Raw genomic sequence first — 40,982 nt, 5'->3', positions numbered from 1 at the left:
TTATCTTTGTCCGCCCTTCGGTCGGATGAGTCTCGCTTGACCCCGTGTTCTGTTTCCTGCCTATGTCTGTTTAGCTGAAAGTGCATAGCTGTGCATTTGGCTCTTTTCTATAAAAAATCAAAATCGAACGTAATATGACCAATCTCTGATTTCCGGGTCTGGGATAATCGATTTATGACCAAAAAAGTAGCAGGAAAAGGCTTTTATTCTCATCACAACTTTTTGTTTTTAGCTGGTTTGTGTTAAATTCGCGTACTTTTGTTTTGTGTGTGTTGTTGCACATTGTTATTTATCTTAGGGCTGAGAATAACTATGCATAAGACTAAAAAACAATTACTAAGTACCCTACTTGGTTTATTTATGGTTGGCTGTGGCGAAGGAAGCGGTACGGTTGAAAATAGCCCGAAGGATAATAATTTGGTAACTGTGAATACTGAGTTTGCAGCGACGTATTTACAGAGCCTGGGCTCTGATTTATTTCAGTCAGCATTGAAGTATTCACAGGCTGCGATGGGAGATATGGTTAAGTTAGGCGATCACGACGGTTTAGAGTGTCAGTATCATGGTCGGCTTAAAGTGACCAATACCCAGACCGGAGAAGAACAGCGCTTCGATTGGGTTGTGACTCAACAGGCAGACGGAAAAGTGGTTTCTCAACAGACACTTCCGATAGAGCCTGGTTGTTATGATATGGATTTGGTGCTCACCCTTGATGGTAATGACCAGCAATTCGTCGCTAATATAGCCGGAAAGGAAGTATCTGAAGATCCGTTGAGTGAACTTGATTTTGTGCTCTATCCGAGTTTGGGCGAAACCAAGATCAACATTGATGATGTCCGGTCGCTACCTGTACTCAAAATTGCGTTCTCTTTAGAAGAGCTTTCTGCTCTGGCTGAGCCGCAATTAGGCCTGTCAGTTAACGGTGAACCTGAACAGGTATTTACCCTTAATCAAGCGACGGAAGCGGCTCAGTTTCGTCTTAACCTGGAGCCTGGCTACCATCGGCTTCAGTTGCACCTTTATGATGCTGATATGATGGTTGGTAAGGCCGACAGAAGAGTTAGATTTGCAAGGGATAAGTGTACTAAGGTCGTGGTAGGCGGTGTTAACGCGAAAGCAAACGTCACGCTTACCGAGCTCAAGGATCAGGGGACATTTACCTTTACCATTCCTGATGAAGTGGTGGATGAAGTTGGCTCTGCGCAGGACTTAGCATTAATTGTCCGCCTTGCCCGAGAGAACATGCCAGTGCAGGAACGAGTACTAACGGTACGTTATGATGGCGGCCTCTATAAAGCCAGGGAGCTGTTTGAAACTCAGGGGGTGGATAAAGTTGATGCTTATTTGGCGTTTCATAGAGTTAGTGAAGCGTCCGATGGCTTTAATCTCACGCCTTTTGCCAGTTGCAATATGACGATTAATCTTGGTGACAGCCATAAATCAGAATGCCGACTTAAACTCAAGCGTGAACAGGTGAGAACCAAACAGAGCCTGGGAGCCTTGGTGCTGAATGTGTTGGATAATGAGCAACAGCCAGTGTCGGGGGTAAAGGTCTTCATTGATGGTGAATTAGCCGGGATGACCGGTAATGTGTACAGTACCGGTTCGATAAAAACCTATCTTGTTCCCGGTGAGCACGAGATTCAAGTTGTCGCTGCCGAGAAATTAGTGACGGAAAGCATCATGCTCAAACCGAAGGCAGAACAAAGCAAGATCTTGTATATGTAGTGTCTGTTTTTGCCTATGTTGGCTCTTATAAATCTATGTATGGTGACAGAAATGGCGGCTTCGGCTGCCATTTTTCTTGCTTGTAGGGGGCGTAATTGCGGCCAAAATTTAAAATGTGTAACGCTTTCTTGCCTGCGGGTAAGCAGTTATGAGACCGTTAGCGTTATCTGAAGTATTGATGGGATATCAACATGAATATTTTCTTTGAACGTAAGGAATCTGATGACAAGGTACAGATTACCCTAAAGCCGCATTCTCTCTATGCGATGTTGGCTATGCTGGCTGTGTGGCTGACTAATGATCTGGTTCTACAGTCGGCTCCGATGGCTCAAATTATCATGCCTGTGTTTATGGTCTTTATTGTCATTCGTTTCTTTTCGCTGATCCGGGTGCAGAAAGAAGTACTGGTTGCGATGAAGCAGGGTAAAGTGACCACTTCCGGCAGCAAGTTCTCTTTTTCTAATCCGTTTACCTACATTATTACCAAGTAATCTGAACTGTAGTCTTCTGTAAGCCATACTTAGGCAATACACAGAGGACGGAATCATGCTGAGATTGATTAGCCTGGCGGCGGTGCTCGTCCTGACGGCCTGCGTCAGCCAGTATGAAGCGCAATTGTCGCAACAGCAGGAGTGGGAACAGCTCGGTGCTTACCATGGTGCACAGGGCTACCGGGAATGGGATCAGGATCGTTTGAGCAAGCAGGGCGCGATGACAGAGACCGAATACGAGAAATATCGTGCCGGGTACATGAAAGGGCGCTTTGAATACTGTAGCGGTAAGAAGCAAGTCAGTACCGTGGTCAATCCGGGGTATCCTGATGAATGTAATAACGGTCAGGGTAGCTATGGGCTGATTGATCGGGGTTATTAGTCACTAAGGTATTGATATCAAAAAACAGGCTGCCAAGGCAGCCTGTTTTTATTGCGTACGGTTTAAACGCAAAATTCAGTAATGATTTAGTTGTTGCTGTGCAGTTCGCTGTTCAGTTCAACCGCTGACTTGTTGGTCAGACATTCAATCTGGCCGGTCATTGAGTTGCGGCGGAACAGCAGATCCGGTTTGCCGGCAAGATCGCGAGCTTTAACAAACTCAACTTCTTTGCCGTCGGCATCCAGCATACGTACTTTAGAGCCGGCTGTTACGTACAGGCCTGATTCGATAGTACAGCGGTCGCCCATAGGGAAGCCAAGACCCGCGTTAGCACCCAGCAGGCTGTTTTCACCGATAGAAACCACCACTTTACCGCCGCCAGATAGTGTGCCCATGATAGATGCACCACCACCGATGTCTGAACCGTTGCCAACTACAACGCCTGCAGAAATACGGCCTTCAACCATGCTCACGCCAGTTGTACCTGCGTTGAAGTTAATGAAGCCTTCGTGCATAACGGTTGTGCCTTCACCCACATGCGCGCCAAGGCGAACACGGGAAGTATCAGCAATACGAACGCTGGTCGGAACCACGTAATCGACCATTTTAGGGAATTTATCAACACAGTCGACAGTCAGAACTTCACCGTTCAGGCGAGCTTCCATCTGGCGCTCAGCCAGCTCCGGCAGATCGATTGGGCCGTGGCTGGTCCATGCGATGTTGTGTAGCAGGCCGAAGATACCGTCAAGTACCACACCGTGCGGCTTAACCAGGCGGTGAGAGATAAGCTGAAGTTTCAGGAAGCCTTCAGCAACAGAAGCTGGCTTCTCGTCGGTTGCCAGAATAACGATTACAAGCGGTTGAGTGGATTGTGATGCTTTAGTCGCAAATACTGCACTCTGCTCATCGCCTGCTGCTTTGAATGCTTCAGCCAGCTCTGCACACTGAGCCGGAGCGACTTCAATCGCTTGGTTACCTTCTTTGTAGTTAACCACAGCGGCAATGGCTGCAACCAGTTCGTCAGATGGATTCAGAACCGGAGTCGGGAAGAAAGCTTCAATGATTTTACCGTCACGGTTTTTAGTTGCTGTACCAAGGGCAAGTGAAAAGCTGGCCATTATCGGTAGGTCTCCATATCAAAAGTGTTGAGCACTGCGCTGCAAGGCAGGCAGCTTTATACGATAGCTCGATAACAAGATTGAACCATCATAATGACACTTGGCACGATATTGAAGGGGGCGGCAGAGAATCAGTAGAAAATGGTGAGATTATTTCCTTTGTTATTGAATTTGCATGGAAGCGGTGGAAATGGGCGCATAAAAAAACCTCCGGAACGGAGGTTTATTCATGATGAAGTCATCAGCGCTAAAGATTAAGCCGCATCTTCCTTTGGTTGCTCGGCAACAACTTCAGGTTTAGCTGCTTTCTTTTTTGGGGCCGCTTTTTTCTTGGCACCCAGTGCGATTAGTACTTCTTCACGTTTCTGGGCAAGGAACAAAGACAGTTCTTCTTGCTTGGCTTCATCTTCGAACAGTTCACTCTCGCTTAGTAAAGTGAACATCTCTTCAGCCATATCCAGCATTTTGTCGTATGCGTCGGCTTCGGACTTAGAGGTGAAAGTCATCTTTTCTTCTCCGTTGCGCTCAACCACATATTTGACGATAACAGCCATGGTCACCCTCTCCGAAATTGATTTACTGGCTGTTTATACAGTAGCATAAAGGTCAATGTCCAGAAATAAGCGTGTTAATGTGATGGTACGGGAAAAATTTACTCATATTTATGCTCGCGCCGCCGAAAGGAAAGGCGGTGAAGCCGGATTGGAAAGTTTACTGGCAATCCCGTTAGACGCAGAACAACTCCGGGCAATTCCGGATCATCGCTGGCTGGCGGCGTTCAGTCAGAAAGTGTTTCAGTCCGGAATGAGCTGGAAAGTTGTCCGCAATAAGTGGCCCGGTTTTGAGCAGGTTTTCTTTGATTTCGATATCGAGAAGATGCTGTTGATGCCAACTGAGATGTGGGAGCGCAAAGCAACCGATCCGACTATCATCCGCCATCTTGGTAAAGTGATGACGATTCCGGCCAATGCCCAGATGATCCATGAAGCGGCTGTTGAACATGGCTCCTTTGCAGCAATGGTGGCTGACTGGCCGGGTGACGATATTGTCGGCCTGTGGCGCCACCTGAAAAAGCATGGCAAGCGGCTTGGCGGCAATACCGGCCCGTATACATTAAGGGTGATGGGCAAAGATACATTTATCCTCAGTCAGGATGTTGAGTCGTATCTTCGCAATATAGGCATTATTGATGGTGGGCGGGACACCCAGCGTTCACTTCAGGCTGCCCAGTCGGCTTTCAGCGACTGGCAACAGGAATCTGGCCGTCCGCTTTGTCAGATCAGCCAGATCATTGCCTTCAGCTGCGGCGATAATCGAATTTAAGTTATTTACTGGGATTGCTTATCGCTCAGTTGCCAGTTATGGCAAAACTGAAGAAACAACCTTAGCAGTGGGCTCTGGTATTTTTCTTTGTGATAGAGCAACCAGTACTGGCGTTGCATATCAAGCGGCAGCTCCAGGATAACCAGCCTGTTGTCGTGAACTGCATGTTCCACGGCTAGGCGCGACAGGCAGGTAATACCCAGCCCGGCTGCAGCACAGTTAATAATGGCTTCGGTTGTATTCAGCTCAAATGCCTGATGCCATTTTTCCAGGCGCGGCGCTATCCGGTTCAGGAAGTATTCACGGGTACCTGAGCCCGGCTCGCGTAGGATCCACTCTGACCCTTCCAAATCAGCCAAAGACAGATGGTGTATTTTTGTCAGCGGATGTTCCGGGTGGCAGGCTACGACCATGTCATCACTCAGCCAGGGCAGGATCTCCAAATCGGCTTGCTGTACCTTCCCTTCGACTAAACCGACATCAAGTTCAAATTCGCTCAGCATGTGGCAGATCTGTGCGGTATTAGAAATAAACAGAGTCTGATCTCTGTGTTCGCAGCTGGCCCTGAAGTCTCTTAGCAAGAAAGGGGTGATCTGGTTGCCGACGGTATCACTGGAACCGATCTTGAGTTTGCCGGTAACCGGCCCTGTCTGATCAAACAACTGCTCAATGGCATGGCTGCGGGCTAATAGTTCATCGGCCAGAGGAAGCAGCCGTTTTCCTTGCTCGTTAATGATCAAACGATTGTTGTTGCGGTCGAAAAGTTTGTGTCCGAGGTGCTTTTCCAGTTCAGACAGCGCCATGCTTACCGCGGGCTTGGAGAGAAACAGTTTGTCTGCTGCAGCGGTGATAGTACGCTCCTGGGCGACAGTGACAAAGACCTTGAGCTGTTTAAGGGCAATGTTCATGGTACTTCCATGTTAAGTGGTGCTTAAAGTTGGTTTAAATATATTCAAGTATTCTAAACAGTTCAATTTGGATAGACTCTTTCTGTGTTCAGTTAAAGCCTTGAATACCTAAGGCTAAGTATTTGGAGTGGGATTCATGATCCGGGCAACCAGGAAAAAAGTCGCAGGAGCGCCAACCCCGATGGCAGGACTCGCCCTTGGGATTGCCAGCCTTGGCTGGTGCTGGGAGAACGCCGCTGATCTCAACGGTTACGGTCAGCTGACAGGAGCGGCAATTGCCTCACTGCTGCTGATGGTGTTGTTGGTGAAGTTTATCTGTCACCCGAAGCTGCTTTGGGATGATTTAACTCATCCGGTGGTGGGCAGTGTGGTGCCGACGTTTGCGATGGCACTGATGGTGGTGTCGAAAGCTGTCGGACAATATTTCCCTTTAACCGGTCAGGCACTCTGGTTGGTCGCAGTGGCTCTGCATTTGGTTTTCTTACTGTTGTTTGCATACCACCGAGTTAGTGAGTTTGAATTGCATCATATGGTGCCAAGCTGGTTTGTACCGCCTATCGGTATTATTGTTGCCGATGTCTCTTTCCCGGGAGGAGAGTTGCACCAACTGGCAGAAGGTCTGCTGTATTTCGGTATGGTTGCCTATGCTGTCCTGCTGCCGTTGATGGTTTACCGTCTGATTTTCTGTCATGAAATACCAGATGCCGCCAAACCGACCATTGCCATTATGGCGGCACCGGCCTCACTGTCGCTGGCTGGCTATCTGACAGTGGCTGTAGAGCCGTCTCCACTGGTGATTGGCCTGCTGGCCGGTATCGCGGTATTGATGACTTTTGTTATTTACTTAGCGTTTTATCGCCTGTTGCGGCTGCCTTTCAGTCCGGGGTATGCGGCCTTCACATTCCCAATGGTGATTAGCGCGACAGCTCTGTTCAAAGCTGCAGCCTGGATGGCAGGGATGGGACTGGAAAGCCATTATGTCGGTCAGGTGTTGATGTTGGCAAAAGCCGAACTGTTTATAGCCACTTTGGTTGTCGGGTATGTCGCGCTGCGTTATCTGGCTTATTACCGCCCGGTCAGCCAAATGTTCAGACCTCTGCCACAGCAAGCCTGAGTTACTGAAAATCCGGTTATAGCCCGGGCTGTTGCTGATGTAGCAGCCCGGGCTTTTTCCGTTTGCAGCCAGTAGCCTATTGGTAGACAATCGTTGTAATTTTCTCTTTTCGTGAGATATCTGCGTGTTTACTGTCTATCACTCAAATCAGCTCGATCTGCTGAAATCCCTTTTGGTTGAACTTATCCGTCGCGAGCCGCTGGATAACCCGTTCGAGCAGGAGCAAATCCTGGTACAGAGTCCGGGCATGTCGCAATGGCTGAAGCTGGAGCTGGCGAAGTCCCTTGGCATTGCCGCCAATATTGAATTCCCGCTACCGGCTACCTTCATCTGGAACATGTTCACCAAGGTGCTTAGCGATGTGCCGGAGCGAAGTGCATTCAATAAAGAAGCGATGACCTGGAAGTTAATGCAGGTGTTGCCGCAACAGCTGGATAAGCCTGAATTTGAGCCGCTGGCCCGCTATCTGAGTGAGGACGACCAGCAGCAAAAGAGCTACCAGCTGGCAGAAAAGATTGCAGATATCTTTGACCAGTATTTAGTGTACCGCCCGGAGTGGATTCAGTCCTGGGAGTCAGATCAGGTCGATCCTGAGCTGGTGGCGGATCACCCTTGGCAGCCGCTGCTGTGGCAGGCGCTATATGATCAGACTTTGGCTCTCGACCAGTCGCCGTACCACAGGGCTAACTTGTACGATAACTTTATCGAGACTCTGGAAAGTTACCTGCAAAGCGGTTCTCCGCTACCGGAAGGTCTGCCAAAGCGCCTGTTCGTATTCGGTATCTCGGCTCTGCCGCCGCGCTATCTCGATGCCCTTGCTGCGTTGGGTAAGCATATCGATGTCCACTTGATGTTCACCAACCCTTGTCGCCATTACTGGGGGGAAGTGCGGGATCGTAAATATCTCGCCCGCCTTGCAGCCAAGCAGCGTCAGCAGTTGCAATGGTGCGCCGATCACAGTGAGCTTGGTGGTGTCGTTTCTCCGCTGAAGGGAGATATCGAGGCCAACCTGGTTGATGATACCCATGAAGGCGCAGTCGGTAATACCTTGCTGGCGTCACTGGGTAAGCTGGGGCGGGATAACCTGTACCTGCTGTCGGAGATGGAAGCCTATGATGTCGAAGCTTTTGTCGATATCGAACCGGATTCCATGTTGCATTCGATTCAAGCCGATATCCTTAATCTTGAAGATCGTGTCAATGATGAGCTGACTGAAACCAGCCTCCACAAGTTGGCGATCTCGCCGCAGGACCAGTCGCTGGCTGTCCACGCCTGCCACTCGCCGATGCGAGAGGTTGAGGTGTTGCATGACAAGCTGCTGGCGATGATGGCTGATAATCCGGAACTGTCGCCGCGAGACATCGTAGTTATGGTGGCCGATATCAACAGCTACAGCCCGTATATTCAGGCGGTGTTCGGTAACGCGCCGGGTGAGCGCTACATTCCTTTCTCTATTTCTGACCGCAGTGCCGACCAGGAAAATCCGGTTCTGCTGGCCTTCCTGCGTTTATTGGAACTGCCGGAGAGCCGCTGTCAGGCTTCTGAGTTGCTGGAGCTGCTGGAAGTACCGGCGGTGATGGCGAAGTTCGGTTTTGACAGCGAGCGTTTTGAACGGGTTAAAGGTTGGATTGAAGAAGTCGGGATCCGCTGGGGGTTGGATGACGGCACGGCCAGTGAATTCCAGTTGCCGCGTCAGCAACAAAATACCTGGCTGTTCGGTTTGCAGCGGATGCTGCTCGGTTACGCCATGCCGCAGGATGCCGGATTGTATCAGGGTGTGCTGGCCTATGATGAGGTACAGGGTATGGATGCCGAGCTGGCCGGGCAGCTCGGTTTATTTGTCGAAATGCTGATGCACTACCGCACTTTGCTTGCCAAGCCACAGCCGGTGGCGGAGTGGATTTCAGTACTTAACCAGCTGTTGGATGATTTCTTTGCCGTCGATACTGACGGCGAGATGGTATTACGGATGATCCGCGACAAGCTGCAGCAACTTGAGCAGCAGCTGAAAGATGCTGGTTATCAGGATGAGATCACGCCGAAAGTGCTGCGTGATTACCTCAACAGCAAGTTATCGGGTGAGCGGGTCAGTCAGCGTTTCCTTGCCGGTCAGGTAAACTTTTGTACCCTGATGCCAATGCGTTCGATCCCGTTCAAGGTAGTGTGCCTGTTGGGGATGAATGACGGTATCTATCCACGCTCTATTCCGCCGGAAGGCTTTGATCTGATGACCGGACGAACCCGTTATGGTGACCGCTCCCGCCGTGATGATGACCGCTACCTGTTCCTTGAGGCCCTGCAGTCAGCTCAGGAAACGTTGTACATCAGTTATGTCGGACGTTCTATTCAGGACAACAGTGAAAAAATGCCGTCGGTACTGGTTAGCGAGCTGCTGGAATACTGCCAGCAGGGATACTGTCTTAAAGGGGATGAAGCTCTGCCTGCCGATCAGTCGGCAGAGCGCCTGGCGAAAGCTATGCTACATGTCCACCCATTGGTGCCGTTCAGTCCGGAAGCCTTTTTGGGAGCTGCACCGAGTTATGCCGCAGAATGGTTGCCCGCAGCCAGTCGAGAGTTGATTGCAACGCCTGAATTTCAGGAGCAGCCACTTATTGCCGAGCCTGAAGACAGTATCGGCATGCCAGTACTGGAGCTGGCCGAACTGTCTCGCTTCTGGCGTCTGCCTGTGCAGTATTTCTTTAACCGCCGCCTGAAAGTGTTCTTTGAACCGGCAGCAGGCGCAGTCGAAGATGACGAGCCGTTTGTTCTAGATGGTCTGAGCCGTTATCAGCTTCGCAGTGATTTGCTGACGACTTTCCTTGATAGTCACCTTCAGGGAGAAAGCAATAAAGACGCCGTATTTGAGCGCTTTGCCGAATATCAGCAGGCCGCGGGTGGCCTGCCGCTGGCTGAGTTTGGTGAGCTGGAGCTGATGGATGAGCGGGGGCAGATTGAAAGTCTGGCTGACAAAGTAGCCGGTCTGCTGGCCGACTCACTGCCGGATGTTGAAGTTGACCTGTTAATTGAGATTGAAGGACGGTCTGTGCAATTGCAGGGCTGGCTCAAGTATCACAGCCGGAGTGGGCTAGTTCGTTATCGTCCGGGCAAGGTCAGGGCACAGGATATTCTGCAGGGCTGGATCGAACATTTGTGTTTGGCTCTGGTCGCTGAATCGAAAGACACTCATTTGATTGGCATTGACGGTCACTACTGGCTGGAACCGGTCAATGCTGAATATGCCCGTGAACAGTTGGCAGTATTAATGCAAGCGTACTATCAGGGACTGACCCGACCGCTGGCATATTTCCCCCGCACCGCACTTGCCGGTTTGCAGGCTTGCCAGGATAAGCAGGGTAACTGGTGCGATGATGCCGATATTCTGGATAAAGCAAAAGCGAAGATGGCAGAAGCCTTTAACGGCGGTTACATGTTCGAAGGTGAAGGAAACAATGTTTATATCTACCGGGTATGGCCGGAGTGGAATAGTGAACTGGCTGATGATGCCACACAACAGGCAGAACAATTGCTCAAACCGGCATTACTGCACCTGCATTTGAAGAAAGAGGATTAATCACGAAGGGGGTAGGTGGCCGTCGATAAATCATTATTGATTGTAGGGTGTTCACCGTACGGCCACAGGTCCAGAGGTAGACCAAATTCGTGACGCAGATAGTAGCGGATCGAATTGGGATAAACCGTGAAACAGCTCTCATAGTGATAGAACTCAAAGTTGGCTAATTCGATATTTTTGTTTGAATTTGTGCTCGATCACAAAAATTTATTTTGCCCGAACCCATGTTCGTGCAATAACAGGAACTTGCGCATCCTATGACTCAACAACACATTTCGCCTGACCTTACTGATCCTGTGGTACTCATTGAGCCGCAGGAGCTTAAGCCGATGACCTTCCCGTTGCACGGTAACAGGCTGATTGAAGCCTCGGCCGGTACGGGCAAGACGTTTACCATTGCCAGTCTGTACCTGCGCCTGCTGCTCGGGCATGGTGATAACAACAGCCGCTTCCCTCGCGAGCTGACGGTTGATCAGATTCTGGTGGTGACTTTTACCGAAGCGGCAACTGCGGAGCTGCGTGATCGTATTCGCCGCCGGATCCATGATGCCCGGCTGGCATTCAGCCGAGGCCATAGTGACGATCCGGTGATCAAACCCTTGTTGGATGATCTTGCCGATCATAAAGCGGCGGCATCGATCCTGCTGCAGGCCGAACGTCAGATGGATGAAGCTGCCATTTTCACGATTCATGGTTTCTGTCAGCGGATGCTGACCCAGAATGCGTTTGAGTCTGGCAGCCTGTTCAACAATGAGTTCGTCACCGAAGAGAGTCACCTTCGGGCGCAGGTGGTGGCTGATTACTGGCGCCGCAACTTCTACCCATTGCCGAAAACACTGGCTGGTGAGGTGCGCAGCATCTGGGTATCGCCGGCAACTTTGCTACGTGATGTTAACCCGTTTTTATCCGGTGCCGAGGTGGAAATTCGTGCGCCGGAGCTGAAAGATTCGTTGCAACAGGTTCATGACGACAATATTGCCCGAATTGAGCATGTGAAGCGCCTGTGGCGTACTGATGCGGCTGATTTCCAGGATTTGATTGCTGGTTCCGGGGTCAACAAGCGCAGTTATACCAAGACCAGTTTGCCGAAGGCACTGGCGGAAGTCAGTGCCTGGGCCGAACAGGAAACCTCTGGTTACCAGTTACCGAAAGCGCTGGAAAAATTTGATCAACAGGTGCTGTTTGATAAGACCAGCAAAGGTAATCCGCCGGAGCATCCTGTGTTTGTTGCTATTGGCGAGCTGCTGGCTAACAAGCCGAATGTCAGGGATCCGCTGCTGGCACATGCTATCAGAGAGTGCCGTCAGTTGCTGACTGAGGCCAAACGTCGTAAAGGCTGGCTGTCATTTGACGATCTGCTGACCCAACTGGCTGCGGCGCTGAGCAATGATACAGACGGCAGCCTGGCTGCGCGGATCCGTACTCTGTTTCCGGTTGCGATGATCGATGAATTCCAGGATACCGATCCGCTTCAGTACAGCATTTTTAACACTGTTTATGGTGAAAAGCCGTCAGAAGCTGAAGTTGACGCTGGCAGTGACGAGTCGGCCTGTGGACTGTTTATGATCGGTGACCCGAAGCAGGCGATTTATGCCTTCCGTGGTGCTGATATCTTTACTTATATTCAGGCTCGTCGCCAGGTGAAAGCTCACTACACCCTGGGAACCAACTGGCGTTCAACAGCTGAAATGGTTGAAGCTGTCAACACAATCTTCCTCACGTCGCAGCGCCCGTTTATTTATGATCAGGACATTACTTTCCTGCCGGTGAACCACAGCCCGAAGGCAACGGATCGGAGCTGGCAATTGGCAGGGAGCAAGCAACCAGCATTGAGTTTCTGGCGTCAGGAAGCTGATGAACCGGTTAGAAAAGGCGATTACCAGCAGGTGATGGCAGCCGCGACTGCTGCGGAAATTCAGAAGATCCTTACGCTTTCACAACTGGGTGAAGCAGTGCTGGTCGAAGGCGAGAAGCGCCAAGCGATCCGGGCCGGTGATATATCAGTACTGGTGCGTACCGGTGCGGAAGGGGCGATGATCCGTCATGCTTTGGCAGAGCAGGGGATTGCCAGTGTTTATCTGTCGAACCGTGACAGTGTCTTCGCCAGTGCCGAAGCTTGTGATATCCAGCGTCTGCTGGTGGCGGTTCTGGTGCCGGAAGAAGAACGCAGCCTGCGTGCGGCGTTGGCTTCCGGCCTGTTTGCGTTCAGTGCCAGTCAGCTTGATGAGCTCAATGTCGATGAAGACAAATGGGAACAGCATGTGGCGGAATTCCGGGAATATCGCAAACTGTGGCATAGCCGCGGGGTATTGCCGATGCTGCGCCATGTGCTGGCGAGCCGTCGGATCCCTGAGCGTCTGCTGAGTGAAAACGGCGGAGAGCGTCGCCTGACAGATATCCTCCATATCGGCGAGCTACTTCAACAGGCAAGTCAGACGCTCGACAGTGACCACGCGCTGATCCGCTGGCTGGCTGAACATATCGAAGAGCCTAACGGTAATGCCGAAGAGCAGCAGTTGCGCCTGGAATCAGATCGTAATCTGGTGCAAATCGTTACTATCCATAAATCCAAAGGTCTGGAATATGACATCGTCTTCCTGCCGTTTGTCTGTGGTTACCGGGCGGCGGGGACGGCCCTGTTCCATGATGAGCAGACTCAGCAGGCAGTGCTGGATGTTGCCGGTACCGACGAGAGTATGGAGCTGGCTGAGAAAGAGCGCCTGGCAGAAGATCTGCGTCTGATTTATGTGGCCCTGACCCGTGCTGTCTACGGTTGTTATATCGGTATGTCACCGTTGCGTAACGGGCTAAGTCGTAAAGAGCCGACTGGATTGCATAATTCAGCGATTGGCTGGTTGGTTCAGGACTGTCAGGAAGGAAGTGTGGCAGATCTGGATGCGGCGCTTGCACGTCTGGTTCAGGCATCATCGACCATGGCTGTCGTTACCCCGCCAGAGCTGCCGGAGTCACCATGGACTCCGTTGGAAGAAGAAAAAACGGCTCTGTCTGCCGCTCAGTTTACAACAGAAATTGAACGTAACTGGTGGATCACCAGTTACTCGGGGTTGGTTAAGCAAGGCAGTCATCATCTTGATGCCTCATTTGAACTGCCGGGTTTTGATACCGATTCTTCACAGGACAGTGACGGCGAAGACGGTGAATTAGTCGAGCCGGAGCGTACTATTTATACCTTCCCGCGCGGTGCGCGTCCGGGTACTTTCCTGCACACTTTGTTTGAAGAAATTGAGTTCACTGAGCCGGTCGACAGCGAAGCTACCCGCAGTAAGATTCTTGAACTGTTGAGACTGGAAAACTATGACGAGGAGTGGTTGCCGGTACTGCAAACCATGATTCGTGATGTGCTGAGTTGTAACCTTGACGGTGACTGCCTGCAACTGGGCAGGGTACAGGCTTCCAGCCGCCTGACCGAAATGGAGTTTATGTTGCCGATCAATGTGCTGTCGGCACCTTTGCTCAATAAGGTGATTGCCCGTCATGATCCCCTGTCAGCAAAGGCCGGGGAATTGGGTTTCACCACGGTCAGCGGGATGCTCAAGGGCTTTATCGACTTGGTGTTTGAGCATCAGGGACGCTATTACGTTCTGGACTGGAAATCGAATCACCTCGGTGATGATCCGGATGTTTACCGGGGCGATAAGCTGGCTCATGCGATGGCTGAACACCGTTACGATCTTCAGTACCAGCTTTATGCGCTGGCACTGCACCGTTTCCTCAAGAGCCGTAAGGCTGATTATGACTACGACACCCATTTCGGTGGTGTCTACTACCTGTTCCTGCGTGGTGTCAGGGCTGAGGGTGATAGCGGTATTTTCAATGCCCGCCCGAGTCTGGAGTTGCTGACTGAACTGGAAACACTGATTGACGGAGAATACCTGGATGCTTAAACGGCTTGAATTACTTTCCCGGCAAGGGGCTATCCGTCCGCTGGATTATCAGTTCGCTAAGTTTATAGCAGCGACAGTGGCGGCTTCAGACTGCGAAGAAACCCGTCAGCTGGTGACACTGGCGGCGGCACAAACCAGCTATGAACTCGGGCAGGGGCATGTCTGCCTACTGCTGTCCAAACTGGAACGAGGTCATGTATTGGGATTGGGGACAGAGCATTCCAGCCAGTTACTTGAAGGTCTGCCGGCATTGGAGACGTGGGGCTCGGTCCTGTCTGCTTCGGCGGCTGTGTCTGTCGGCCACGGAGCGACGCCATTGGTGCTGGAGCACGGACGTTTGTATCTCAACCGTTACTGGCAGTTTGAGCAGACGGTTGCTTCGCGCCTGAAACAGTCATCGGGCTCTGCGTCATCGGTTGCTGTTGCGATGCCTCAGATGGCCGCTAAACTCGATGAATTATTTGCTCGCAGTTACACCTATTTGTTTGAAGCGTTGCAGAAGCTGCGCAATGAGGAAAAAGCAGAGCCGGATAGTCCGCAGGCGCGTCAGGCGGAAGTGTGCGATAAGCTAGATGTGGTCGCAGCCGGAGAACTCGACTGGGGTGCCATCGACCGGGTCTTGACAGCGGCTACCCGAGCCTCTGATCTGGCGATGCTGGATACTTTAGTGCCGAATGCGGTTTGCCTGAACTGGCAGAAAGTGGCGGCCGCGGTTGCGCTGACCCGTCAGTTTGCCGTCATTTCCGGCGGGCCGGGGACAGGTAAAACCACGACGGTTGCTAAGCTGCTGGCAGCTCTGGTGACTCAGGCAATGCAGGCCAGTGGCGGTGATGCCGAACAGGTGCCGACCATCAAATTGGTAGCGCCAACCGGTAAAGCGGCGGCGCGTCTGACAGAGTCGATTGGTGCTGCGGTGCAGTCACTGGCAATTGAGAAGGAAGTGAAAGATCTGATCCCGACCCAGTCCAGTACTATTCACCGTCTGCTGGGTTCGATTCCGAATCGGGTTGAATTCCGTCATAACCGTGAAAACCCGCTGCACCTTGATGTGCTGGTTGTTGATGAAGCCTCAATGGTGGATTTGCCGATGATGGCCCGCCTGTTGGATGCGATGCCGCCTCACGCTAAGCTGATTTTGCTGGGGGACCGGGATCAGTTGGCCTCGGTTGAAGCCGGTGCTGTGCTGGGGGATATCTGCTCTTTCTCGAATCAGGAATACAGTCCGGAGCAGGGTGAGCAGCTTAGCCTGCTCACCGGCTACCGTTTTGCTGCTGCCGTGGAAGGCGGAGCGGCAACAGTGGCAGATAGCCTATGTATGCTGCGCAAGAGCTACCGATTCCATGCTCAGTCTGGGATCGGCCAGCTGGCTAAAGCCATTAATGGTGGTCAGCCGCATCAGGTTGAGCAGGTCTGGCAGCAAGGTTTTAAGGATATTCACCAGTACCCGCTTTGTACCGAGAGCTATGAACGGATGATCAATATGACGGTGAACTTTTACCGTGATTACCTTGATGCGATTGAAATCGGTGAGAAACCGGAAAAGGTATTGAAAGCATTTTCACGGGTACGTCTGCTTTGTGCGCTGAGGGAAGGGGACTTCGGTGTTTCCGGCCTTAACCAGCGTATTGAACGAGGGCTTATGCGGGCGGGTAAGATCAATCCGGGGGATGACACCTGGTATGTTGGTCGTCCGGTGATGATCACCCGAAACGATCATGGTCTCGGCCTGTATAACGGTGATATCGGTATTGCTATGCTGGATGCCGAGCCGGATCCGCAAACCGGAAAGCGCCGCCTGCGGGTATATTTTGATATGCCGGACGGTTCTATCCGTGCGGTATTGCCGAGCCGTCTGCCTGAGCATGAGACGGTGTATGCCATGACCATCCATAAATCACAGGGGTCGGAGTTTGCCGATACCCTGATGGTGTTGCCGACCGATTTCAGCCCGATCCTGACCCGCGAGCTGATTTACACAGGTGTAACCCGAGCCAAGGAGAAGCTGTATATGTTTGCCTTGCCGGAGATTGTTCATCGCTCGGTGCGTTTGCGCACAGAGCGGGCCAGTGGTCTGGCTCAGCTGCTTGGTTAGGCAAGGGGATTCAGGAGTATAGTTTAGTGGAAGAGCCGGCTTGTGCCGGCTCTTTTTGTTTGAGGCGATGTTTGAAGCTATAGCTCCAGAATTAAAATTTTAGAGCGGCGCTGGAAGTTATAGAGGGCTTTTTTGGCCATCGGCAGCTGATCGACACTGGATTCATAAAATCCCTGTTCCAGGAACCAGTGCAGGCTACGGGTAGTCAGGACGAAAAGTTGCTTCAGGCCAATGCTTTTAGCCTGCTGGCGTAATTTGTTGAGCAGGATAACGCCCCGGTCGCCGTCGCGGTAATCGGGATGAATGGCGACACAGGCCATCTCCGCCATTCCTTCATCTTCAAACGGGTACAGGGCGGCACAGCCGATGATCAGACCATCGCGCTCGATAATGGTAAATTGCCCGATTTCTTGCTCCAGCTGTTCCCGTGAGCGGCGTACCAGAATTCCGTCCTGCTCCAACGGGCGGATTAGGGCCAGTATTCCGCCGATATCATCAATGCCAGCCTGGCGGGTCTTCTCGGCACTGGCCATAACTATCTGGGTGCCGATACCGTCGATGGAGAACAGCTCCTGGATCAGCGCGCCATCCTCTTTGTAACTGATCAGGTGGCTGCGGGGAACGCCTGCCAGACAGGCTGTGATTGCGCCACGCAGGAAGCGTCCTGTACCGCAGTCGTCAGCATCATTTTCTATCAGCTTTTGCAGGGCTTGTTCTGCTTCGTGAGGCAGCATCTCTGAGGCGACACTACCGTCATCATTAAGCACTCCTTGTTCGGAGCAGAAGCCGATCAGCTTATCGGCTTTGAGGCGGATTGCGAGCTGGGTGGCAACTTCTTCTGAAGTGAGGTTGAAGCACTCGCCGGTGACGGAGCTGGCGATTGGTCCCAGCAGGACAACGGCACCTTGTTCAAGCTGGCGATTGATAGCCTGGCAGTCTATGCGTCGGATCCGGCCACTGTTGTGATAGTCGGTACCGTCATCAACCCCGAGCGGCTGGGCAATAATGAAGTTGCCGCTGACGATATGGATCTGCGAGCCAGCCATCGGGGTATTGTTCAGCCCCATGGAAAAACGAGCGGTGATATCGAGCTGGAGCTGTCCGGCAGCCTGTTTCGCCAGCTCAAGGGTGCGCTTATCGGTGACTCGGATCCGTTTGTGATAAGGACTGGAAACGTTATGCGCCTCAAGCAATTGATTGATCTGCGGTCGGGCGCCGTAAACCAGCACGATGCGCAGGCCAAGGCTGGTCAGCAAGGCGATATCATTAACAATACGGGGGAAGTTGCTGTCGGCAATGGCTTCACCACCGAGCATGATCACTATTGTTTTGCCGTTATGGGCGTTGAGGTACGGTGCGGATTGGCGAAATCCTTTTACCAAATCGGTACTTCGTAGCTTCACTGTCATACATCCGTGTTATTTATTGAGTGATTTGTTATTAGGCTGCTATTAGTGTGAGGCATCATTCAGTTTATCGTCGAAAAATGCTTAATAATTATGCAAGCATAGTCGCTGATAATAGTGGTTGGTTCAAGCAGTACCGTTCAGCATCAAAGCGGATTTTTTGGATTCAAGATCTCGTTGTCGTACTCCATATTGTTCATTTTGTCGAAAACTGACTTGCTTGAGGTATATTCAGAATTGATCAAATTGAGAATCCGCCCTATGAAGAAAAACCAGAAAATGAAAATGCAGTTTGCCTTCGTTGTGGCGGGTGTTGCGATCGGCTTTCTCTTCTCAGCCATGCTTGCAGTTGGCGCTATTGATGCACAAACGCTTGGTCAGGAGCCGCCTCCTGATATCAACGGTGTTTGGGTAGAAAAAGAAGTTGCCCCTTATGTTGCTGACCGTTTTGAAATTCGCCCGGAGGGTGTGTTTGTCGGTGGTCGTCAGGTTACCACTCGATATGATTGGGATGGTGAGATTCTCAGTTATCGTAAGGGTGATGACACCTATGTCTATAAGCTTCATGAAGGCCGTTTGGTTCGTCAGCAGCCGGCGCATTACATTTCGTCTTTTGCCCGTGAAGGCGATCCTGATCATTGCCTGCTCAATTGCACATAATTTTACTCATCTCTTTCCCTTTCCTTCCTGAAAACTGTCGGCTCCGTTAAGTTTTGTTGCTGTCGCAGGTAACTGTTTTTGATAAAAGACAGAGCTCTGACATATTGTTTTATACAAAGTGTTAAACATTCTTACTTTCATGCCGTCATCGCTTTGTGCATACTTGCGATGAAAATATCCTAATTATTTCATAGGTCTTTACCGTGTTTCGTAAAGCAACAATTGCAATGTTAATTCTGGGTCTGGTCGGTTGTGCCAGGCCGACAGACCATGGTCAGCAATATATTGATGGCCGTTTTGACCAGGTATTAAATCAGGTATCGACGGTAGAGTCTGATAAACCGAGGGATTACAGCCAGTTTGAACAGCAGATGGAGCTGGTATTGGAGCGTTCGCCGTCAATGGCTGCAAAGTATCAGCCGCTTTATCAGCACCTTCAGAAGTGGGCTGAGGATAGTGGTGACCCGACACAACTGAGTAATTACGGCATCCAGATAGCCCAGATGGGCGGTGCTGATGATTTCGGTAATGTCATGTTTACCGGTTACTTCTCGCCGGTGATTGAACTGCGCCATGAGCCGAATGAAAAATTCCGCTATCCGGTTTACGCCATGCCGAAATGTGAAGAGCAGTGTCCGACCCGTGCCGATATTTACGCCGGTGCGCTTGAAGGACTTGGGTTGGAACTGGGTTACAGCGCTTCGATGCTGGATATCTTCATGATGGAAGTGCAGGGCAGTGGCTTTGTTCACTTTGAAGATAACGACCAGCTGCAGTATTTCGCTTATAACGGCAAGAACGGTCATCCTTATGTCAGTATCGGTAAGGTGCTGATTGAGCGTGATGAAGTTCCACGCGAGAAGATGTCGCTCAAAGCCATTAAAGATTGGGTCAGCCAGCAGGATCACGCTTCTGTAAGGGAGCTGCTGGAGCAGAACCCGTCTTTTGTGTTCTTCAAACCACAAGACAGCCTGGATGTAATGGGGACAGCCGGTATTCCGCTTCAGGCCCACGCTTCAGTCGCGGCGGATCGTGAATACCTGCCGATGGGTAGTGTGTTGTTGGCAGAAGTGCCGCAGCTTGACAGCGAGGGCAATTGGAACGGCCAGCATGTGCTTAAATTATTAATGGCGCTGGATACTGGCGGTGCGGTGAAGAAAAACCATCTGGATCTCTACCATGGTATGGGGCCGCAAGCCGGGCTTGATGCCGGCCATTACAAACATTACGGCCGGGTATGGAAGCTGGGGCTTGAGGGCAGCCAGACCGGAAGTCCATGGCAGAATGTTGGCGGGTAGACCTTCATAGGCAATAATGCAAGTTTGCCTGGCCCACAGGCTGGACAATTGTTATCAGAGCGCGTATAAAACGCGCTCATTCTTTATCTGAACGACTGAAAGTTATGCGTGAATTAGATACCCCGGCTTCTGACAACTACAACCAGCGTTTTGGTGGTACTCGCCGCCTGTACGGTAACAGTGAAGTAGAAATACTGCGTGCTGCCCATGTGTGTGTTATCGGTATCGGTGGTGTGGGTTCATGGGCTGCGGAAGCGCTGGCGCGTTCCGGTGTCGGCGAGCTGACCCTGATTGATATGGACGATGTTTGTGTCACTAACATTAACCGTCAGATCCATGCCATGACAGGTACAGTCGGTCAGAGCAAAATTGAAGTGATGGCTGAGCGAATTAAGCTGATTAACCCGGAATGTAAAGTTAATTTGATTGATGACTTTATTACCCCGGAAAATATTGCTGAATATATTGATGGTCGTTTTGACTATGTGCTGGATGCCATCGACAGCATGAAGCCGAAAGCGGCACTGCTGGCATACTGTAAGCGCAACAAAATCAAAGTTATCACCACGGGTGGTGCGGGTGGACAGATTGACCCGACTCAGATCCAGATTGCCGATCTGACTAAAACTATTCAGGACCCGCTGGCGAAGAAGCTGCGTGATACTTTACGTCGTCACCATAACTTCCCGAAAAATCCGAAGCGCAAATTCGGTATCGAGTGTGTGTTCTCGACTGAGCAACTGAAATACCCGCAGGCAGACGGTTCGGTATGCAGTGCCAAGGCATCAGCCGAAGGGCCGAAGCGTATGGACTGCGCCAGCGGATTCGGTGCCGCGACTATGGTCACCGCCACGTTCGGTTTTGTCGCGGTATCGCGTATTCTGAATAAGCTGATTGAAAAGCACCTCAAATGATACCAATCAGTATAAGTGTTTGATCATTCTTGCTTGTTAAAATCATCTATTACTGCGTTAGAATTTTTGTAATTAGCACCACTAGTTACGGCAAACTCTTCCTTGTCCTAGGCGATTTTTCCTGCGCAATTATCTGAATACTTACTTATTCCGATTGGTATAAAAAAAGCGAGAGTTGTGAGGCTCTCGCTTTTTTATTTCTGTTGTCCGGAGTGTTTTCGGAAACAGCCCGTTATGCGTCGGCCAGTGCTTTGATTTGCTCAACAATGGCTTTCAGGCCGTTGCCACGGGACGGGCTCAGGTGGGCCATCAGGCCAAGGCTGTCAAAGTAGCCATCAATATCAAAGGCTTTGATTTCTTCTGCTGTTTTGCCTTCGTAAGCCGCCAGTACCAGAGTGATCAGGCCGCGGACGATGCGGGCATCGGAGTCGGCGGCAAAGTGGAACACTTCTCCCTCCTGCTGGTGGGCCAGCCAGACTTGGCTTTCACAGCCGCTTACTTTCAGTTGGTCCTGCTTCAGCTCTTCCGGCAGTGCAGGCAGCTTCTTACCAAGCTGAATAACATTGCGGTATCTGTCTTCCCAACCATTGGCTGCGGACATTTGGTTAACAATCTGGTCGCTGGTGATATCTGTGCCGAAAGGGTGGTGTGGTAGGCTCATCAGTTTCTCCTAAAGCAGGCTGCACGCTTTGTGCAGGGCTGCAACAAAGCGTTCAACATCTTGTTCTGTATTATATAGTGCCAGAGATACCCGCAGGGTACCGCTCAGACCAAGAGCATCCAGCATCGGGTGGGCACAGTGGTGCCCGGCGCGAAGGGCAATGCCTTGCTGATCAAGCAGAGTTGCGATGTCCTGATGGTGAACGCCGTCAACCACAAAGGAAAACAGGCTGGCATCCGGCTGAAGGCCGATAATGCGCAGATCTTCAATATCTTTGATGCCTTCCAGTGCTTTCTGGCGCAGGTGGTGGATATGGTCTTCGGCGGTCTGGCGATCCAGGCTGGTCAGCCAGTCGATAGCTGCGGCCAGTGCCAGACTGCCGGCAACGTTCGGTGTTCCGGCTTCAAATTTCCCCGGAACGGCTGAAAACGTTGTGCCTTCGAACGAGACCTTTTCTACCATTTTACCGCCGCCATGCCATGGCGGCATCGCATCCAGCAGCTCAAATTTACCGTAAAGCACGCCGATCCCTGCCGGGGCAAAGATTTTGTGGCCGGAGAACACATAGAAGTCAGCATCAAGAGCCTGAACATCTACTGTTTCATGTGCGACTGCCTGGGCACCGTCGATTACCGCGATTGCGCCATATTGGTGGGCGGCAGCAATGATTTCCTCAATCGGATTTCGGGTGCTAGTTACATTGGTGACATGGGCAACGGCGACAATTTTAGTCTGATCGCCTAGTCGCTGGTGGAAGGCGTCCATATCTAAGGTGCAATCCGGTTTCATCGGAATTTTAACGACTTTGGCTCCGGTCTGCTCCGCCACGATTTGCCACGGTACGATATTGGCGTGGTGTTCCAGTTCGCTCACCAGGATTTCGTCACCCGGTTTGAGGTTCTGGCGGGCGTAGGTCTGGGCAATAAGGTTCAGAGCTTCGGTTGCACCCCGAGTCCAGATGATCTCTTTATTTTGTCTGGCGTTAATAAAGCGCTGGACAGTTTCGCGTGCCTGTTCAAATTGTGTGGTTGCTGCAGCCGTCAGGGCATGGCTGCCTCGGTGAACATTAGCATTGTGACCGCTGTAGTACTGTCGGATGGTTTCGATAACAATTGTTGGCTTTTGGGTTGTCGCTGCACTGTCGAGATAGACAAGCGGCTGGCCGTTGCATTCCAGGGCAAGTGCCGGGAACTGCTGGCGGATTTGGTTGATATCAAATTGAACAGTCATGGTGAGTCACATTGCGAAAAAGGAGGTGGCGATCATGCCATTATTTGCCATAAGAGCAAGGGATTATCAGCTGGCTCAGGCTAATTATAACGGTGTTGGTATTGATAATGTGGCGAATTGGGGAAAAACAGATAAAAAAAAGCACCGTGTTGGGGCACAGTGCTAACAATAAACTTTGACAGACAGGTCAAAAATACAGGAAGTAAAAGTGGTAGATTGACTACCCGTCCGGCACAACCCGGACAATATGCAAACACAACATCGCAACTATGACTGAGAGTTAAGATGCCGAGGGGGCAAAACTGAACCTCTCTCACCGTTGCGATGCAAATCATAGGGTTTATGTAGCACTCCGGCAATGGACAATTTATAATGTTTGCCATAAAAAAAACTAATGCAGGAAAAGTATGTCAAGACGTCTACCTCCTTTAAATTCATTAAAAGTGTTCGAAGCGGCAGCAAGGCACCTGAGTTTTACCCGTGCTGCTGAAGAATTGTTCGTTACTCAAGCCGCTGTAAGCCACCAAATTAAGGCTCTCGAAGAGTTTTTGGGACTTAAGCTGTTTCGCCGCCGCAACCGATCTTTGTTGTTGACTGAAGAAGGCCAGAGTTATTTTCTGGACATCAAAGACATCTTTTCTGCAATCTCAGATGCCACGGATAAAGTCTTGGAGCGAGGTGCAAAAGGTGCATTAACCATTAGTTTACCTCCTAGTTTTGCGATCCAATGGCTGGTTCCTCGGCTGGCGGATTTCAATGAGCAGCATCCGGATATTGATGTTCGCATTAAAGCGGTGGATTTGGATGAAGGTTCGCTGACCGATGATGTGGATGTGGCTATTTATTATGGTCGTGGTAACTGGCAGGGGCTGCGTGCCGACAAGTTGTATCAGGAATTTCTGCTCCCCGTCTGTTCACCAATGCTATTGACCGGCCCGAAGCCGCTGCGCTCCCTCGAAGACCTCAAAAACCATACTTTGCTTCATGATACTTCCCGTAAAGAATGGAAGAACTTTGTCCGCCACCATGAAATTACTGGTACCAATGTAAACCAGGGGCCGATCTTCAGTCACTCGACCATGGTATTGCAGGCGGCAGTACACGGTCAGGGTATTGCCTTGGGTAACAATGTACTGGCGCAACCGGAGTTGGAAGCCGGTCGTCTGGTCTGTCCGTTCGATGAAGTTCTGATGAGCAAGAACGCTTTCTACCTGGTGTGCCAGGAGAAGCAGGCGGAGACCGGTCGTATTCAGATCTTCCGTGACTGGGTACTGGCGAAAGCAGCCCGTGAACAAGAGGATATGCCGGATGTCTGATGTATTACCTGAGTATTTAATTGACGGGCCTGACAGCAAAGATGCCGTAGCAACGTTTCTGTTTGCTCACGGCGCCGGTGCTGGCATGGATCATGAGTTTATGACGGCGATTGCCAAAGGCCTGGCCGGACACGGCATTCGGGTTATCCGGTTCGATTTCCCTTATATGGTGAAGCGCCGCGAGGATGGCAAGAAGCGTCCGCCGGATCGCCAGCCAAAACTGCTGCTGGACTTTCAGCGTCATATTGATGCCTTTGCTGACGAGGGCAAACTGGTGATTGGCGGTAAATCCATGGGAGGCCGAATGGCCAGCCTGATGGTGTCCGATATTGCCGCAGAATCTCCGGATGTCGAAAACTGCCTCGAAAAAGTGAGCGGTGTTGCCTGCCTGGGCTTTCCTTTTCATCCGCCGGGCAAGCCGGATAATTTCCGCGGCGGGCATTTGCAGGATACGACTCTGTCAACCCTGATCCTTCAGGGAGAGCGCGATACATTCGGTACCCGTGCTGAAGTCGAAGGCTGGCAGTTTGCCGATTCGGTTCGTATCAAATATCTGCCAGACGGTGACCACGGTTTCAAGCCAAGAAAAGCTTCCGGGCTGACAGAGCGACAGAACTGGGAACAGGCAGTGGAATTATTAGCTGCCTTTATTCGGGAGTGTGTCGATGCCAGTGAATAAGAGCTGGCCGGGAAAAATCCTGTTTTTCTCGGCGATTAGCGCAGCACTGGCAGTCGCTCTTGGGGCCTTTGCTGCTCACGGGCTTAAAGCGCGGATATCGGCCGATATGTTGGATGTGTTTAAAACCGGCGTTCAGTATCAAATCTGGCACAGCCTTGCCATGATGGGATGTGGAATTTGGTTGCGCATTATGCCGACAAAAGCGGTATCATACGCAGCCCTGTTTTTTGCAACGGGGATATTGTGCTTCAGCGGCAGCCTGTATGCGCTGGTGCTGACGGGCATAAAGTGGTTTGGCCCCATCACTCCAATCGGGGGCATGTGTTTTATTATTGGCTGGGTGGTACTTGCAGTAGCTGCCTGGCGAACAGCTTGAGGGTTGAAAGTGAATCAAGTTCTGTTGTACTGCCGTCCTGGCTTTGAGAAAGAATGTGCCGGGGAAGTTCAAGACAAAGCCAATGCACTGGAGCTGTATGGTTTTCCTCGTGCTAAGAACAACACCGGTTATGTGGTGTTTGAGTTCTACCAGCAGGGTGATGCCGATAAGTTCATTCAGCTGCAGCCATTCTCTGAGCTGATTTTCGCCCGTCAGATGATTGCAGTTTCAACTCTGCTGACTGATCTGCCGCAGGACGATCGTATTTCGCCAATTTTGGAAGCGGTTGAAGACTTCCCACGCTGTGGCGATCTGCGTGTTGAAACGCCGGACACCAACGAAGCAAAAGAGCTGTTGAAGTTCTGCCGTAAATTTACGGTGCCACTGCGCCAGGCTATGCGTAAACAAGGGGCGCTGTATAACAAAGACAACCCGAAAAAACCTGTGCTGCACTTGTGCTTCATTGCACCGGGCTGTTGTTATGTCGGTTACTCCTATACGAACAACAACTCGCAGTTCTTCATGGGTATCCCGCGCTTGAAATTCCCGACAGATGCGCCAAGCCGTTCAACTCTGAAGCTGGAAGAAGCTTTCCATGTCTTCATTCCTCGTGAAGAGTGGGATGAGCGTTTGGCTCCGGGTATGTGGGGCGTGGATCTGGGTGCCTGTCCGGGGGGCTGGACTTATCAGCTGGTGAAGCGTTCGATGTTTGTTCATGCCATTGATAATGGTCTGATGGCTGACAGTTTGATGGAAACTGGCCAGGTGAAACACCATGCTGTTGATGGCTTTAAGTTTGAGCCGCCACGCAAGAACGTGACCTGGATTGTTTGTGACATGGTTGAAAAGCCGGCGCGAGTTGCTCACCTGATGGGTGACTGGCTGATCAAGGCCTGGGCGAAAGAAGCGATTTTCAACCTGAAACTGCCGATGAAAGGTCGTTACGATGAGGTACTGCAGGATATCGAAAACCTGAAGCTGTACCTGATCCAGAACGGTGTGAAATTCAAGCTGCAGGCGAAGCATCTGTACCATGACCGTGAAGAAATCACGGTACACATTGAGCGTCTGGACAGTCGCTCGCCACATTAATCAGGATTATTACCTGAAGATACCTGTAAAAAACGCCATCATCATGATGGCGTTTTTTATTATGGCCAAATTGTAACGTGACTGGATCAGCCGTTACGGGCAGCCAGGGAACGCAACAGAACCGCAAGGGTCGTACCGTTGTGCAGTATGGCACTGGCGGCTGGTGACAGCTTACCAAAGGCTGCTGCCAGCATGATGCCGCTGTTAACTACCTCAGCCAGGCGGATGTTGCTTTTCACCAGCTTCATTGCCTCCATGGCCAACTGGCGGGATTCGGCAACGCCGTGCAGCGTGCTGTTCAGCAAAACAGTATCGGCGGTCTGCTGGGCAAGTTCCGTACCTTGCGCCATTGCCATACCGACATCGGCCTGAACCAGTGCCGGGGCATCATTGACACCGTCACCGATGAACATAACGTGATGACCAGCCTGTTGCAGGTTTTCGACGATTGACGATTTGCTTTCAGGCGTCGCCTCGGCATAGACAAGGTCAAAACCAAAGCGCTTGCCAATCTCATTGGCTTTACTGGTTTTATCGCCGGTCAGCAGAACAAGCTGTTTGATGCCGGATTCACGTAATTGACTCAGTACTTCAGCGACTTCCGGACGCAGGTGATCACGCAGGCCGATAATCCCGACCAGCTCATGGTTGCTCGACACATACAGTAGATGGCGACCGTGCTGTTCCAGATCGGCGATTTGTGACTCGGCCTTGCTGAAATCAACCTGTTCATGGGCTTCCAGGAAGTGGCGGCTGCCGATGACCAGTGGCATACCGTTTAAGGTACTGCGCAGGCCGTGGGCAATAACATATTCCACTTCACCGTGTTCGATATGCGGCAGGTCATGATGCTTGGCAGCGTTGACAATTGCCTGCGATAACGGGTGCTGGCAGTGCTCTTCAACTGAAGCGGCAATGGCCAGTAGTTCACGGGTACAGTCCTGCTCGTTGAAGCAGACCACATCCGTTACTTCCATATCGCCATAGGTCAGGGTGCCGGTCTTATCGAACACACAGGTATCGATTTCCGCCAGCTGCTCAATGGCGCGTCCGCCTTTCAGTAGAATGCCCTGCTGTGCAGCACGGTACATGATTGACTTGAAGGTTACCGGCGTGCTGAGTTTCAGCGCACAGGAATAGTCAACCAGGAACACGGAAGCCAGACGGTTGATATCACGGGTCAGGGCAAACACAGCTGCACCGACACCCAGGGTGATTTTCACTCGGCGGTCAGCCATCTGCTGGGTAACCTGTTGGGTTTCACTCTGCTGGCAGAGTGACTCGGCGATAAAGTGGGCAATGCGAGCCGTTGTGGCTTCAGAGCCTACTTTATCTGCCTGCATGGTGATATTACCGTCCTGGATCACTGTACCTGAGTACAGGTAGGCGTCAGGCTCCCGGCGCACAGGGACACTTTCACCTGTCAGCGATGACTGGTTAACCAGCGCAGTGCCGTTCAGAATCCTGCCGTCAGCCGGAACCGAATCCCCCGGGCCTAACAAGATCACTTCACGTTCACGGATGTCATCTGAACTGATCTGGAGAGTTTCACCGTCACGCTTAACCCAGACCTGGCTGGTGTTTGGTGTCATCAGTTCAGAAAGTACGCGGTCGCTGTTGCGGCTGGTTTCCTGCTCCATATACTCACCCAGCGTCAGCAGTGACTGGGTCAGCATGGCTGTGCGGTAGTCGCCGCGCGAGCTGGCAAGGCCGATGGCTATGGCATCCAGCGCTTCAACTTTGAGTTTGCCTTCAGTAAGGCTTTCAATGCCTTCCTGAATAGTCGGTGCAATCAAAGGCAGAGTCGGCAGACTGCCCCAGCGTCCCGGTAACAGGCTGGCAGCCAGGGTACCGATGACATTCAGCGCGATTTCGCCGCGGGTGAACTCATGTTCGTGTTCACCGGTTTCGGATTCGCTCCAGTCAAGCAGGGTCAGGCGTTCTTCCAGACGTTCCGGGTTCAGCAGTTGGGTATCATAATGAATAGTGATACTGCAGGCGGCCTCGTTGACGCGGATCTGGCTGACACCCTGAATCCCCATCAGACCTTTTTTCAGCCACGAGGTGGTATCCGGGTTGGCCGCCAGTTCAGGCAGGCGGAAACGGGCCCGGCCTGGAATATGGTGGATCAGCTTAATCACAATCAGTCTTGCTCTTTGTGAAGGTTGCGGTAGTACTCCAGTTCTGCCTGAGTATCTTCCAGACGTTCTTTAAGCTCTTCAACTTCACCGCGCACGGCTGACCAGGCTTTTGAGCCGGTGGATGCCAGGCTGGACTGTACTTTTTTATTGCTGAGCAGGTAGGCAACTGCTGCACCGGCTACGATACCGGTAACCAGGTGGCTGCGGCTGTTTTTCTGGCGGTAGTTTGCCGGAGGTGGTGTTGGCATACCGTAGTAATAAGGGGAATAGTTAGTTTTCTTCATGGGATTTTCCTTGTAATTCGTCAAGCAGGTAGAGACCGGCTGCGCCTGCGCTGAGGATTGTCAGCATGGAGAGCACCGGGCGGCCAGCCAGGCGATCGGCAATGGCCGTAGCAGCGCCACTGGCAAGGGCGGCTTTACCGGCATCTCGCAATACTTGTTGTACTGCGTCATTGACTTCGACTTCACCCTGCTGGCAGGCCTGCCACTGACGCACGCCTGAGGCGCTGCCGCCGAGCAGGGCACCAACCAGCATGGCCCGGCTGGCCGGACTGAGTTGATCGCGGCTGTTACTCATAGTCAGGCTCGGTTTGTGCCGGGTCCTGTGGGTCGCGGTGGCGAGCTACAGACTCCTGGAAGCCTTGTTTACCTGCATTGAAGGTATCGCGGAAAATTTCATTTCCCATCTGGATGTTGTCAGACACATTCTGTGCAGTATTGACTGTTGTGTCTTTAACTTTTGAACCGCCCGTTTTAAGCATGTCACCCGCACCGCTCAGCATTTGCAGCAGGTTGTTGCGGACGTTTTCATTGCTCAGCACCAGTGCGGCTGCGGCACCGATCATCGCACCTTTCCAGAATTCTTTGTCATCGACGCCCATCTTGTGCATCAAATCCTTGAAGATTCCTGCCTGTTCACCCATCACACCTTCCAGCATGCCCTGAGCCTGTTGGAACAGTGCGTCATGCTCCGGATGAGATTCATGGTGTTCCGGATGGTGTGGCGGCATACCGTGGTAGTGGTGCGGCGGTACTGGTGGGTAACCGTATGGGTGGTGATAACCCGGGTGTGGATGGTAACCGTGTGGCGGCATGGCGTGATGAGGATGTGGAGGATAAGGGTAGCCATGCATGTGAGGTGGATGGTGAGGCCATGCTGCCTGTCCCTGAGGCGGGTACGGCATGCCTTGCCACGGATCCTGAGGCTGGTTTTGATCAGACATAGTTATTTCTCTTATTGGTTATAGGGATAGTGCGAGGGTATGGATTTCTGATACGGCACTGCGGAAAGATGGCTCATCGTCCGCAAACAGGGAATCAACCAGTGTCGGGTTAACCAGCGTATGGTCATATTCGATCACGACGCTGCTGGTAGCCAGGTTGATGCGGTAGTCTTTTAGTGCCGGAAAGTTGCTGATGGCACCTTTTGCCTGGCCGAGATCAAAACCGGCAAGTTGCTGCAAAATACCGATATTGAATTTCAGGCGAATGCGGCCAGGGATATGGTGGGCAACGGTTAAAAACTGGCGAAGTGCCAGCAGTGTGGGATAGAGCTCTTTTTCCATTTCAGGCGATTTTATTCATTATGATTATGGTCGCAGGATTCTGGCATTAGCTACTTTTGTAAATATTGAGATAGATCAATGAAATGATTTGCGAATTAGATCTAAAACGGTAATCTAAATGACAATAATTATTATTGCAGAGTCGCTTATGCAGCCTTATATCCACCGTACAGCTAACCGTCTTCGATTTCGCTCTGATTTCATCCGCGAGCACCCGAAGGAAGTGAAGGAACTCATTGAACAGCTTGAGAAAATAGAGGGAATTACGTCAGTACGCCATAAACGTTATGCCGGTTCTGTCGCGATTGTATTTGATTCAAACGTTGTGGATGCTGAGGTTTTGATGGAAACGGTGGAGAGCCATGGCTGGCTTCGTTCATCGCAACGTAAAGAGTTGGTGGAAAATGCGGTTCGCGCCGGGACTCATACGTTATGCCGCGGAATGGCCATGATGGTGTTGAAAAAGGCAATAGGGCCGGTTGCGATGCGAGTTGTAAGCAGCGCAGTTTAAGGCCTGCGTTATTCTCTATATTTTCGGTTGGCGGTTACCCCAATCGCTTTGCGGCACATTTGCATATATCACCGATGAGTGCCGGGCATCGCTTACACGGGGGCGATTTTAGCGGCAAACGAAGCAAAGCCGGTGAGTTTGCCCTGTTGCCTGGAGGCGTGGCGACAGAGGTTAAACGCGTTGAGGTGCTGAGTGTCTGGTTGGCATATCCACTGCTACCTTCATTAAACCATGACAACAACGGCTGTAACGGTGTTGCCAGCTCTGTCAGTGCATCAGTTCCCGCCTGGCGGGCAATATCAGCCAGCTCGTCGCTGACTGTTCCGGAAGAGGTCTGTGATTGAGGGGCGGAATAATGCTTTGGTTGCAGCGCCTTCAGGGCTTTGGTGGATTTCTTTTTTACCTTCTTTGGTGCTTTTATCAAAGCCTTCAGCGAACTACCCATAATATGACCTGAGATTGATATTTATTCTCAGTATCGTAGCTCTTCAAGGTCGTTATTCCTAGTCCGTACCTGCTGTTTATGCCGTTATTTGATAACGGATATCCTGCAAGTTAAAGCCCAGTTGGAGATCGGTTTTCAGTTGGGATACCTGTTTGCTAGCAATTGCTTCTTCATGATGACCGTCGATTTTCTTTTTCCACTTTGGCGGCAGATCGTCGGCAGCCAGAATCGCTTCTAGGTTAGGGTAAAGTGACAGGAGTTCAACGGCAGCTTTAGGGCCAATACCCGCTATCCCTGGGATCTTGCTGGAACTGATACCGGCTAGTCCCCAGTAGTCCGGCAGTTGTTCCGGTTTTACCCCGAATTCTTTTTCAATAAACGGGCTGTCGAGCCAGCGCTGCTGGAAATAATCCCGGATCCGCAGGGTCGGGCGCAGTAGCTGACAATAACCTTTATCAGTCGAAATAATGGTAACCTGCTGATCGCGGTCGGCCACTTTTAGTGCCAGGGTCGCAACCAAATCATCAGCTTCATCACCGTCAGAAAGCAGAGAGTCGATCCCCATCTCCATGAAGGCATCCTGGATCATATCCATGCCTTCGAGCAATTCTTGCGGCATCGGCTTTCGGCCTTCTTTATAACCGGGTAACAGTTCGGCCCGCCAGCCACGATCTTCTCCGTGGTGGTCAAATACCGCAACAATATGGGTTGGATTGCTACTGCTGATGATTTTGCTTAGTGCCTGGCAACATACTCGTGCGGTATTGGCAACGTCGGGTTCGCCATGCTGGGCGGCATGGACGCGGCGGATGAGGTTCAGGGCATCAATAACAACAAGATGAATAGACATAGCAGTGGCTTAGCAGAAAAATAAAGGGCCGATACAGGCCCTTTATTGTACGCATTGTGGCATCAGAGTGTAACCTCCATAGGGAGGAAATCTGTTCTGATGTTATTTTCCGTTATGGTTATTATTGGTGATGATCTCATAGCATGGCACATAAGCCGTACCCGGCAGTTTCATCCTTTGCTGATCAACGAATTTGCGTAGCAGCTTGTCCATCCGTTTCATTAGTTTCAGGTCACCATTGATCTGGAACGGACCTTTGCGTTCGATTTCTTTGATCCCTTCTTCTTTGACATTACCGGCTACAATGCCGGAGAACGCCCGGCGTAGGTTGGCAGCCAGTTGTTCCGGCCGCTGGTTCATGTGCAGATCAAGACCGGCCATGGATTCATGGGTCGGCTCAAACGGTAGCTGGAACTCCGGCGGGATCTTGAGTGACCAGTTATATGTATAGGCGTCACCGGTAGCCAGTCGCTGCTCTTTGATCAGCGGCATGGCATTTTTCATGATCCGGGCTACTCTCGCCGGGTCATCTATCACGATCTCATAGTGTTTAGCGGCGTCTTCGCCGAGGGTATCTTTGACAAAGGCATCCAGGGTTCGGAAGTAAGGTTCACTTTCCCTAGGTCCGGTCAGAACCAGTGGGAATGGTTGACCTTTGTTTTCGGGATGCATCAGGATACCGAGGATATACAGTAGCTCTTCGGCGGTACCTGCACCGCCCGGGAAGATCACAATACCATGGCCGACCCGGACAAAGGCTTCGAGGCGTTTTTCTATATCCGGCATGATCACCAGTTCGTTAACAATCGGGTTTGGCGGCTCGGCAGCAATGATTGACGGTTCGGTCAGGCCGATAAAACGGCTTTGGTTATAACGTTGTTTGGCATGGCCGATGGCAGCGCCTTTCATCGGCCCTTCCATTGCGCCTGGACCGCAACCGGTACAGATATTCAGTTCCCGTAAACCCAGTTCGTGGCCGACTTCGCGGGTGTATTGAAACTCAATTTGGTTAATGGAGTGGCCGCCCCAGCAGACAACAATATTCGGATCAACGCCCGAGCGGACTGTTTTGGCGTTGCGCAGGATACTGAAAATGAAATTGGTAATGTGCGGTGCGCTGGTCAGGTTAAGATCCTTGCGCAGCTCGACATGCATATTGACGTAGACGATGTCACGCAGCACTGAGAACATATGTTCCTGAATTCCACGGATGATTTTGCCGTCCACAAAAGCATCTTCTGGCGGGTTCACCAGCTCGAGCTTAATTCCACGTTCCCTGCGCATTACGTTGACATCAAAGCTTTTGTGCAGCTCCAGTAGCTCTTTTGAATTATCGGTGTGGCTGCCGGAGTTTAGTACTGCCAGCGAACAGTTGCGATATAGGCGGTACAGGTCACTGGATGCCGTAGCTTTCAGGCGATCTACTTCCAGTTGGGAAAGCAGGTCCATGGCCCCGACAGGGCTGATATGAGTAATCATGTTAACCTCCCTGGTCATGATAATACGGCTACGTTCACGCTTTGATGGTTGATAGTTTGTCGGTGAACATGTCCGGAGAGAGTATTCAGAGGTTTTTAAGGAAGACGCAAATGGGCATCGTGTTCTTAAAAATCAGCAGGCAAGACAATAAGTTGCTATTGGCCGTTTTAGAACAGGTAATTGTTCTGCCTGATAATATTCACCATACACAGGGTCAGGTGATTTGACCAGAAATTGATGTGACAGATGATAGCCGTGTTAGTACATTTTAGTGGTTATGAGATCCACAACATGCGGTTGTTACCGGCAGTTTTGGCGCTGAACAGGGCTTTGCCGGTACGTTCAAGAATATCGTCCGGGGTATCATTGCCGTGGAACAGGGTGGCACCGATAGAGACTGTGATTGAGACATTTTGATCTCTGAACCGGAATGGCAGTTGGGTGATGCTCTCCCGGATCTTTGTCAGTCGTTTAGTTCGCTCTTCTTCACTGACATCCGGCAGGATGAGCATAAATTCATCATCGCCGAAACGGGCGATGAAGTCGGTTTCTTCCAGGTTTTGTCGAATGGTACGAGCAATGATTTTCAGCACCTTATCACCAGCAAGATGACCGTAATTGTCATTGACTTCCTTGAAGTGGTCGATATCGATCATCACAACACTCAGCGGGTGTTGGTAACGCAGCCAGCGGCGGTATTCGTGTTCCAGGCGCTCGTGCAGGGCGGCACGATTATAGACCCGGGTCAGGTTATCGAGGAACATCTTACGTTCCTGATCATTGAGTCGCCGACGGTAGTCTTGGGTCTGTTCAAACAGGCCGTTGATTTTGCCTTCGTTGTAGCTGAGTTGCTCAATCAGTGCTTTTTCTCTTTTTTCCAGAGCCTTGTTGCGCTCGGCAAGCACCAGAAGTTCTTTGGTCAGGTCGGTCAGTGCCGGACGCCAGGCTTCAAGGTTTTTGTGTTCACCCAGTCCCTGCTTGATGGTACCTGCCAGGGTTGCCAGTTCTGACGTCATTTCATTGCGATGTTCATACAAAGCCGAACTTTGGCCGACACTTTGGTTGGTGGTTTTCTGCAAGGTTGCCAGATCGCTGTTGATGCCATCCAGGAAATGTTGTGATGAGCGTCGCTCATTGTGAGTACCGTCTAAAACAAGCCGCAGTACTTCCAGTGAGAGTTCGATAAGCGTTTTAGGGGAAACGCCTAAGAGAAGCCGGTTACGGATGTTCATCAGTCTTTCGCCGTCGTCACCGTCGAAATCTAGTTCAGTGATCAGCCGCTGGAGTTCATTGGTCAGCTGGAGCTGAAGGTCATGGTCCAGGGCGTCTTTCATCACCATGGCATTATTCGAGACTGACATCAGCTTTAGGGCGCGTTCATACAGCTCCAGTAACCGGACTGTATGTTTGTGGGTCTGAACCAGGGTATCGGATGGCTGTCCCAGTAGGTTGCGGAGTTCACGTTTCAGTTGAGCCGGAAGGCCGGGAAGACGTTTGAGTGTTTCACCACTGTGGAAGATTTGCTGCTCTAAAAGGTGGTTTTCGTTTTCGGTGAAAGAAGCCTGGCGGGTAACAAGGCGTTCGATAACGGCCAGTCTAGGGATAAGCTTACTGACGTCTTTTTGCTGCTCCAGTTCAGTACGCAGCTCACAGAGCTTCTCATCTAGCTCATTATCTAGGCCTTTGCAGGCAACAGACAAACGGCTGATTAGACGCTTGAGTATGACGATTTCACGACGGGACTTCAGAGAAGCATCGCGATAGGTCAATTGAGCTTGGTCTAAACGCAGCTTCAACTTACTCACTTCAGAAGCTACGGCATTGATATCAGTCACGTTGGTGCAAACAAACCTTTAAGGCAAACGCCAAAATTAAAGCCATCCAATGGCCAGCCTACTCAGACTGGCTAATCATGCTAGCAAAATTGACTCGATAATTCATAGCTATCAGCACTAACTAGGAGTTCAATTGTAGTTTAACTGAGCTTTTTGTCAGATTCGTGATCACTGTTCCAGACAATGTTGACGGATGAGGAGCTTTGGACTTTAACCAAACCGTTATCTATGCCTTGCTGGCAGGCTTTGCGGATATTGTCGCTGGCAAAGCTGGCTGCCGGCGCAGCATCAATAGCGCTGAGGTGAACCCACTGGCTGCCACTTTCTTTTTTGCTGATCTGGCGGGCAGCATTGGCGGCCATCAATAGGATATCAAGCAGCTCATGATCGTTGATGGCAGTATACGCGCGTGGCAGGAATGGATACTCTGCCAAGCCTATACGGACACGGTTATCAAGATTGCGTTGACCAAAGAAGTTATCGACAAGCTGTTGAACAGAATTGGCCATTTGGTTTGGATCGGTATCCAGACGCGAGTTTGGTTCGATATACAGGAACATGTTGTCGGAGAAGTGGTAGAGGCGCGCCGGTTCGCACACCTGCTCCTGGAGGTAGTCACCAAACTGACGTTCCAGTTCCAGCCCGTGCTGGTAGCCGTGCTTGAGGTAAATATGCTTGAGGAAAGGGACCTCAAACAGGGCAAAGCGTAATCTGTCGCTGAGTGGCTCGTTGATGATCTCACCTAGATGCCACTGTTCGAAGTTGGCACTGCTTTGTTGTAGGGAGTTAGGCAGGCGGGCATTAAGCATCCGCAGGTTACGCAGGCCGCTGCGTGGGTGAGTGTAGAACTCGGTACGCAGACGAAGCAGGCGTCCCTGAAGCTGTTTTGCAACTCGGTGACGACGCCACAGTACAATGAGCATGACAAGGATAACGCTCAATAGGAAAACGGTGATTTTCTGCTGGGTATAGAGAGCTTTTTCGCTCTCAAACTGCTGTCGTTCCATCTCTTCCAACTGCAGGGAGCGTTCAAGCATACGTTGCTGCTGCTTGAAGACTTCGACATTACTTTTAACCTGATCTTCCTGCTTGCTGGAGAACAGCTGTTCGTAGCGGCGCTGACTTAACAGGGCATTGTAGTAGTCGTTTTGCTGTTCGAAGGCTGTGGACAATACAGATTCGCCCATCAATTGTAAGTCCAGATCACCGAGTCGGCTGGCTGCAATCAGACCGGACTGCAGGTTTGATACCGCTTTATCAATGTGGCCTTCGGCCAGTTCCAGCTTTCCTTGCAGGATTTGGGCTTCTGCCTGAATTGATTCGTTGCCGCTTTGTTTCGCCAATTGGCGGGTATGTTGGAGGTATTGTTCGGTTTTTGGGTAGTTATAAAGTTGCAGGTAGACACGGGCAATACTCAGGCGCAGCCGTGCCGAGCGGATCTCGTGTTTTAGCTGAGTTTCCTGATCAAGGGCATTAAAGTAGTGTACCAGTGCCAGGTTATAGCGCCCCTGTTGTTCGTAAATAGAGGCGATTAGGGCCAGGGTTTTGGCCAGTGGCATGGTACGGTTGAAGTGTTCAAAAAATTCTCCGGCCTGAGTGGCGTGCTCCAGCGCTTTATCGAAGACTTTGCGTTGTTCGAACAGACTGGCCAGTTCATAGTTTGCCATGGCAATGAGAGCATTGTTGTCTTGTTCGACAGCCAGCCAGTAACCACTAAGCAGACGATCGAGAGCAAGGTCAAAATGACGGTGCAGCAGGTAATGGTGGCCGACGGTCAACTGGTAGTTGATAAGTTCATTGTTGTCATCAAGCTTTACCAAAAATCGCTTGGCGCGGGTAAATAACTTCTCAGCCTTATTTTCATTGTTCAGCTCTGATTCGATTACAGCGCGCTGCATTAGTGACTGGTATTCCAATACCTTAATTTGTTTAGTCAGCTGCAGGGTTTCGGACTGGTCTATTTCCTGATCAACCTGATCCAGCATGCTCAGGGCAATCGAGCTATTTTTTAAATTTTCCCAGTAGATGTGGGCATGGATCAGGCGGCTTTCAAGTAGAGTGAACGAGAGGGTATTTTCGATTGCCAGCTGTTCGGCTAGTTTGACTGCCTGCAAGGCTTCTTCAGGTTGATTGAGCAGGGAATAAGCTCGAGCCTGAAGCTGAAGTGCATTGATTGTATTGAGTGGGGTACGGATAGTGTGGTCGGCTTCGTCGTTAACGTGTACCCGTGACAGCTCCGTGGGGTTGCTCATACGGCGCTGTTCCAGATAGCTGGCAGTGATTTCTACAGTTTTATCCGGACTGGTTTGTAACAGCTCGTTGGCATCCGCCAAAATTGGTGTGGTGTAGATTTTGGCACTTACATTAAACGAAGCGGCCAGGACAAATAGCACACTTACCAGCCAACGGCGCAGATACATACTTATTCTTAAACCCCAAAAAAACTCTGGGTCTAATATTACTGGCTTGCTCAATCAAGTCCAGCAAAGTACTCGAATTTGCTGAATTTAATCAGCAGAAACAATATGTTTTTTATTACTTTCGCAGCAATTTGGGAAGGAATATCAGTCGGGAGAATATAACAATCCCGCTTTCCGATAAGGGGTACAGCGGGATTGGTAGGATTCAGGAATGATGACCTGTTACTGACGAGCCAAGCGATCGTTGTTGCTTGGCGTCTTACCTTGATTGGTACGGTACGGGTTGATATCCAGACCGCCGCGACGGGTATAGCGGGCATAAACGGTCAGTAGTTCTGGCTGACAGTATTTCATCAGGTCAGTGAAAATACGCTCAACACACTGTTCATGGAACTCATTGTGGTTACGGAATGAGATCAGGTAGCGCAGCAGTTTTTCACGGTTCAGCTTTTTACCTTTGTATGAAATTTTAACGCTTCCCCAGTCCGGCTGGCTGGTGATCAGGCAGTTTGATTTCAGCAGGTGGCTGTTCAGCTCTTCAGTTACAATCTCACCTTCAGCGGCACCTTCAAGGTGATCCGGGTTGAAGCTGTAGTCAGTAATTTCAATATCCTGATCGTCGATGCACTCACCGGCGAAGTTGGCAATTGGCTGGTCATCGAAGTCAGATAGTGGCTGGACAGTCACATCGACAGTGGCACCGGCACAATCACTCAGATCTTTTTGCAGGATATCAGCGATTTCCTGCCATGAGGCAAAGCGGGTTTGGTTGAAGCTGTTCAGGTAGAGCTTGAATGACTTGGATTCAATAAGGTTCGGGCTGGATGCTGGCAGGCGAACTTCACCGATCGCCACTTGTGGCAGACCTTTGCTATTGAGCCAGGACAGTTCATACAGTGTCCAGATATCATAGCCGGTAAATGGCAGGTCTTCGCCCAGGGCAAGATCATCACGGTTCAGGCTGCGAGGTACCGGCTGAAGAAGTGATGGGTCATACTGATCTTTGTACTCGGTATTCTTGCCGAGAGTTAAACCTGCTAATTCTTTAGCGTCTTTATATTTGCTCATACTGTCCTGGACACACTTGGATTAGAATGTGCAAAGTTTACTTAATCTTTAATGAGGTTGCGAATGAATCATCCCGTTGCGGACGCGTTATTTGATTTCTCATCCCGCTTTTTGCAAGCATGGTGTGATGCAGGTCAAGGTTTTCCACGAAGTGAAGATTTGGTGGGGCTGGTATCACCATGTGTAGAACAGGATTCCGGGTATGAAGTGACATGGAAGCCGGTCAAACGTGATCCCCAGGGCGATCTGGCGGCAGTTGAAAGAGGAATAGAGCTTCGCCTTCACGAAGATATTAAAGTGTTTTACGGCGCTCAGTTCAGTGGTGACATGGCAGCCAGTTTCCGTGGTCTGGAATTCGACTTGCTTCAGGTCTTCAGTGAGGCAGATGAAAAGCGGTTGCAGGAAAATATTCTGGGTCACCTGGTGATGCAGCGTCGTTTGAAACAGAAACCGACCGTATTTATCGGCGTGCTGGATGATGAAGATAAGGTGATTGCTATTTGTAACCTCACCGGTCAGGTTATTTTGGAGACACTGGGTAAGGATAGCCGAGAAGTGTTGACTGCTGATGTCGAAACCTTCTTGCAGGAACTACAGCCTGTTGTGCGGGGATGCTGACAGATGTATGTGGTTGAATTGCAGTTTGAGTGTTTTGATAACACGACGGTGTCGGCTGTCGACATGGCGATTAACGGTTTGCTGGATGCTTTGCGCTACAACGGCCAGATCTTAGGCCGTGAGTTTCCGATTGTTATGGATGAAGGGATGTTCCGGGTTAGGGTAGTGAGCCCAGAGGAGGAAAGTCTGCATCCACAATTTCATAGTGACAGTGTTAAAGCCTGTATGAATCGCCTGAGCCAGGCCTGTCTGCTGAGCCCTAAGATTAAGGTACTGGGCCGGGATATTAACTCAGAAGCGGCGGCGGAAGAATTTTCACCCAGCTGGCAGGTGATTTATACCACTTATGTTCATACCTGCTCGCCGCTGCGCTGTGGTGAAACCCTGATGCCGATCCCGCTGTACCGGATAGGTCCTACGTTAAATGGTGATCATAAAGCTGTCGTGAAGTGGCAGACAGAGTGGCAGGCTTGTGATGAAATTCAGATGGCTGGTGGCTGCCAGGCGGAGCATGCAGCATTACATGAAATCCGTGATGTTGACAGTGATTTATTCCGCCGTGGCTGGGATTTACGTGGCCGGATTGAATATATCACTAAGATCCCGACTTATTACTACCAGTACCAGGTTGGCGGAGAAAGCCTGGAGGCGGAGAAAAATCGCCCGTGTCCGAAATGTGGCGGTGAATGGCACCAGAATGAACCTTTACACGGCATCTTCCACTTTAAATGCGATAACTGCCGGATAGTTTCTAACTTATCCTGGGACTACCAATAATCTGATACGTCAGATAAGCAAACAGGGCACGGCTTTGCCCTGTTTGTCATCCTCTTTAAACCTGAATCATCAGCGTTGACGGTTGAGAATGTATGCTCAGCTGTTTTCAAGCTGCTCAATGCGGGCGGTCAGTGCTGCGATCTGCTGCTCAAGCTGTTTGACCCTTTCTTCCATGCTGATTGTTGGCTCTTTCTTTTCTATTTTCGGTACTTTGGCGTTTTTCTTCCATGCTTGCAGTGCTTTGATAATCAGCGGCATGGGTAAAGGGTCGGCAAGGCGGGATTTTATCAGCGCAACTGATGGTTCCTTTCCTTCTGCAACCAGTGAGTTGATGGCTTGTTCCAAAGCCTGAGTAATTTCTGATGACATAACGCTTCCTGACGTTGCTGGATGTTTTGTCTATTTTCGTAGCAAAGCATCCAATTGATCAATAACTTCACACCAGTCGGCGTCCTGCTCCTGGGATTCTTTGAGAAATCGCTTCTGTGAGGGTTGCCAGAAACTGGCTTCAGTGAGTTTCTCGTGCTGATCCAGGTGGTGCTCGCTTAGGAAAGATTCGATGAATTCTTTGGAGTTATTTAGGCCTAACTGGCTGAATAAGCTGGATAGGTTGTGATTGAACGTTTCCATGACTTGCTCCATTTCCGTTGTAAAGACTGGCTGATATGTTCCTAAGTATAGAGAGAATCAAGAGGGGATAAAGTCACGATTAGGCTCGAAGCAAGCGCTTATTTTCACTGTGTCATGTGATGTGAGCCCGTTGTATTTTCTTCGTTGAAGGGCTTCAGGACTCATATTTCTTGTTGCTTTGTGCGAGATCTCTTACAAAGTCGTAAGACATATTTGAGAAAACGGTAGGATAATGGTTTAGCTTTAAAATTAAGTGTTTGTTTTTAAATGCTTTTGTTGCGTTTGTCAGGTTGTGGGGGAAATTTAATTATTTCCCGGGCGTTGTTCCGGAGAGGAGAAAGCGTAATATGAACCTTGTCGGAAGGAACTGACGGAAC

Annotated in this window: 38 protein-coding genes; 19 read left to right on the top strand and 19 right to left on the bottom strand. The window is 50.8% G+C overall.

Going from position 1 to position 40,982, the window contains the following annotated elements; genetic code table 11:
- Positions 1 to 312 precede the first annotated feature (312 nt).
- The 3 genes from C942_RS22935 (at position 313) to C942_RS22925 (ending at position 2,601) form a co-directional block, all read left to right on the top strand.
- A complete protein-coding gene (locus C942_RS22935) occupies positions 313 to 1,728 on the top strand; it encodes a hypothetical protein (protein ID WP_007470938.1) in 1,416 nt (471 codons plus the stop codon).
- A 191-nt stretch (positions 1,729 to 1,919) separates the two neighbouring features.
- Positions 1,920 to 2,219 carry a hypothetical protein gene (locus C942_RS22930; protein ID WP_007470935.1) on the top strand — a complete coding sequence of 100 codons (300 nt, stop codon included), beginning with the start codon at positions 1,920 to 1,922 and terminating at the stop codon, positions 2,217 to 2,219.
- 55 nt (positions 2,220 to 2,274) lie between these two features.
- Entirely contained in the window at positions 2,275 to 2,601 is a 327-nt protein-coding gene (locus tag C942_RS22925) for a DUF2799 domain-containing protein (protein WP_036801581.1), read from the top strand.
- A gap of 86 nt (positions 2,602 to 2,687) precedes the next feature.
- On the opposite strand, the gene dapD is transcribed toward C942_RS22925, so the two are convergent.
- Together dapD and C942_RS22915 are read right to left on the bottom strand one after the other, a co-directional pair.
- Positions 2,688 to 3,719, bottom strand: a complete 1,032-nt coding sequence (gene dapD, locus C942_RS22920) for a 2,3,4,5-tetrahydropyridine-2,6-dicarboxylate N-succinyltransferase (protein WP_007470931.1) — start codon at positions 3,717 to 3,719, stop codon at positions 2,688 to 2,690.
- A gap of 254 nt (positions 3,720 to 3,973) precedes the next feature.
- Positions 3,974 to 4,273 (bottom strand): YebG family protein, encoded by a 300-nt coding sequence (locus tag C942_RS22915; RefSeq protein WP_007470929.1) that lies wholly within the window; start codon positions 4,271 to 4,273, stop codon positions 3,974 to 3,976.
- Between the two features lie 82 nt (positions 4,274 to 4,355).
- Between C942_RS22915 and C942_RS22910 the strand changes: the two genes are divergently transcribed.
- Positions 4,356 to 5,042, top strand: coding sequence for a DNA-3-methyladenine glycosylase I (locus C942_RS22910; RefSeq protein ID WP_036801590.1), 687 nt, complete (start codon positions 4,356 to 4,358; stop codon positions 5,040 to 5,042).
- Positions 5,043 to 5,047: 5 nt separating this feature from the next.
- Here the strand turns inward: C942_RS22910 and C942_RS22905 are convergent, their stop codons facing one another.
- Positions 5,048 to 5,950, bottom strand: coding sequence for a LysR family transcriptional regulator (locus C942_RS22905; protein WP_007470926.1), 903 nt, complete (start codon positions 5,948 to 5,950; stop codon positions 5,048 to 5,050).
- A gap of 136 nt (positions 5,951 to 6,086) precedes the next feature.
- On the opposite strand from C942_RS22905, the gene C942_RS22900 reads away from it, so the two are divergent.
- The 4 genes from C942_RS22900 (at position 6,087) to recD (ending at position 16,632) form a co-directional block, all read left to right on the top strand.
- Positions 6,087 to 7,064, top strand: a complete 978-nt coding sequence (locus C942_RS22900; RefSeq protein WP_007470923.1) for a TDT family transporter — start codon at positions 6,087 to 6,089, stop codon at positions 7,062 to 7,064.
- Between the two features lie 124 nt (positions 7,065 to 7,188).
- Positions 7,189 to 10,635, top strand: a complete 3,447-nt coding sequence (gene recC / locus C942_RS22895) for an exodeoxyribonuclease V subunit gamma (protein ID WP_007470921.1) — start codon at positions 7,189 to 7,191, stop codon at positions 10,633 to 10,635.
- 257 nt (positions 10,636 to 10,892) lie between these two features.
- Positions 10,893 to 14,540 carry an exodeoxyribonuclease V subunit beta gene (gene recB / locus C942_RS22890; protein WP_083882398.1) on the top strand — a complete coding sequence of 1,216 codons (3,648 nt, stop codon included), beginning with the start codon at positions 10,893 to 10,895 and terminating at the stop codon, positions 14,538 to 14,540.
- A complete protein-coding gene (gene recD, locus C942_RS22885; RefSeq protein ID WP_007470916.1) occupies positions 14,533 to 16,632 on the top strand; it encodes an exodeoxyribonuclease V subunit alpha in 2,100 nt (699 codons plus the stop codon). Before recB ends, recD begins: the two co-directional genes overlap by 8 nt.
- 77 nt (positions 16,633 to 16,709) lie before the next feature.
- Here recD and argA read toward each other — a convergent pair whose 3' ends face one another.
- The gene (gene argA / locus C942_RS22880) at positions 16,710 to 18,035 is read right to left on the bottom strand and encodes an amino-acid N-acetyltransferase (protein ID WP_036801587.1); all 1,326 of its coding nucleotides are present in this window, start codon (positions 18,033 to 18,035) and stop codon (positions 16,710 to 16,712) included.
- 264 nt (positions 18,036 to 18,299) lie between these two features.
- On the opposite strand from argA, the gene C942_RS22875 reads away from it, so the two are divergent.
- The 3 genes from C942_RS22875 (at position 18,300) to tcdA (ending at position 20,910) form a co-directional block, all read left to right on the top strand.
- Positions 18,300 to 18,698: a DUF2850 domain-containing protein gene (locus tag C942_RS22875; protein WP_007470913.1), complete on the top strand. Its 399-nt coding sequence runs from the start codon at positions 18,300 to 18,302 to the stop codon at positions 18,696 to 18,698.
- Positions 18,699 to 18,901: 203 nt separating this feature from the next.
- Entirely contained in the window at positions 18,902 to 19,996 is a 1,095-nt protein-coding gene (gene mltA / locus C942_RS22870) for a murein transglycosylase A (protein ID WP_083882397.1), read from the top strand.
- Between the two features lie 104 nt (positions 19,997 to 20,100).
- Positions 20,101 to 20,910 (top strand): tRNA cyclic N6-threonylcarbamoyladenosine(37) synthase TcdA, encoded by an 810-nt coding sequence (tcdA, locus tag C942_RS22865; protein ID WP_007470907.1) that lies wholly within the window; start codon positions 20,101 to 20,103, stop codon positions 20,908 to 20,910.
- Positions 20,911 to 21,142: 232 nt separating this feature from the next.
- On the opposite strand, the gene csdE is transcribed toward tcdA, so the two are convergent.
- Positions 21,143 to 21,571 carry a cysteine desulfurase sulfur acceptor subunit CsdE gene (csdE, locus tag C942_RS22860; protein ID WP_007470904.1) on the bottom strand — a complete coding sequence of 143 codons (429 nt, stop codon included), beginning with the start codon at positions 21,569 to 21,571 and terminating at the stop codon, positions 21,143 to 21,145.
- A gap of 9 nt (positions 21,572 to 21,580) precedes the next feature.
- Complete coding sequence (gene csdA / locus C942_RS22855; RefSeq protein ID WP_007470902.1) at positions 21,581 to 22,801, bottom strand: cysteine desulfurase CsdA; 1,221 nt, start codon at positions 22,799 to 22,801, stop codon at positions 21,581 to 21,583.
- A 34-nt stretch (positions 22,802 to 22,835) separates the two neighbouring features.
- On the opposite strand from csdA, the gene C942_RS25670 reads away from it, so the two are divergent.
- From C942_RS25670 to rlmM, 5 genes are all read left to right on the top strand, one after another.
- Positions 22,836 to 22,967, top strand: coding sequence for a hypothetical protein (locus C942_RS25670; protein WP_007470900.1), 132 nt, complete (start codon positions 22,836 to 22,838; stop codon positions 22,965 to 22,967).
- 241 nt (positions 22,968 to 23,208) lie between these two features.
- Positions 23,209 to 24,117, top strand: a complete 909-nt coding sequence (locus C942_RS22850; RefSeq protein ID WP_007470899.1) for a transcriptional regulator GcvA — start codon at positions 23,209 to 23,211, stop codon at positions 24,115 to 24,117.
- Complete coding sequence (locus C942_RS22845; RefSeq protein ID WP_007470897.1) at positions 24,110 to 24,796, top strand: alpha/beta fold hydrolase; 687 nt, start codon at positions 24,110 to 24,112, stop codon at positions 24,794 to 24,796. Before C942_RS22850 ends, C942_RS22845 begins: the two co-directional genes overlap by 8 nt.
- Positions 24,783 to 25,172, top strand: a complete 390-nt coding sequence (locus tag C942_RS22840; protein ID WP_007470895.1) for a DUF423 domain-containing protein — start codon at positions 24,783 to 24,785, stop codon at positions 25,170 to 25,172. The genes C942_RS22845 and C942_RS22840 overlap by 14 nt, the downstream gene beginning before the upstream one ends.
- 9 nt (positions 25,173 to 25,181) lie before the next feature.
- Positions 25,182 to 26,264, top strand: a complete 1,083-nt coding sequence (gene rlmM, locus C942_RS22835; RefSeq protein ID WP_036801579.1) for a 23S rRNA (cytidine(2498)-2'-O)-methyltransferase RlmM — start codon at positions 25,182 to 25,184, stop codon at positions 26,262 to 26,264.
- 86 nt (positions 26,265 to 26,350) lie between these two features.
- On the opposite strand, the gene C942_RS22830 is transcribed toward rlmM, so the two are convergent.
- From C942_RS22830 to C942_RS22810, 5 genes are read right to left on the bottom strand one after another with little or no spacing between them, the layout of a single operon-like run.
- On the bottom strand, positions 26,351 to 28,405 hold the full coding sequence (locus C942_RS22830) for a heavy metal translocating P-type ATPase (RefSeq protein WP_007470893.1): 2,055 nt from the start codon (positions 28,403 to 28,405) through the stop codon (positions 26,351 to 26,353).
- 2 nt (positions 28,406 to 28,407) lie between these two features.
- Positions 28,408 to 28,689, bottom strand: coding sequence for a YtxH domain-containing protein (locus C942_RS22825; protein WP_007470891.1), 282 nt, complete (start codon positions 28,687 to 28,689; stop codon positions 28,408 to 28,410).
- Positions 28,676 to 28,984: a hypothetical protein gene (locus C942_RS22820; RefSeq protein WP_007470889.1), complete on the bottom strand. Its 309-nt coding sequence runs from the start codon at positions 28,982 to 28,984 to the stop codon at positions 28,676 to 28,678. Before C942_RS22820 ends, C942_RS22825 begins: the two co-directional genes overlap by 14 nt.
- Entirely contained in the window at positions 28,977 to 29,630 is a 654-nt protein-coding gene (locus C942_RS25385) for a YtxH domain-containing protein (protein ID WP_198287509.1), read from the bottom strand. Before C942_RS25385 ends, C942_RS22820 begins: the two co-directional genes overlap by 8 nt.
- An 18-nt stretch (positions 29,631 to 29,648) precedes the next feature.
- Positions 29,649 to 29,972 carry an HMA2 domain-containing protein gene (locus C942_RS22810; RefSeq protein WP_007470882.1) on the bottom strand — a complete coding sequence of 108 codons (324 nt, stop codon included), beginning with the start codon at positions 29,970 to 29,972 and terminating at the stop codon, positions 29,649 to 29,651.
- Positions 29,973 to 30,090: 118 nt separating this feature from the next.
- Between C942_RS22810 and C942_RS22805 the strand changes: the two genes are divergently transcribed.
- Positions 30,091 to 30,483 (top strand): HMA2 domain-containing protein, encoded by a 393-nt coding sequence (locus C942_RS22805; RefSeq protein WP_036801575.1) that lies wholly within the window; start codon positions 30,091 to 30,093, stop codon positions 30,481 to 30,483.
- A 34-nt stretch (positions 30,484 to 30,517) separates the two neighbouring features.
- Here the strand turns inward: C942_RS22805 and C942_RS22800 are convergent, their stop codons facing one another.
- The 6 genes from C942_RS22800 to queF all read right to left on the bottom strand — a co-directional run bounded on the left by C942_RS22800 (position 30,518) and on the right by queF (position 38,580).
- Positions 30,518 to 30,928 (bottom strand): hypothetical protein, encoded by a 411-nt coding sequence (locus C942_RS22800; RefSeq protein WP_007470879.1) that lies wholly within the window; start codon positions 30,926 to 30,928, stop codon positions 30,518 to 30,520.
- Positions 30,929 to 31,004: 76 nt separating this feature from the next.
- Complete coding sequence (gene xni / locus C942_RS22795; RefSeq protein WP_007470877.1) at positions 31,005 to 31,778, bottom strand: flap endonuclease Xni; 774 nt, start codon at positions 31,776 to 31,778, stop codon at positions 31,005 to 31,007.
- 102 nt (positions 31,779 to 31,880) lie between these two features.
- Complete coding sequence (gene ppnN, locus C942_RS22790; RefSeq protein WP_007470874.1) at positions 31,881 to 33,257, bottom strand: nucleotide 5'-monophosphate nucleosidase PpnN; 1,377 nt, start codon at positions 33,255 to 33,257, stop codon at positions 31,881 to 31,883.
- A 275-nt stretch (positions 33,258 to 33,532) separates the two neighbouring features.
- The gene (locus tag C942_RS22785; protein WP_007470870.1) at positions 33,533 to 35,092 is read right to left on the bottom strand and encodes a GGDEF domain-containing protein; all 1,560 of its coding nucleotides are present in this window, start codon (positions 35,090 to 35,092) and stop codon (positions 33,533 to 33,535) included.
- A gap of 140 nt (positions 35,093 to 35,232) precedes the next feature.
- Entirely contained in the window at positions 35,233 to 37,512 is a 2,280-nt protein-coding gene (locus C942_RS22780; protein WP_007470868.1) for a tetratricopeptide repeat-containing diguanylate cyclase, read from the bottom strand.
- A gap of 222 nt (positions 37,513 to 37,734) precedes the next feature.
- The gene (gene queF, locus C942_RS22775; protein ID WP_007470866.1) at positions 37,735 to 38,580 is read right to left on the bottom strand and encodes an NADPH-dependent 7-cyano-7-deazaguanine reductase QueF; all 846 of its coding nucleotides are present in this window, start codon (positions 38,578 to 38,580) and stop codon (positions 37,735 to 37,737) included.
- A gap of 63 nt (positions 38,581 to 38,643) precedes the next feature.
- On the opposite strand from queF, the gene syd reads away from it, so the two are divergent.
- Together syd and C942_RS22765 are read left to right on the top strand one after the other, a co-directional pair.
- A complete protein-coding gene (gene syd / locus C942_RS22770) occupies positions 38,644 to 39,198 on the top strand; it encodes a SecY-interacting protein (protein WP_007470864.1) in 555 nt (184 codons plus the stop codon).
- A 3-nt stretch (positions 39,199 to 39,201) separates the two neighbouring features.
- Positions 39,202 to 39,975, top strand: a complete 774-nt coding sequence (locus C942_RS22765; RefSeq protein ID WP_007470862.1) for a Zn-ribbon-containing protein — start codon at positions 39,202 to 39,204, stop codon at positions 39,973 to 39,975.
- A gap of 96 nt (positions 39,976 to 40,071) precedes the next feature.
- Here the strand turns inward: C942_RS22765 and C942_RS22760 are convergent, their stop codons facing one another.
- Together C942_RS22760 and C942_RS22755 are read right to left on the bottom strand one after the other, a co-directional pair.
- Positions 40,072 to 40,344 carry a hypothetical protein gene (locus tag C942_RS22760; protein WP_007470860.1) on the bottom strand — a complete coding sequence of 91 codons (273 nt, stop codon included), beginning with the start codon at positions 40,342 to 40,344 and terminating at the stop codon, positions 40,072 to 40,074.
- A gap of 30 nt (positions 40,345 to 40,374) precedes the next feature.
- Positions 40,375 to 40,605, bottom strand: a complete 231-nt coding sequence (locus C942_RS22755; protein WP_007470858.1) for a DUF2789 domain-containing protein — start codon at positions 40,603 to 40,605, stop codon at positions 40,375 to 40,377.
- Positions 40,606 to 40,982: the final 377 nt, after the last annotated feature.

It is taken from the genome of Photobacterium marinum (assembly GCF_000331515.1).
Taxonomy (GTDB): domain Bacteria; phylum Pseudomonadota; class Gammaproteobacteria; order Enterobacterales; family Vibrionaceae; genus Photobacterium; species Photobacterium marinum.
This window is presented reverse-complemented; position numbering and strand designations above follow the sequence as displayed.

What these genes read in the sequence shown, in the direction of transcription:
- C942_RS22935 (WP_007470938.1), top strand. Translation starts at nt 313, where the DNA reads ATGCATAAGACTAAAAAACAATTACTAAGTACCCTACTTGGTTTATTT.
- C942_RS22930 (WP_007470935.1), top strand. Translation starts at nt 1,920, where the DNA reads ATGAATATTTTCTTTGAACGTAAGGAATCTGATGACAAGGTACAGATT.
- C942_RS22925 (WP_036801581.1), top strand. Translation starts at nt 2,275, where the DNA reads ATGCTGAGATTGATTAGCCTGGCGGCGGTGCTCGTCCTGACGGCCTGC.
- dapD (WP_007470931.1), bottom strand. Translation starts at nt 3,719, where the DNA reads ATGGCCAGCTTTTCACTTGCCCTTGGTACAGCAACTAAAAACCGTGAC.
- C942_RS22915 (WP_007470929.1), bottom strand. Translation starts at nt 4,273, where the DNA reads ATGGCTGTTATCGTCAAATATGTGGTTGAGCGCAACGGAGAAGAAAAG.
- C942_RS22910 (WP_036801590.1), top strand. Translation starts at nt 4,356, where the DNA reads ATGGTACGGGAAAAATTTACTCATATTTATGCTCGCGCCGCCGAAAGG.
- C942_RS22905 (WP_007470926.1), bottom strand. Translation starts at nt 5,950, where the DNA reads ATGAACATTGCCCTTAAACAGCTCAAGGTCTTTGTCACTGTCGCCCAG.
- C942_RS22900 (WP_007470923.1), top strand. Translation starts at nt 6,087, where the DNA reads ATGATCCGGGCAACCAGGAAAAAAGTCGCAGGAGCGCCAACCCCGATG.
- recB (WP_083882398.1), top strand. Translation starts at nt 10,893, where the DNA reads ATGACTCAACAACACATTTCGCCTGACCTTACTGATCCTGTGGTACTC.
- recD (WP_007470916.1), top strand. Translation starts at nt 14,533, where the DNA reads ATGCTTAAACGGCTTGAATTACTTTCCCGGCAAGGGGCTATCCGTCCG.
- C942_RS22875 (WP_007470913.1), top strand. Translation starts at nt 18,300, where the DNA reads ATGAAGAAAAACCAGAAAATGAAAATGCAGTTTGCCTTCGTTGTGGCG.
- tcdA (WP_007470907.1), top strand. Translation starts at nt 20,101, where the DNA reads ATGCGTGAATTAGATACCCCGGCTTCTGACAACTACAACCAGCGTTTT.
- csdE (WP_007470904.1), bottom strand. Translation starts at nt 21,571, where the DNA reads ATGAGCCTACCACACCACCCTTTCGGCACAGATATCACCAGCGACCAG.
- csdA (WP_007470902.1), bottom strand. Translation starts at nt 22,801, where the DNA reads ATGACTGTTCAATTTGATATCAACCAAATCCGCCAGCAGTTCCCGGCA.
- C942_RS25670 (WP_007470900.1), top strand. Translation starts at nt 22,836, where the DNA reads ATGCCATTATTTGCCATAAGAGCAAGGGATTATCAGCTGGCTCAGGCT.
- C942_RS22850 (WP_007470899.1), top strand. Translation starts at nt 23,209, where the DNA reads ATGTCAAGACGTCTACCTCCTTTAAATTCATTAAAAGTGTTCGAAGCG.
- C942_RS22845 (WP_007470897.1), top strand. Translation starts at nt 24,110, where the DNA reads ATGTCTGATGTATTACCTGAGTATTTAATTGACGGGCCTGACAGCAAA.
- C942_RS22840 (WP_007470895.1), top strand. Translation starts at nt 24,783, where the DNA reads ATGCCAGTGAATAAGAGCTGGCCGGGAAAAATCCTGTTTTTCTCGGCG.
- C942_RS22825 (WP_007470891.1), bottom strand. Translation starts at nt 28,689, where the DNA reads ATGAAGAAAACTAACTATTCCCCTTATTACTACGGTATGCCAACACCA.
- C942_RS22820 (WP_007470889.1), bottom strand. Translation starts at nt 28,984, where the DNA reads ATGAGTAACAGCCGCGATCAACTCAGTCCGGCCAGCCGGGCCATGCTG.
- C942_RS25385 (WP_198287509.1), bottom strand. Translation starts at nt 29,630, where the DNA reads ATGTCTGATCAAAACCAGCCTCAGGATCCGTGGCAAGGCATGCCGTAC.
- C942_RS22810 (WP_007470882.1), bottom strand. Translation starts at nt 29,972, where the DNA reads ATGGAAAAAGAGCTCTATCCCACACTGCTGGCACTTCGCCAGTTTTTA.
- C942_RS22805 (WP_036801575.1), top strand. Translation starts at nt 30,091, where the DNA reads ATGACAATAATTATTATTGCAGAGTCGCTTATGCAGCCTTATATCCAC.
- C942_RS22800 (WP_007470879.1), bottom strand. Translation starts at nt 30,928, where the DNA reads ATGGGTAGTTCGCTGAAGGCTTTGATAAAAGCACCAAAGAAGGTAAAA.
- xni (WP_007470877.1), bottom strand. Translation starts at nt 31,778, where the DNA reads ATGTCTATTCATCTTGTTGTTATTGATGCCCTGAACCTCATCCGCCGC.
- ppnN (WP_007470874.1), bottom strand. Translation starts at nt 33,257, where the DNA reads ATGATTACTCATATCAGCCCTGTCGGGGCCATGGACCTGCTTTCCCAA.
- C942_RS22780 (WP_007470868.1), bottom strand. Translation starts at nt 37,512, where the DNA reads ATGTATCTGCGCCGTTGGCTGGTAAGTGTGCTATTTGTCCTGGCCGCT.
- queF (WP_007470866.1), bottom strand. Translation starts at nt 38,580, where the DNA reads ATGAGCAAATATAAAGACGCTAAAGAATTAGCAGGTTTAACTCTCGGC.
- syd (WP_007470864.1), top strand. Translation starts at nt 38,644, where the DNA reads ATGAATCATCCCGTTGCGGACGCGTTATTTGATTTCTCATCCCGCTTT.
- C942_RS22765 (WP_007470862.1), top strand. Translation starts at nt 39,202, where the DNA reads ATGTATGTGGTTGAATTGCAGTTTGAGTGTTTTGATAACACGACGGTG.
- C942_RS22760 (WP_007470860.1), bottom strand. Translation starts at nt 40,344, where the DNA reads ATGTCATCAGAAATTACTCAGGCTTTGGAACAAGCCATCAACTCACTG.
- C942_RS22755 (WP_007470858.1), bottom strand. Translation starts at nt 40,605, where the DNA reads ATGGAAACGTTCAATCACAACCTATCCAGCTTATTCAGCCAGTTAGGC.